Source organism: Dyella tabacisoli, assembly GCF_003350925.1.
Classification (GTDB): Bacteria; Pseudomonadota; Gammaproteobacteria; order Xanthomonadales; family Rhodanobacteraceae; genus Dyella_C; species Dyella_C tabacisoli.
Map to the genome: position 1 here is coordinate 115,344 of NZ_KZ857181.1, position 57,671 is coordinate 173,014.

Consider the following 57,671-nt stretch of genomic DNA (forward strand, 5'->3'; position numbering starts at 1 on the left):
CGTGGCCACATCGGCCACCACATAAGCGACCAGCCGACGCTCGCCGTCGGGCTCCTCGTGCGCCACCACCGCCGCCTGCTGTACTTGCGGCGCCTGCAACAACGTCGCCTCGATTTCACCCAACTCCACCCGGTAGCCGCGCAGTTTCACCTGATGATCCGCACGGCCGATAAATTCCAGGTTGCCGTCGGCGTGGTAGCGGACCCGGTCACCGGTGCGGTACATCCGCGTCCCCGGTGCTCCGTGCGGGTCCGCCATAAAGCGCTCGGCTGTCAGCCCGCCGCGTTTCAGATAACCTCGCCCCACCCCCGCGCCGCCGACATACAACTCGCCGGCCACACCCACCGGCACCGGCTGCAGGGCCTCGTCCAGCACGTAGAGTCGCGTGTTCGCAATCGGACGGCCAATCGGCACCCCGCCTTCGCGTGCCAACTCGCCGGTGACCTCGTACGTGCAGCAGCCCACCACCGTCTCGGTCGGGCCGTACTCGTTAATCAAACGCAGGCCCGGCGCACGTGCACGCCAGTACGCCAACTGCGCATAGCTCAGCGCTTCGCCGCCGATCACCCACGCCATCGTCGTATCCGGCCGGACCGCGTGCGGATACAACCGACGCAAACCCTCCAGGTGCGCCGGGGTCAGCTTCAGCAGCGAGTACCGCTCTTCGCCCGCCAGTGCCTCCGCCAATTCGGCCAGCTCGTCCTGCTCGCCCAACAGCCGTACCGAACGACCGCCCAGCAGCGGCAGCCAGAGGCTGGTCACCGTCGCGTCGAAGGCCATCGAGGTATTGACCGGCGCGCCGCAACCTTCGCTGACCGGATAGTTCTGCAACGCCCACTGCAGATAATTCATGACCTGCGCGTGCGCCAACAGCGTGCCCTTCGGCCGACCGGTGGAGCCCGAGGTGTAAATCACATACATCAAGTTATCTGGCTGGATGCGCCGGACCGGTGCATCGGTTCGCTGCGCTGCGATGCGCGGGCCTTGTTCGGCATCGTCCAGGCAAACCACGTGACCCCAATGCGTCGGCAAGGTTTGCGCAAGCGCCGTTTCGGTTAGCAGCACCGCGACGCCGGCATCTTCCAGCATGTAGGCCAGGCGTTCTTCGGGGTGACGGGCATCCAACGGCAGATAGGCCCCGCCGGCTTTGAGAATGCCGAGCAAGCCAACCACCATCGACGCCGATCGACTCATGCACAGCCCGACCACTACTTCCGGCCCGACCTCCAGACTTTGCAGGTAATAAGCCAACTGGTTGGAGCGCTGGTCCAGTTCCTGGAAGCTGATCGAGCCGTGTGTATCCACCAGGGCGACCGCTGCGGGCGTATGCATGGCCTGCGCCGAGATCTGTTCGTGCAGGTATTGCTCCCTGGCGTACTCGACGCGATGGGCATTCCATCGCTCTAACTGTTCGACGCGCTCCGGCTCGCTCAACAGAGGCAACGCGGATATCAGGCTATCGGGATTCGCTACCATCGCCGACAGTAGATTCTGGAAATAACTTAACCAGCGCTCGATCGTCTCGGCATCGAATAGATCACTGGCATATTCGATGGCTCCGCGCACACCTTCGAGGCTCTCGCGCGCAAAGATCGTGAAATCGAATTTTGAAGTGATGTGCTCGATGCCGTAAGGCTCCAAGGTCAAGCCGGGCAATTGAAACGGCTCCCTGGGCATATTTTGCAAAGCCAGCAGCGCCTGAAACAAAGGTTGCCGCGAGAGATCGCGCTCAGGCTGCAGCTCCATGACGAGCTTCTCGAAGGGCAAGTCCTGATGCGCATAGGCGCCGAGGGTGGTCTCCTTGACCCGGCGCAACAGCTCGCGAAAATTCATCCCCGCATCCAGTTGGGTGCGCAGGACCAGCGTGTTGACGAAAAACCCGATCAGATTCTCGGTCTGCCGATGCGTGCGGCCGGCAATCGGCGAGCCCACCACGATGTCCTGTTGCCCGGTCAGGCGCGACAGCAACAGTTGATAGGCCGCCAGCAGCACCATGAACAAGGTCGCCTGCTCGCTGCGCGCCAGCGCCTGCAATCCCTCCGACAGCTCTTTGGACAGCATAAAATCCAGCTTCGCGCCCTTGAAGCTCGCTACTGCTGGCCGTGGTCGATCCGTCGGCAGTTCCAGCGCCGCCGGCGCACCGGCTAGTTGTCCGCGCCAGTACGCCAATTGTTTGTCCAGCGCCTCGTCGCGCAACCATCCGCGCTGCCAGCGCGCGTAGTCTGCGTATTGGATCGGCAGCTCCGGCAACGGCGACGGCTGGCCTTGCGCAAAGGCCGCGTACAAGCCGCTGATCTCGCGGATCAACACGGCGCCGGACCAACCATCCGAGATGATGTGATGCAAGGTCAGCAACACCACATGGTCATGCTCGCCCATCCTGAGCAGGGATACTCGGAATAACGGCCCGGTCATCAGATCCAGACGTTCCTGTGCCTGGAGTTTCATTTGGATCAGGATGCCCTCTTCCTGCTCCCGCGGCAGGAGGATGGTCAAATCGTGCACGCGCAGACGGAAGTCGCCCGCAGCGTCGATCACCTGCACCGCCTCCCCGTCGTGCATCTCAAACCGCGTGCGCAGGCTTTCGTGCCGCCGGGCCAGTTCCGCAAAACTCCGCTCCAGCGCCTCTACGTTCAACGCACCCTTCAAGCGCAGGCCCGTCGGGATGTTGTAGGCCGCCCCGACCAGACCCAACTGCTCCAAAAACCATAACCGCTCCTGCGCGAACGACAACGGGATGCCCCGCCCCTCCCGCGGCTGACTCGTCAGCGGCGGCAGCAACAGGCCTTGCTGCTCCCGTCGCAACGCCTCGATCCGCTCCGCCAGCTCGCGGATGCGCGGATACTCAAACAGCTCCCGCAGCGGCAGCTCCACCGACAGCACATCCCGGACCTGCGCCACCACCCGCGTCGCCAGCAGCGAGTGACCGCCCAGCTCGAAGAAGTCTTCCTCGATCCCCACCTGCTCCAGCTTCAAGACCTCGCCCCAGATCGCCGCCAACGCCTGCTCCATCGGCGTCTGGGCGCTCACATACCCCTCGCCGGCCGCATGGCCCTGCACCGTCGGCAGACGACGGCGGTCCACCTTGCCGTTCGCCGTCAGCGGCAGTTGCTCCAGCGTTACGAACACCGACGGCAGCATGTATTCCGGCACGCCGCGCTTCAGGTGCTCGCGCAGCTCGGCCGCCGAGGCCGTCCGGCCCGGCGCGTTCACCACATACGCCACCAGCCGCTCCAGCTCCGCCGTTTCCTCTCGCACCACCGCCGCTTCGGCCACCGCCGCGTGTTCGCTCAGCCGCGCTTCGATCTCGCCCAACTCCACCCGGTACCCGCGCACCTTCACCTGCTGGTCCGTGCGCCCGAGAAAGTCCAGCCGTCCGTCCACCCGGTAGCGCACCCGGTCGCCGGTGGCGTACATCCGCCCGCCCGCCGGTCCGTACGGGTCCGCCACAAACCGCTGCGCCGTCAGCCCCGCCCGCCGCAGATAGCCGCGCGCCAGCCCGGCGCCGGCGATGTACAACTCGCCCACCACCCCGACCGGGACCGGCTGGCCGTCCTCGTCCAGCACGTAGACCCGCGTATTGGCCACCGGCCGGCCAATCGGCACCGCCTCGCCAATGCTCGCGTCCAGCTCCGCCAGTGCCTCCACCACGCAGCCCACCGTGGTCTCGGTCGGACCGTAGTGGTTGTACAGCACGGTCTCCGGCGCTTCCTCGCGCCACCGCGCCAGCGTCCCCGCCTTCAATCGTTCGCCGCCCAGGATGAGCTTGCGCACGCGCCCGCCCAACTGGCCGACCGGGATGAATTTATGCACCGCCTCCAGGTGCGAGGGGGTCAGCTTCAGCAAGGTCAGATCGCGGCTCGCCAGCAGCAGCGTGGCCAGCTCCTGCACGTCGTCGTCTCCGCTCAGCAGGTGGACCGTCCCCCCGCTAATCAACAACGGGTACACGCTGGTCAGCGCCAGGTCGAAGCTCAGCGAACTGTTCACCGGCGCACCGCTGCCCTCACCGGCGTCAAAGCGCTTCGCCGCATACCGCGCGTAGTTCGTCAGGCCGCCGTGGCGCACCATCACCCCTTTGGGCTGGCCGCTGGAGCCGGAGGTGTAGATCACATACGCCAGTTGCTCCGCCGCGACCGCCGCCAGCGCGTCCGCCGGCTGCGCCGCGATGCGCTGGCGCTCCTGCGGATCGTCCACGCACACCACGTGGCCCCAATGCGACGGCAACACTTCTTCCAGTGCGGTCTCTGTCACCACCACCGGCACCGCCGCATCCTCCAGCAGGTAAGCCAGACGCTCCGCCGGCTGGTGTTCGTCCAGCGGCAGGTAGGCTCCGCCCGCCTTCAAAATGCCCAGCATCCCGATCAGCGCATGCCGCGTACGGCGCAGGCACAAGCCCACCACCACCTCCGGCCCCACGCCCAGCCGCCGCAGGTAATGCGCGAGCTGTTGCGCCTGCTGGTCCAGCGCCACATAGCTCAGCGCACCCTCGGCGTCATGCAGCGCGATCGCATCGGGCCGGCGCGCCGCCTGCGCCGCGATCAGTTCGTGCACACCGCCCTGGGTCGCGCCCGGCTCGCTCGTCGCGTTCCACTGCTCCAGTTGCTCGGCCCGTTCCGCTGCGCTCAACAACGGCAGCTCTGAGACTCGGCTTTCCGGCGCCGCGACCGCCGCGCTCAGCAATCGCTCCAACTGGCTCACCAGCCGCTTGACCGTCGACTCATCGAACAGGTCGCTCGCGTACTCCAGGCTGCCCTGCAGACCCGACGGGCTCTCGAATAGATTCAGCGTCAAATCGAATTTCGGCGCGGCGCGTTCGTAGGGATAAGGCAGCCGGTTCAATTGCAGACCGGGCAACTCGATGTCTTCTCGCGGAACATTGCCGAACGTAAGTACTACCTGGAACAAGGGATGACGCGAGAGATCGCGCTCAGGCTGCAGCTCCGCCACCAACTTCTCGAACGGCAGATCCTGATGGGCATACGCCCCCAGGGCCGTCTCCTTCACTCGCCGCAATACCGCACGGAATGACGGATCGCCGTTGAGATCTGTCCGCAAGACCAGCGTATTGATAAAGAAGCCGATCAGGCCCTCGATCTGGTCGTGAACGCGCCCCGCGATAGGCGAACCGACGACGATATCTTTCTGACCACTCCAGCGCGACAGCAGGATCTGCAGCCCCGACAACAGCACCATATACAGCGTCGCGCCTTCCTCCCGACCCAAGGCCGTCAGCGCCGCCGACAGCTCGGCAGGCAGCGAAACCGCCAGTCGGCCGCCGCGGAAACTAGGTACCGCCGGCCGTGGCCGATCCGTCGGCAGCTCCAGTGCCGCCGGCGCGCCGGCCAACTGCTGCTTCCAATAGGACAACTGCCGCTCCAGCGCCTCGCCCTGCAGCCAGCCGCGCTGCCACAGCGCGTAGTCCGCGTATTGCACGGCCAGTTCCGGCAGCGGAGAGGCTTGCCCCTGCGAGAAGGCCGTATATAAGGCACTGATCTCGCGAATCAGCACGCTCATCGACCAACCATCCGAAATGATGTGATGCATCGTCATGAGCACGACATGATCGTGCTCATTCATGATGAGCACGGAGACCTTGAATAGCGGCCCCCGTGCAAGATCCAACGCCTGCTGCGTCTGGATGAGCATCTGCCGGCCGAGTTCCTCCTGCTGTGCCGGTGCTTGCAGGGCGCGCAAATCCAAACGATCCACTTGGAACGTTTCCGGCCTGTCGATCACCTGTGCCGGACGACCGTCAACGGTTTCGAAATGCGTGCGCAGACTTTCGTGCCGCCTTACCAGTTCGGTGAAGCTGCGCTCTAAAGCGTCTAGATCCAGCGCGCCTTCCAACTGCAGCGCCGTCGCCATGTTGTACGAGGGACCGACGAGTCCGAGCTGATCGAGGAACCACAAGCGCTCCTGCGCGAAAGACAGCGGCAGCTCCGGCGGACGGTGCGCGACCGTCAACGGTGGAAGAAACTCCCCGCGCTGCAAGAGTTCGATATGTGCGGCAAGCTCGCGCACGCTTGGTGCATCGAACATGGCCCGCAGCGGCAACTCAAGCTGCATGATTCGTCGTACTTGGGCGATGACCCGCATGGCCGAGAGGGAATGGCCGCCGAGCTGGAAGAAATCATCCTGCACGCTGACGCGGTCGAGCTTGAGGACCTCCGCCCAGATCGCCGTCAATGCGTGCTCGGTGGCCGTGCGCGGAGCGATATATTCCGCCGTACTCGAAAGTCGCTGTGGCGCGGGGAGCTTCTCCCGATCCACTTTGCCGTTGCGCGTCAACGGCAGCTCTTTCAAGATTTCGATGTCCGCCGGCACCATGTATTCGGGCAGCGCTTTGCGCAGGTAGGCGCGCAGTTCGTCGTACGCGGTAGGCGTCGTGGCGGCGATAACCACATAAGCGACCAGCCGACGCTCGCCGTCGGGCTCCTCGTGCGCCACCACCGCCGCCTGCTGTACTTGCGGCGCCTGCAACAACGTCGCCTCGATTTCACCCAACTCCACCCGGTAGCCGCGCAGTTTCACCTGATGATCCGCACGGCCGATAAATTCCAGGTTGCCGTCGGCGTGGTAGCGGACCCGGTCACCGGTGCGGTACATCCGCGTCCCCGGTGCTCCGTGCGGGTCCGCCATAAAGCGCTCGGCTGTCAGCCCGCCGCGTTTCAGATAACCTCGCCCCACCCCCGCGCCGCCGACATACAACTCGCCGGTCACACCCACCGGCACCGGCTGCAGTGCCTCGTCCAGCACGTAGAGCCGCGTGTTCGCAATCGGACGGCCAATCGGCACCCCGCCTTCGCGTGCCAACTCGCCGGTGACCTCGTACGTGCAGCAGCCCACCACCGTCTCAGTTGGGCCGTACTCGTTAATCAAACGCAGGCCCGGCGCACGTGCACGCCAGTACTCCAGTTGCGCATAGCTCAGCGCTTCGCCGCCGATCACCCACGCCATCGTCGTATCCGGCCGGACTGCGTGCGGATACAGCCGACGCAAACCCTCCAGGTGCGCCGGGGTCAGCTTCAGCAGCGAGTACCGCTCTTCGCCCGCCAGTGCGTCCGCCAGTTCGGCCAGCTCGTCCTGCTCGCCCAACAGCCGCACCGAACGACCGCCCAGCAGCGGCAACCAGAGGCTGGTCACCGTCGCGTCGAAGGCCATCGAGGTATTGACCGGTGCGCCGCAACCTTCGCTGATCGGATAACTCTGCAACGCCCACTGCAGATAATTCATGACCTGCGCGTGCGCCAGCAGCGTGCCCTTCGGCCGGCCGGTGGAGCCCGAGGTGTAAATCACGTACATCAAGTTGTCCGGCTGGATGCGCCGGGCCAGTGCATCGGTTCGCTGCGCTGCGATGCGCTGACCTTGTTCGGCATCGTCCAGGCAAACCACATGCCCCCAATGCGTCGGCAAGGCTTGCGCAAGCGCCGTTTCGGTTAGCAGCACCGCGACGCCGGCATCTTCCAGCATGTAGGCCAGGCGTTCTTCAGGGTGACGGGCATCCAACGGCAGATAGGCCCCGCCGGCTTTGAGAATGCCGAGCAAGCCCACCACCATCGACGCCGATCGACTCATGCACAGCCCGACCACCACCTCGGGCCCGACCCCGAGACTTTGCAGGTAATGAGCCAACTGGTTGGAGCGCTGGTCCAGTTCCTGGAAGCTGATCGAGCCGTGCGTATCCACCAGGGCGACCGCTGCGGGCGTGCGCATGGCCTGCGCCGAGATCTGCTCGTGCAGGTACTGCTCCCTGGCGTACTCGACGCGATGGGCATTCCATCGCTCTAACTGTTCGTCGCGCTCCGCCTTGTTCAGCAGAGATACCGCACGTATCGAACGGGCGGGGTCGGCAACCATGGATTCGAGCGCAACCTCCAGATGATCGACCAAGCGGCGGATCGTCGATGCATCGAAGCGAGCGGTGTCGTAGGTGACCCGCAAGGCAAGTACGTGGCGCGCTCCGAAGTTCAATGCGAGCGGATAGTGGATCTGCTCGGCGCTACCCACCTTCTCAAGCTTCAGCGCGGACCTGGCTACCGCCTCGGCCGCTTCGGCGGGGTAGCTCTCAAGTACAAGAGTGTTCTCGAATAGCGCCGCGCCCGCCGGCAATTCGCTCCAGCGCCGGACCTCCAGCAGTGGGCTGTGCTGATACTCCAGCAGCTCGCTCTGCCTTTGTTGCATCTCTTGCAGAAGTACGCCGATCGAGTCCTGCGGAGTGACTTGAATCCTCAGTGGCAACGTATTGATGAACGGTCCGACGATCGACTCCACGCCGGCCAGATCGGCCGGGCGACCGGCGATGGTGACGCCGAAAACAATGTCGCTGGAACCGCTATAGCGACTGAGGACCAAGGCCCACGCGCTTTGCAGCAACGTATTGAGTGTGCAGCGATGCTGTCTGGCAAAAAGCTGGGTCGCCTCAAGATCGAGCTTGAAAACATATTTGTATGTTGCGTGTCCGCCGGTCGGCGGCGCAGAGCCGTCCTCCGCGCGCGGAAGATTCAGCACGGTCGCCCCTCGCAACCCGGCCAGATGCTTACGCCAGTACGCCTGTGCTTTCGAAGAGTCCTGCCGTTGCAGCCATTCGATGTAGTCGCGATACGGCAGCGCCGCTTTCAACGCCGGGCGCTGGTGGCGCACGAAAGCGTCGTAGGCGGTGACCAGTTCTTGCAGAAGAATCGGTTGTGACCAGCCATCGAGCAGGAGGTGATGACTGCTCCACAGCAACATATGCTCCTGCTCCGTCATACGGACCAGGAGCAAACGCATTAGTGGTGGTTTCGCCAGATCGAACGGCCGGGACAATTCCGATTCGAGCAATTGCGCCAGTTGTTGCTCATGCTGCTCTGCGGGCACGTTACGCCAGTCCCGGCGTTCAAACGGCAGATCGACCCGACGCAACACGACTTGCAGCGGCGTCTCCAGATCCTTTCCGACAAAGGCCGTCCTCAACACGCTATGGCGCTCAAGCAGGAAACGCCAGGCATCGGCGAATGCCGTCTCGTCGAGCTCGCCACGGATACGCCAACTCTGGGTCGCCACATAGACCGCGGAATCTTTCTCGTAAAGGCTATGAAACAACATGCCTTGCTGCAGCGGTGCCAGGGGATAGATGTCGGCGACATCCTTGACGCTGCCGACTTCGGCGATCGCTCTGTTCAATTCGTCCGCGGTGAAACGCGGTCTGGCGATAGCCGCCTGGCTTTCTGGCGTACTCATAGCCTTTCTTCCCTATGGGTGGCCGGTGCAAGCTCGATCAAAGGAAAATCCCCCATCGTGTAGGTACCGGCTGTCTGTGCGGATTGATCGATCAGGCTTCGCAGGCATTCCAGAACATCGCCTGCAAGCCGCTCGACTGTCGCCGCCTCGTGAATGTTGGTGCTATAGGCCAGACGAAGATGCAGCGAACCATCCAAAATGCTTCCGCTGACGCCGATCACGTGCCGCCGCAACCCGCTCATATCGTGCAAAGGCCCCGCGTCCTCGGTAGCAAGGTCGAACCAGGTCCGATCGGTGAGGTCGTGATCCAGCCGCCCGAGATAGTTGAAGCTGATCTGCGGCGGTTCGAATGCGCGCAATGCGGGGAAGTCGCCGAGATAACGCAGGGCGCCGTAACCCGCGCCTTTATGGGGAATCGCGCGTAGATGCTGTTTGACGATGTCGAGCACAGCAACGGGATTGTCCGCGCCGATCAAGTCGAGCAGCACGGGGCAGATGCTGGTAAAGCAGCCGATGCTTCGCGATAAGTCCAACTGCTCGTGCAATTCCTCGCGTCCATGCCCCTCCAGGTCAACGGCAAGAACACCATGCCCACTCCATGCCGCGAAGGCATGGGCCACGGCGGCGAGCAGCACATCGTTGATCTGCACGCGATAGGCCGCCGGGACATCCCGCAACAGTGCGTTGGTGTCTTCCTGACTTAAAGCGCAGGTGACGAAATCCATGGATGCAACGGTATTGATGCCATCCCGCCGATCCCGTGGCATCGGCTGCTGCCTCTCCCAAGGCAGAGACAACCAGTACTGTGCCTCTGCGGCGCCTTGAGCCGATCGAGCATAGGTCACGAGTTGCTCGGCCCAGCGCTTATACGAAGTCGTTTTCGGCGGCAGGGCAACCTCCTCGTCACGCTCCAGATGCCGGTAAACCGTTTGCAGATCCTCCAGCAGGACTCGCCATGAGACTCCGTCAATAAGAAGGTGATGCACCACCCACAGCATGCGCTGTGCGCGACCTGGACCAAGGTCGAACAGCGCCGCCTGAAATAGCGGCCCCTCAACGAGATTCAGGCCTTGCTGAAGCTGCGCGGCCGCTGCGGTGAATGCCGTATCGAGCTGCGCGCCTGCGAGCATCGAAAGATCGATCCGGTGAACGTCCACGCGAGGTATCGCAGCTTCGTTCCGCTGCTGCCAAGCGCCCGCCTCATGGGTGAACTTGAGCCGCATCGCATCGTGATGCGTAACCAGGCGGTTGATCGCGCTTTCGAGCAAGTCCATGGCAACCGGTTCGCGGAATTCGAGCAATGCCGCCAGATTGAAATGGTGCGGGTTCTGCGGCTCGCTCTCGAAAAACCAGCGCTGGATCGGTGTCAACGGCACATCGCCTTCGATCAAATCCTGCTCGATAACCGGCACGGTGCCGCTACCGGCTACCAGCGCCAACTCAGCGATGGTTTGATGATCGAACATCTGGCGGGCCGTGATATTCAGCCCCGCACGATTGGCCCGCGAGACAACTTTAATCAATTGAATCGAGTCGCCGCCTAGCTCGAAGAAGTTGTCGTGCACGCCGATCTGCTCGATACGCAAGACCTCCTTCCAGGCGGCGCCAAGCACAGACTCGGCGTGCGTGCGCGGTGGCGTGTAATCGGCGGCTCGTGGCCCATCTTGCGGCGTGGGCAGGGCCTTGCGATCCAGCTTGCCGCTTGAGATAGGCATGGCTGCAAGCGGCACGAATGCCGACGGAATCATATGCTCGGGCAAGGTCTGCTTGAGATAACGCCGCAGCTCCTGTGCCGGCGCGTCGATATCCTCGTGCGGCACGAAGTACGCGACCAGCCGCTTCACCCCGCTCACATCCTCCCGCACCTCGACAACCGCCTGGCGAATCTGCGGATGGGATAACAGAGCCGATTCGATCTCGCCGAGCTCGATGCGGTATCCGCGGATCTTCACCTGGCTATCGATTCTGCCGACGAACTCCAGATTCCCATCCGACAGATAACGCACGAGATCGCCGCTTCGATACAACCGCTCGCCATCCCCGAACGGACTGGCTACGAAACGTTGCGCGGTGAGCCCGGCACACCCCAGATAACCGCGCGCCAACCCGGCGCCGCCGATGAACAGCTCGCCGGGCACACCAATCGGGACCGGCTGCATATCATCGTCGAGTACATAGAGCCGAATATTCGGACAAGGCCGGCCAATCGGTAGCCGGTTGCCGCCGCCGGCATAGTCGCTCAATGTCGTCGCTACCGTGGCTTCGGTAGGCCCGTAGCCGGTCACGAAACGACAGCGCGCAGCCCAGTGATCCGCAAGCTCCGGGGCACATACTTCGCCACCGACGATCATCGTCCTGAAATGCGGAAACTCGTAGCCCTCCAGAAACTGAAGTGTCGAAGATACAAACACCGCCACGCTGATTTTCTGCTCGATAAGAATCTGCGGAACGCTTGAGCCGCGCGCTTCATTCGGCGGCACCAGGCACAAGGTGGCGCCGGCGTGAAATGCCATCGTCATCTCCCACAGGGAGATATCGAACCCCAGCCGCGCGAACTGCAAAACCCGATCCGTCGGCCCCAGGTTGAAGTACTCCGCTTGCGAAACGATGAAGTTGCACAGGCCGGCATGCTGGACCAGTACACCCTTCGGCCGGCCGGTGGAACCCGAGGTGTAGATAACGTAAGCAAGATGGTCGGGGCGCACGTCACTGACGGGCGCGTTTTGCGGCAACGCGACGATGGCTGCTCGATCGCTGTCCAGGCAAACCACGATTCGTCCAGGACGCTGCAACGGCGGCGCGAGCTTCTCCTGGCTGACGACCAGGGTCACCTTGGCGTCGTCGAGCATGTAGGTCAGGCGCTCCTCCGGGTAGCTCTCGTCGAGCGGCAGGTAGGCCGCGCCCGCCTTGAGGATGCCGAACAGTCCGATCACCATGTCGAAAGAGCGCTCGACGCATAAGCCGACGATCTTCTCCGGGCCGGCGCCTAGCGCCTGTAAATGATGCGCCAACTGGTTGGCCCGGCGGTCGAGTTCGGCGTAGGTGAGTTCGTCCCGTTCGTAAGCGAGTGCAATGGCATGGGGCGTGCGCTGGGCCTGCATGCTGAGCAAGTCGTGTATGCGCAGCTCTCGCGGATAGTCCCGGCCAGTCGCATTCCATGCATCAAGCAGTTGGAGGCGCTCGGGATCACTCAACAGAGGTAATCCGGCGAGCGGGCAAAGCGGATCGGACACGATGGCTTCCATCAGTACGGTCAGATGCCGTTGCCAGCGCAGCAGCGTGCCGTGGTCGAAAAGATCCGTTGCGTATTCGAATGTTCCGCGCAGGCCGTCGGTCGCCTCGTACATGGCCAGATACAAATCGCTCTTCGCCGTGGGGCTGTCCAACGCCAACGGCGCGATTTCGAGTCCGCCCAGCGCGATCTTCTCGGCCTGCATATTCTGCAGGGCCAACGCAACCTGAAAGATCGGTTCGCGCGCGAGCGAGCGCTCGGGTTGCAACTCGGCAACGAGTTTCTCGAAAGGCAGGTCCTGATATGTATACGCGCCTAGAGTGGTTTCCTTGACCCGACCCAGCAGCTCGCGAAAATTCATCCCCGCATCCAGTCGGGTGCGCAGAACCAGCGTGTTGACGAAAAAACCGATCAGATTCTCGGTCTGCCGATGCGTGCGGCCGGCAATCGGCGAGCCCACCACGATGTCCTGCTGCCCGGTCAGGCGCGACAGCAGCAGTTGATAGGCCGCCAGCAGCACCATGAACAAGGTCGCCTGCTCGCTGCGCGCCAGCGCCTGCAGTCCCTCCGACAGCTCTTTGGACAGCATAAAATCCAGCTTCGCGCCCTTGAAGCTCGCTACCGCCGGCCGTGGTCGATCCGTCGGCAGTTCCAGCGCCGTCGGCGCACCGGCCAGTTGTCCGCGCCAGTACGCCAATTGTTTGTCCAGCGCCTCGTCGCGCAACCATCCGCGCTGCCAGCGCGCGTAGTCCGCGTATTGGATCGGCAGCTCCGGCAACGGCGACGGCTGGCCTTGCGCAAAGGCCGCGTACAAGCCGCTGATCTCGCGGATCAACACACCCAGGGACCAACCATCGGACGTGATGTGGTGCATGGTCGGCAGTAGCACGTGATCGTGCTCGGCCATACTCAGGAGCTGCACCTTGAACAGCGGCCCACGAACGAGGTCGAGATGCTCCTCGGCCTGCCGGCGCAGGTAGCCCTCCAGCGCCTCTTCCTGTTCTTGCAATGAAAGCGCGCTGAGATCGTGCACACGCAGGCGGAAGTCGCCCGCGGCATCGATCACCTGCACCGCCTCCCCGTCGTGCATCTCAAACCGCGTGCGCAGGCTTTCGTGCCGCCGGGCCAGTTCCGCAAAACTCCGCTCCAGCGCCTCTACGTTCAGCGCACCCTTCAAGCGCAGGCCCGTCGGGATGTTGTAGGCCGCCCCGACCAGACCCAACTGCTCCAAAAACCATAACCGCTCCTGCGCGAACGACAACGGGATGCCCCGCCCCTCTCGCGGCTGACTCGTCAGCGGCGGCAGCAACAGGCCCTGCTGCTCCCGTCGCAACGCCTCGATCCGCTCCGCCAGCTCGCGGATGCGCGGATACTCAAACAGCTCCCGCAACGGCAGCTCCACCGACAGCACATCCCGGACCTGCGCCACCACCCGCGTCGCCAGCAGCGAGTGACCGCCCAGCTCGAAGAAGTCTTCCTCGATCCCCACCTGCTCCAGCTTCAAGACCTCGCCCCAGATCGCCGCCAAGGCCTGCTCCATCGGCGTCTGTGCGCTCACATACCCCTCGCCGGCCGCATGGCCCTGCACCGTCGGCAGACGACGGCGGTCCACCTTGCCGTTCGCCGTCAGCGGCAGTTGCTCCAGCGTTACGAACACCGACGGCAGCATGTACTCCGGCACGCCGCGTTTCAGGTGCTCGCGCAGCTCGGCCGCCGAGGCCGTCCGCCCCGGCGCGTTCACCACATACGCCACCAGCCGCTCCAGCTCCGCCGTTTCCTCTCGCACCACCGCCGCTTCGGCCACCGCCGCGTGTTCGCTCAGCCGCGCTTCGATCTCGCCCAACTCCACCCGGTACCCGCGCACCTTCACCTGCTGGTCCGTGCGTCCGAGAAAGTCCAGCCGTCCATCCACCCGGTAGCGCACCCGGTCGCCGGTGGCGTACATCCGCTCGCCCGCCGGTCCGTACGGGTCCGCCACAAACCGCTGCGCCGTCAGCCCCGCCCGCCGCAGATAGCCGCGCGCCAGCCCGGCGCCGGCGATGTACAGCTCGCCCACCACCCCGACCGGGACCGGCTGGCCGTCCTCGTCCAGCACGTAGACCCGCGTATTGGCCACCGGCCGGCCGATCGGCATCGCCTCGCCGAGGCTCGCGTCCAGCTCCGCCAGTGCCTCCACCACGCAGCCCACCGTGGTCTCGGTCGGACCGTAGTGGTTGTACAGCGCGGTCTCCGGCGCTTCCTCGCGCCACCGCGCCAGCGTCCCCGCCTTCAATCGCTCGCCGCCCAGAATGAGCTTGCGCACGCGTCCGCCCAACTGGCCGACCGGGATGAATTTATGCACCGCCTCCAGATGCGAGGGGGTCAGCTTCAGCAAGGTTAGATCGCGGCTCGCCAGCAGCAGTGTGGCCAGCTCCTGCACGTCGTCGTCTCCGCTCAGCAGGTAGACCGTCCCCCCGCTAATCAACAACGGGTACACGCTGGTCAGCGCCAGGTCGAAGCTCAGCGAGCTGTTCACCGGCGCGCCGCTGCCCTCACCGGCGTCAAAGCGCTTCGCTGCATACCGCGCGTAGTTCGTCAGGCCACCGTGGCGCACCATCACCCCTTTGGGCTGACCGCTGGAGCCGGAGGTGTAGATCACATATGCCAGTTGCTCCGCCGCGACCGCCGCCAGCGCGTCCGCCGGCTGCGCCGCGATGCGTTGGCGCTCTTGCGGATCGTCCACGCACACCACATGGCCCCAATGCGACGGCAACACTTCTTCCAGGGCGGTCTCTGTCACCACCACCGGCACCGCCGCATCCTCCAGCAGGTAGGCCAGACGCTCCGCCGGCTGGTGTTCGTCCAGCGGCAGGTAGGCTCCGCCGGCCTTCAAAATGCCCAGCATCCCGATCAGCGCATGCCGCGTACGGCGCAGGCACAAGCCCACCACCACCTCCGGCCCCACGCCCAGCCGCCGCAGGTAATGCGCGAGCTGTTGCGCCTGCTGATCCAGTGCCGCATAGCTCAGCGCACCCTCGGCGTCATGCAGCGCGACCGCGTCGGGCCGGTGAGTCGCCTGCGCCGCGATCAGTTCGTGCACACCGCCTTGCGTCGCGCCCGGCTCGCTCGTCGCGTTCCACTGCTCCAGTTGCTCGGTCCGTTCCGCCGCGCTCAACAACGGCAGCTCCGACACTCGGCTTTCCGGCGCCGCGACCGCCGCGCTCAGCAATCGCTCCAACTGGCTCACCAGCCGCTTGACCGTCGACTCATCGAACAGGTCGCTCGCGTACTCCAGGCTGCCCTGCAGGCCCGACGGGCTCTCGAACAACTCAAGGAACAGGTCGAACTTCGCGGTCGCGCGCTTGCGATAGGACTGATTCAACTTCAGGCCGGGCAGTTCCAGCGATTTGCGCGGCACGGTGTGAAACGCAAAGACGACCTGAAACAAGGGATGGCGCGAGAGATCGCGCTCAGGCTGCAGCTCCGCCACCAGCTTCTCGAACGGCAGATCCTGATGGGCATACGCCCCCAGCGCCGTCTCCTTCACTCGCCGCAGCACGGCGCGGAATGACGGATCGCCGCCGATGTCGGCCCGTAGCACCAGCGTATTGGCAAAATAGCCAATCAACCCTTCGAGCAGGCGATGAATACGACCCGCGATAGGCGAACCGACGACGACATCTTTCTGGCCGCTCCAGCGCGATAGCAGTATCTGCAGCCCCGACAACAGCACCATGTACAGCGTCGCACCTTCCTCCCGACCCAAGGCGGTCAACGATGCCGACAGCTCGGCAGGCAGCGAAACCGCCACCCGCCCACCGCGAAAACTCGGTACCGCCGGCCGTGGCCGATCCGTCGGCAGTTCCAGCGCCGCCGGCGCGCCGGCCAACTGCTGCTTCCAATAGGACAACTGCCGCTCCAGCGCGTCGCCCTGCAGCCAGCCGCGCTGCCATAGCGCGTAGTCCGCGTATTGCACGGCCAGTTCCGGCAGCGGAGAAGGCCGGCCCGACGAGTACGCCACGTAAAGCGCCCCGAGTTCGTACGGCAAGACGCCCATCAGGGACCAGCCGTCGGACACGATGTGGTGCATCGTGATAAGCACGACGTGTAGCTGAGGCGCAAGCCGTAATAGCGACACTCTGAATAGCGGCCCCTGGGCAAGATCAAAGGGGCGTAGAAACTCTTCCTGCGATATCTGCTCGGCCCGATCTTCTCGCGCCTCTTCGGATAGCGATTCGAGATCGACGACAGCGAGCGAGAAATCGCCGGCCGCGTCGATCACCTGGGCGGGGCCACCGTCCACGGTGGCAAAACGGGTCCGCAGAATTTCGTGCCGGCGCACCAGTTCGGCGAAGCTTTGCTCCAAGGCCTTGAGGTGCAGCTCTCCTTCAAGACGGAACGCCATGCCCTCGTGATAGGCCGCGCCAAGAAGCTTGAGCTGGTCGAGAAACCACAAGCGCTCCTGTCCGAAGGAAGGCAGCAGCGCCCGGCCCCTCGACTGCGGCAGCAACGCAGGCAGCATCAGCGCCTGATCCGTCCGCCGCGCATCCTCTACCAGCCCGGCAAATTTCCGCAGTGTCAGCGTGCCTTCGAACATCACTTTCAAGGGAAGCTCGACGGCAAGCTGCTCGCGCACGCGTGCGACCACTTGCACAGCCAGCAGCGAGTGCCCACCGAGCTGAAAGAAATCGTCGTCGCTGCCGACTCGCTCCAGACGCAGAACTTCGGCCCAGATCTTTGCCAGCACATCCTCTATCGCAGTGGCCGGCGCCTCATAGGGAATATCGCTGGGCCGTTGTTCGCGCTCGGCCAACAGCGCCTGGCGATCCAACTTGCCGCTGGGAGTGAGCGGCATCGCCTCCAGCATGACGCATGCCGACGGCAGCATGTAGTCAGGCAAGAGGCTCTTGAGATGCTCTCTCAGCTCGCCGGCACCGACCGGACGCCCGTGCGCGGCGGCGACATAGGCGACCAGCTTCCGCTCGCCGCCCAGTTCGTCGCGCGCCAATACCACGGCCTGGCGAACTGATGGATGGCGCAGCAATACCGCCTCGATTTCACCGAGTTCGATCCGGTGTCCGCGTACCTTGACCTGGTGATCGCTGCGGCCGATGAATTCAAGATTTCCGTCGGGCCGGTACCGGGCGCGATCGCCCGTGCGATACATTCTTTCGCCCGCAGGGCCGTGTGGATCAGCGACAAACCGTTCTGCCGTCAGACCTGCACGGCGCAAATAACCGCGCGCCAGACCGTCTCCCCCGACATACAGCTCGCCTACGGCACCGATCGGCACAGGTTCGAGTTGCTCGTCCAGCACGTAGACCCGCGTATTGGCCATCGGCCGTCCCAGCGGGATCGATCCGTTGCCTTCGCCGGCATCATCGTCCGCACTGTCCACTTTGAAACATGTCGCGTCCGCGGCGACTTCACTGGAGCCATAGAGATTGACGAAGCAACATCCCGGAATGACTTTGGAAAGGCGTCGCAGCAGTTGTTCGGTAAACGGCGCTCCGCTCAGGGTCCACGACTTCAGCGAGGCCAATCGCAAATACAGATCGGGTCCGCTGGTCAACGCGTCCGCCAGCGACGGGACGGTGACCAGCCGGGTGACCCGGTGTTGCTGAATGGCTTCGGCAAGCTCAGCCGGATTCCTGGCCGCTTCGCCAAGCACCAGCAATGGACGTCCAAGCGCCAACGGGCCGACCGTTTCAAAAATGGAGTCGACGAACCCTACGGCGGTTTTCTGGCAGCAGACATCGTCGTCGCGAATCGGATCGAAATGCGCTTGCGCCCAGATCCGGTTCACAAGGCCCAGATGCGCCGCCGCCACCCCTTTGGGTTTTCCGGTAGAGCCGGAGGTGTAGATGATGTAGGCAAGGTTCTCGGGCCGCACGCCGGTATTGAGCGGGCTTTCGGGCTGAGCGCCGATAGCTTGAATCTGCGCCGCGTCGTCCAGACACAGCAGCCGACATTCTCCACGCTCCAAGCGTGGCTTATGCGCAAGAGTCGTAACCAGCAACGCGGCGCCGGCATCTTCCAGCATGAATGCGAGGCGATCGTCCGGGTAGCTCTCGTCCAGCGGCAGATAGGCTGCGCCGGACTTGAGAATGCCAACTAGCGCGACGACATGCCGGGCCGAACGCCCCATGCATAGGCCGACCACCACTTCCGGCCCGGCGCCGAGAGCATGAAGCTGATGGGCGAGCTGGTTAGAGCGCCGGTCCAGCTCGGCATAGCTCAGTGCCGCGCCCTCGAATAAAACGGCCGTGGCTTCGGGTGCGCGCCTGGCCTGCTCGGCAATAAGATCGTGAACGCAACGGGATGCGGGATACGGCTCCCGCGTGGCGTTCCATGTCGTCAACAGCTCGCGCCGCTCCGGCTCGCCGAGCATAGACAGGCGAGCTATCTGGCATTGCGGATCGACAACGGCAGCGTTCAAGATGCGCTGTAAATAATCCGCGAATCGTTCGACCGTCGCCTGATCGAACAGATCGGTGGCGTACTCGAAGGTGCCGTGCAGCCCCGTCGGCGTCTCTTCCACATAAAGCGACAAATCGAACTTTGAAACCCCGTGTTCGAGATCTTCCAGCTCGACAGCGAGATCCGGGAGACGCAATGCCCCTGCCGGAAGGTTCTGCAGAGCGAGATAAACCTGAAATAGCGGTTGGCGCGAGAGATCTCGCTCTGGCTGCAATTCCACCACAAGCTTTTCAAAAGGCACTTCCTGGTGGTCGTAGGCCGCCAGCGTGACCTGCTTGACCCGCTGTACGAGTTCGCGGAACGTCATCTGCGGTTCGAGGCGCGTGCGCAACACCAGGGTGTTGACGAAGAACCCGATCAGGCTCTCTGTCCGGCGATGCGTGCGTCCGGCGACGGGCGACCCCACGACCACGTCGTCTTGCCCGCTCAGTCGCGATAGCAGCGCCTGATAGGCGGCCAACAGCACCATGAAAAGCGTCGCCTGCTCGCTGCGTGCAAGGTCGCGCAACGCTTCGGCAAGCTGCCTCGGCAGCGAAAATTCCAACTTTGCGCCCTTGAAGCTCGCCGTGACGGGCCGCGGTCGATCCGTGGGCAGCTCAAGCGCCGCGGGCGCACCGGACAATTGCTGCCGCCAATGGGCGAGTTCGCTATCGAGCAGCGTGCCCTGCAGGCGATCTCGCTGCCATAGCGCGTAGTCGGCGTACTGGATCGGCAGTTCGGGAAGCGGCGACGGCCGCTGTTGCGAAAACGCCTCATACAACGTGCTGATTTCCCGCACCAGCACGCTCATCGACCACCCATCCGATACGCAATGGTGCATGGTCATGAGCAGAACATGATCCCGTGCATCCATTTTTACCAACACGAGCCTGAGCAGCGGCCCACGCGCAAGGTCGAAGCGCTGCTGCACCTGCTGCCGCATTCGTGTGCGCAGGGATTCCTCGCGCACGCCCGCCTCCTGCGCGCTGAAATCGACCTGTTCGAGGCAAGAACCGGTTGCTTCGTCGATGACCTGTATCGGGCTGCCTTCACGCATTTCAAAGCGAGTACGCAGGCTTTCGTGACGCCTGCGCAGCTCGACGAAACTCAGCTCCAGCGCCTGGATATCCAAGGATCCTCGCAAACGGATGGCGCTCGGAACGATATAAGCCGATCCGGCCAGGCCGACGAGTTCGACAAGCCACAACTGCTCCTGCTGGAACGACAACGGCAAGACTCGCGCCTGCAGCCGGGGCTCGGGCGGAAGGTCTACCACGGCTTTCTTTTTCGCGCCCTGCAGCATCGCGACAAGCCGCTCGCTGCTGTTGTGCAGCTTCGAGAGCTCGTGCGCAGTGAGGGCTCCATCCGGGGCTTCGTGGCGAAGCTGGTCGCTCTCCACCCAGATCCTCACCCCTTTGCGGCGCAGAAACGAGAGCAGATCGTCGATCGATTCCGCAGGTTGGCCGCGGTCTCCCGTTTCGTCAGCCGGAGCCGTTGCGTCGACGATGGACCGCGGCTCCGCGGTAATGAGTTCGTGATTCGTGGGTTGGGACACCGCAACACTCCTCCATCAAAGCCGTCAAGCCTCGTCGCGGGGTGCCCGATGCCGAGCGCCCCGGTCTTGGTGCCCGGTTATCTACCCTTGCATCTGCTTGCGCAGGCTTAAAGGGCGCATATCCGTCCAGACGTCATCGACGTACTGCGAACACTCGGCACGAGAGCCTTCCTTGTCCACGGCACGCCATCCTTCGGGAATGCTTCTGCCTTTGGGCCATAACGAGTACTGCTCCTCGTCATTGATAAGCACGAGGTAGGTTCTTTGGTCTTCGGTTTCATCTAACGCCATGATGGTTCTCCTTGAGCATCGTCATGAAGCTATCGTTTTGAAATACGGAAGCGCCGGCCGCTGTCGCGAGCCCGGCGCGAGAGGTCGTTGAATTCGAGGAGCCGTATCGGAATCTTCCGCCGCCGTTGCAGTGGCTTATCAGCCGGTCATAGGCGCTGCGTGCGGCATCATCGAGATCGCGATTCACCGCGGAAACGGCAAGCCCCAATGTCTGCTCGTCGTTCTGCTTGTCGAGAGTCCGATCCGTCGTGGCGGCGCACATCGCTTCCTTCCCCCGTTATCAATGGGGCTCGGCCGGCTCGGGCGCGGGTACGCCGGGCGACGGATCAAGCAAAGCCGTGATGACGCGTCGTTCCCCTTTGAATGGGCGACGGCCATGCGCGGTCAACATGTTGTCGAGCAGCAGAACGTCGCCGGCCTGCCAGCGAAAAGCCATGGCCTCGGCTTCAAAAGCCGCACGGACCTCGTCGAGGTCTTCTACGGCTATCTCGCCGCCGTCGCCGTAGTACGCCTGGCGCGGCAAGCGATCACGCCCGAAACAGGCGGCCAAGGAGCTTTCCGCCTCCGCGCCTAGATTCGAGGCATGAAACATATGCGCCTGGTTGAACCAGATGCGCTCGGAAGTCACCGGATGGCGCGCAGTGCCCTGACAGACCTGTTCGGTCCGCAATGTTTCCGCATCGAGCCATTCGCAGGCAATCTCGTGACTGGCGCAGAACGCCGCCAGCGATTCGCGATCCGAAACCTGAAAAACAGTCTGCCAAGGCAGGTCGACGTGTGGGTGATAGTGGCGCACGTAGCGCACTTTGCGTGCTTCAAACTGATCGACGATCCGGTCACCGATGCGGCGGGTGACCTTGCGCATATCGGCAATCGGCGTCTCGCCGCCATGGCTGGCAGGGCGCAGGCAGCAAAACGCGATTTTGCGCGGCCACGAGCGCTGGAACGCATTCTCGTTATGCAACCCTATGGTCTGCTGCGGCGGATATTCCGTCGCGGTGAACACCCGCGTACCCACCGCCGTCCGCGGACTTGAGCGATAGACATAGTCCAATCTGCTAGGCGAAAACGCATCCATCGCGCGCTCGAACCCTTCGACGTCGTAAACACCAAAGCCGCGAAACAACAGCGCACCCGATTCGACCAGTTGCGCTTCCAACTCCTCGCGCTGCGCCTGCAAAAACTCCGGCAGGCTCCGCCGCCCAAAGGCCGCCTTAATCACCGGCGGCATCAGGTTTTCGTCTACACGCATGGAGTCTCTCGTTGGCAGAATCATCGAGCTCTCGCGATACAGGCACTGCCGATCAAGTGTTCAATATACACATATTTACCACTGTTAACCACCGCGCCACGACGTGATTACAACGTGAATTCGCGGCTGCCGTAGAGCAGCTCCGCCTCGACGCCCGAATCGCGGCAGCGTTTGACGAACTGGTTTGCTTCCACGAGTTGCACGCTGTCTTCCTGGTATTCGAGACCCATGATGAAACGCAGCCATGGTTCTTGGCCCATAGCATAAACAAACGCCTGCGGCGCCTGGATTTCCTGCAGTACGTTCCAGGCGCGCCCGCAATCAGCTCCCGAGAGACGCCGCGATTCGTCGTCCCGACGGCTGATCCGTTTGGTCAGCAGCGGTCCGTATAGCCAGCTCAGTGGCGCGCCATGACATTCCATGCCTAGAAACAGCACATCGACCTTGTGCTTCAGCCGGCGCATGATCCGTTGGTATAGCGCGACATCCCATCCGTCCGAGTCGACCAGAAACATCAGCCCGTGGCCTTTCAGGGAAAGGAAAGCAGCCTGTTTGGTGTGGATGTCCAGGTCCACATGTTCGCCGGGAAACGGCAGGCTCATGAGTTCGCCGCCGGGAAGTTTTACCGTGTCGAAAGGCTCAAGCACTTGTACCGATTTGAATCCGAGCCGCTTCAAGATGAGCTTCATCGACGGGTCGCACAGGCTCCCGGCATTGTTGCGCGGAATAAGCACATGGCCGATCCGATGGCGCAGTTGAAGCAGCATCTCGGGCGAGGTGTGATCCTGGTGATTATGCGTAAGGAATACATAGTCGATAAAGGGAGGCAGGTCGTCGAAACTCAAGCGACCATCTTCCTTGTTCTCGAACGCGAGCATGGGGTCTAAAAGCACCGACACTTCATCGGTCTGAATCAACACGCAGGCATGCCCGAAATAGCGGACACGGACGCCATCACCGCGATAATCCTGCCCCTGTCGCGTAGGCGCCTCGGTCGTGAAGAAGGCGCGAAACGAATCGCGCTGCCCGTCGGGCACGTCCAGCAAACGCGAAATCTCGTCGAAAGACCCCGCCTTGCTCCGCATCGAAGCCAGTGCATCCAGGCGGGGATCGCCAAAGCCGAGTTTAAGCGTATGGTTGTCCCGCTCATCGAGGCGAGGGGTACTCATGAAGAAATGCCGCTCTCGCTCCGCTACTGTCGTCAGCAGTATTTCCTGCTGATCGGCGCCCAGGTCATCTTCATATAGAAGATCCTCGTGGATGCGGATCTGCGGATGGTTGTTTAAATCGTAAACCAGCTCAACGACCCCGCGCAGCGACTCCGGCAACCCGGCATAAAACTCGTTGAGACTGTAGCCGCTGGCTCGATCCTGCAGTTGCTTGTCCAGCTCTTTGAGGTCGCCGGCCAGTTTCAACAGCGCGCTGCACCCGGCATTCGTCTGCTCGACCAATTGCTTTACCCGCGGTGCATCCTCGGGCGCCAGATTGACAAATGGACCGCCAAACATCTTGGGGTCGCGGGTGGCTGCGAGATGAACCGACGGGGTCGCGAGAAAAGACTGCAACAGCGGCAACTGCCGGTAGGTCAGGTTCATCGCATGCTGCGCGGGGGCGATCAGATGCGACCATGCATACCAGCGTCCTACCAGCGGCTCCAGCTTCGCCTGCGGACGAAGAAACACAGCATCGCCGGACATAGAAGCTTCGTTTTCATTCGACACGACAAATCTCCTGGTGAGGTGGTGCCGGCCGATACATATCGGTCCCGGAAAATCATTGCTGATGAGGCTCCAAGCCGCCGAGGAGCACCGCAAGCGTAAGCAGGCGCTTGAAGTAGTGGCCGGCCTTGTATTCGTCGGCCATGCCCATGCCGCCGTGCAATTGAATCGCGGCCTCTCCAAGCCGGCGGCCGCTTCTGCCGATATAGGTCTTGGCGGCCGCCACCGCAGCGCTGCGAGTGGCCTTCTCTTCGCCGACGAAAGCGCTCAAGCCGCGGTAAAGCATCGAACGCGACAATTCGAGTTCGGCGAACAAATCGGCCAACTGGTGTTGCAGCGCCTGTAACGAGCTCAATGCCACGCCGTACTGGCGGCGTTGCCGAAGATAGTCGCGCGTCAGCCACAACAGCCCATCCATCGCTCCGACCATCTCTGCGCATGAGGCAAGCATCGCGTGTTCGGTTGCGTAGCGCAGAGCCTCCCCGGCCTGACCCCATTCGCCCAATAGCGAGCTTTCGTCGACACGCACATTGCGCAAAACGATTTCGGAAGCCCGCATTCCGTCCAAGGTCGGAAAATCCCGGCGAATGACTCCATCGGCTTGCGCGTCGACGATAAAGATGTTTCGCCGAGCTTCGCCGTTTGCACCGTCTAAATCTGGCGTTTCAGGCCAAGGGACCGACACCAGCAGAAGGCTTACATCGGCCCCGCCGGGCACGACCGATTTGTGACCTGTAAGGGTGTACGTTGCCGTGGCGTCGCACCGCTCGGCGGTTATGCTGTCTCTACCGCCGTTGGCGGCGCGCGCTTCTGCATGCATCAGGGCGACCAGCAGTTCTCCCCGCACCAAAGGCTGTAGCAACTTCTCGCGTTGCTCCGCAGTCCCGCCTTTGTCGATGACTTGAGCCGCCAGCGCAATGCATGGCAACAAGGGTTCCCTGACAATCGCGCGGCCCAGCTCCTCGAAGAGGATCGCGCTTTCGAGCACCGATCCGCCCGATCCGCCGACATCCGGCGGCAGCGCCGCTCCAAGCCAGCCCATGTTGGCGAATGCCTGCCAATGCAGCCGGCTTTGAGCGGCGACCGCATCGCCATCGCGCGAAGCCGTGCGATCGCGTCTGGCCTCGAAACCGCATTGATCGGCGCAGTATCGGTGCACGGCTGCGCGCATCGCTGACTGCTCCGAAGTAAGCGAGAAATCCATAACGTCCTATAGCTCAAGCGCGAGGGCTGCGATCATGTTCTTCTGAATCTCGGTGGTTCCCGCGGCAATCGTCGCGGAGCGCCTGAATAAGTACGCCGCGGCGACGCCTGCTTCGTCTGCGCTGCGCTGCGAATCAGGAACGTACTCGATCGACCGCTCTCCAAGCGTCTCCAGCATCAGCTCGCTCACCCGTTGATAAGCTTGCGCGCCGCGGAACTTGAGCACGCAACCCAACGCCTCCGCTCGCGGTCCGCGCTCGGTCGCGCTCAGCACACGCAGATGCAGAAATTCCAGCGCATGGAGTTCGTCGCGCAGTTGTTCCAGTTTCGCCCGGAACACCGGGTCGTCCATCATCGTGCGGCCATGGCGCAGCTCCGACGAGGCGAATTCTTCGAGTCGACGCAGGTCGCGCTTCGTGTGCGGAATGCCGGCGGCCGAACTCCGCTCGCTCTCCAGCAGCGCGCGCACATAAGTCCAACCCTGCCCTTCCGCGCCGATCAGGTTCTCCCGCGGCACGGAAACTTCTTCCAGCAGCACTTCATTGACATGATGGCCGCCGTCCAGCGTTAGCACTGGGCGCGTCGAAATACCGCCTGCACGCATATCGACCAGCAGAAACGACAAGCCCTGCTGGAGCTCGTTGCCGATCTTGACGCGAACCAAGGCGAACATGAGATCGGCCAGATGCGCCTGAGTGGTCCAGAGCTTGCGTCCGCTCACGATGTAACGCTCGCCCTCCCGCCTCGCCACGGTGCCCACCAGGGATAGATCCGAACCCGCCTGCGGCTCGGAGAATCCCTGACACCAGAATTCCGTGCCGCTGAGAATGCCGGGAAGATACCTTCGCTGCTGAGCCGCAGAGCCGAATGCCTGAATGATCGGCCCGACCAGATCGGTGGCAATCCGGTCTACCTCGGGGCATCCGGCCGCGCACGTCTCGTCATGCAGGATATGGCGGCGCATCGCCGTCCAGTCGCGCCCTCCCCAAGCACGGGACCAATGCGGCACCAGCCAGCCTTGCGCATTCAAGGCACGTATCCAAGCCTCCCGCTCGGGCCGCGAGTGCGTATAGCCGAGTGGCTTCCCGCGTACGATCTCCGGCGAGAGCGCAGCAATGAATCGCCGCACTTCAGTGCGAAATGCCTCGTCTTGCGGATCCGCATCGAAGTTCATCGATTCACGGCTCGCGGCAAACTGGGGTTGGCTCTCGCTACGGGGCTGCTCGCGGCGTCCACTGCCGCCGTGGGCGGCCACAATCGTAGACATACGTCGGGGTCGGCGTAATCGGGCCATTGATCGGCTCCGCGCCGGCACAGCATGTCATTGATATGCGTCGGCGTGCGTCCATCCGGCAATCGAGTGGCGTTGAACCGATTGTCGGCATCCTGGTAGTGAATCGCGCAGGCGATGCGCACGTTGCTGCTGACATTTGGCCGACTGCCGTGGATGGTGCGGCAATGGTGGAAGCTCACCTGCCCTCGGCGCAGCTCGATCACCACCGGCTCGGCGTCTCCGTGGGCTGCCCGCAGACGCTCCTCGATGGGGCCAAGCTCGCGACTGCCGAAGTTCTGCAAGTCGTCCCCATGGGACCATTGATGGCTGCCGTCGAATACGGCCAGAGGGCCCATATCCGCCGTACAGTCCTGAAGGGGAACCCAGGCAGTCAACATATTTACCGACGTGCAGCTACGCCAGTAGGACTTGTCGGTATGCCACCCGATGGCGGTTGTCGATGCGGGATCGCTCGGCGACTTGTAAAGGAGCTGATCGTGAAACAGGCGGATCTCGGATGTGCCCGCCAGGCGCGCGGCCATCGCAGGCACGATGGGGTGCTGTACCAGGCGACGGAATTCTTCCATCTGCAACGACAGATAGTCGCTGGTCCGAATCCGAGCCTGCTCCGCAGGCGTCCAGCCAATGCCGACATTGACCATCAGCGGCCAGTCGCGCTCGCCGGCATAGTACCGCTCGGTCCCGTAGCAGGCGTCGTCCAGCAGGTCGCTCTCTATGCATACGGGAGACACCCACCAGCCATGTTCGCGATAGAACCTTATGGCTTCCTGGTCGGGCAACAAGGCGATCTGCCCCGCCGATAGGTACTCCTCTTCGGGTGTGTTCATGCGACCAACCCCTTTCCAATGAAACATCTACGCTGTCCAAACGGACACGATTCCGCACTCGCAATATTTATCACTTGGTTTACCATATTATTCAATGGTATTTATCAGCACAAGCAAACACTGAACCGCGGATCGGAGGACAGGTATGCCAACGGCAGCCGTAGACGAACGTGCTCAAGCTCATTCCTTTTCCATATTTCAACCCCCTCCGAACGAGGCGTCGCTTCCATTCGCGCGTACGCGATCGCGTGCCTATTCGAGCAAACGCGCCAGCCTGAGCCTGAAATTGCCGGCCGATGCGGTGGCTGCCCTGAATGGGCTCGCTGCGCCGCGTGCAGCCGCACTCGCGGCCGCAGTGGCGTGCGTGCTTTATCACTATTCCAACGAGCAGCGCCTGTGCGTCGGTACAGCGCCGCCGGCCGGATCGCCGCCCAATGCGCTGCCCCTGCTGCTGCTGGTCGACCCGCACATGCCCCTGGCAGCCCTTCTCGATGCCGCAACGACAGCGCTCACCGCCGCCGGTCATCACGCGGACATAACCTTTGACGAGCTGCTTGACCTGCTCGGCCTCGCCGACATAACCCATCGAAATCCGCTTTTTTCGGTAGCCGTGCGCGATGCACACGAACAGGCACCGTTAAGCGAAAGCCGCTGCGACGTGGTGCTTACCTGCACTGGAAGCGACGATTGCGTACTGGAAGCGGATTACAGTTCCAGGTTGATAAGCCCGGATACGGTCGAGCGATTCTGTAACCATGTGGCCCGAGTACTGGCCGCCTTCGATACGCCATCGCTCACGATCAAGTCGGTGGACTATCTGCAACGCGAGGAGCGAGCCACCCTGCTGACGCTAGGCCAGGGTGAATTACAGGCATGGCCCTCGTCATTGACCGTACTCGATCTGTTTGCCCGGCAGGTTGCGGCTAACGCCGATATGCCGGCGCTTTATCTTTGCGATTCCGACGAACGTTGGTGGACTTACCGCGATCTGGACCAGATCTCGGACCGCTATGCCCACGCCCTTCAGGCCAGAGGCGCCCGTCGCGGCGACCGCATCGGACTGTGCCTGCAAATCGGCCCGGAGCAACTGATGTGGCTGCTGGCCATTCTCAAGTGCGGCAGTGTTGTCGTACCGATAGACGTGACTTTTCCGCGCTATCGCATCGAAAACATCGTGCTCAACTCGGAACTCGCCGACGTGATTGCCGAGAATTCACTCGTCGAGCTGCTGCCCGAGGGGACGCGCACATTCATGACGGATGGCTTCCGGCCCGACTCCGAGACGAACCGCTTTCAATCGCCCGAGTTGAGCGGTGAAGACCCGGTTTACCTGCTCTACACCTCCGGCTCCACTGGCCGGCCGAAAGGCGTTTTGATGCCGCACCGGTCGCTTGCCAATCTGGTCTCCTGGCAAAACACTCAGACTGCAGCCGCAGGCAAGCGAACGTTTCACCGCACCTCTCTTACCTTCGACGTGAGCTTTCAAGAGATTTTCGCCACGCTATGCTTCGGCGGCGCGCTGGTCATCGCCGATGAGGCTGAGCGCGGCAATATTTCCGAGTGGCCGGAAATCTTCCAGCGCCAACGCATCTCGCGGGTGTTTCTACCGGTCATAGCGCTGCACCAGTTTGCGGAATTCAGCGGCGCCCCCCTGCCCGACCTGGAAGACCTGATCGTCGCCGGCGAAGCCCTGCGCATTACCCCCAGCGTCATGCGCCTGTTTCGAGTTCTGGACGCGCGGCTCATCAATCAATACGGGCCGACGGAATCTCACGTGGTCACCAGCCACATCATGGAAGGTAGCAGTGCCGGCTGGCCGATGCTGCCGCCGATCGGCCGGCCGATCCTCAACGCGCATATCCTGGTTCTGACCGCGTCGGGGCAGCCTGCGCCTATAGGCGTACTCGGCGAGATCTATATTGCGGGCCCTCAGCTCGCCCTGGGCTATTTCGGCCAGGAAACTCTCACCAGCGAGCGCTTTTGCGAACTCGAACTGGCCGGACTACATTCTGGACAACAACCTCGCACACGCGCATATCGGACGGGTGATTACGGACGATTCACGGCTGATGGCACCATCGAGTTTGCCGGCCGTCGCGATGAGCAAGTCAAACTTCGTGGATACCGCATCGAGCTGGGCGAACTCGAAAACATGCTTGCGTCTATACCGGGCGTGAAACATGCAGCGGCGACGCTATGGACCGACGACCGGGGTGAATCGCTACTCGCCGCGTACGTGGTATGCGAACGCGACGATGCTCCAGCGGACACGCATATCCGCCAGATATTGAAAGAGAAGCTGCCCGACTACATGGTGCCGTCGGTTTCCAATCTCATCCGTATCGATGCTATCCCGCTCACCGCAACCGGCAAGGTCGACCGCCGCAGCCTGCCTCGCCCCGCCAGCCTGGATGACGCACTCGGAAATATCCCCGCGCTTACTCGCGCCGATTCCGTCGCGGAGACTATCAAGACCATCTGGGCGCGACGTCTCCGGGTCAGCTATATCGACCCGCAACTGGGATTCCTCGATCTAGGCGGCCATTCGCTGCTTGCGATACAAATCATCTCCGAGATCAACGAGCGTCTCGGCACCGCCGTGCCGCTCCCTGAGCTGCTGCGCGGCCCCAACCTGACGCGATTTACCGCCGTCGTGGAGCGCTTTGCCGGGGAACATGGCGACTCGGCGGATAGCGCCGCCAACGGCACGGAAGCAGATGCCACATCAGGGGTGCGCTTGCCGAACGGCATGCTCGTATTTGCGCCATACCCGCCGGAGGCACACTACCTTTACAGCGATATTTACGAGTACAAGACCTACGATCAATACGGCATTCGCTACAGCGCCAATGCGTCCATCGTCGATGTAGGCGCCAATATCGGCCTGTTCAGCCTGTACGCGCTGGAGCACGCCCCCGGCAGCAGAGTCATCGCCATCGAACCGGTACCGCAGTTGTGGACACAGCTCAGACGCAATGTGGCCGCCTATGGCGAACGCGTCGTCTCGGTGAATCTGGCATTGGGGGAGCGCGATTACACCGGTGAGCTGACGTATTACCCAGCCACCCCCGGCATGTCTTCGCTGCACCCGGACATGACCGAAGAGCGCGCGCTGCTCGGCACGATACTGCGCAATCTCGCCGAAAACGGACGCCCGGAAATTCAGCCGCTGTTTGCGCAAGAGCATCAGTATCTGCAGGAAAGACTGGCCTCGGAAAGCTTTCCCTGCCGGGTACGGCGACTATCGCGGGTATGCGCCGAACTCGGCGTGGAAGTGATCGACTTGCTCAAGATCGACGTGCAAAAAGCCGAGCTGGAAGTTTTGCACGGTATCGACGACACCGACTGGCCACGTATCCGGCAGCTTGTTATCGAGGTGCATGATATCGACGGGCAATTGCAGAAAATTACCGACCTTCTGCGGGCGCGCGACTATGTCGTCCGAGTGGGAGAACAAGCACCGATTCATCGCGGTTCGGTGGTGCGCTTCGTCTATGCGATCCAGGGCGGTGCGGGAGCCTCCACAGCAGCATGAGGATGCTGCCGACGCAACGCGCGCTGTGGCGTCTTGATCGAACGCTGAGCGATCCAAGCGTGCTCAACCTCGCTTTCGGACTGCTGCTCGACGGACCGTTCAATGTCCAGGCCATGGAATGGACTTTGCAAGAACTCGTGCGGCGGCACGAGCCGCTGCGCACGAACTATTCCGGGCCGGCCGGCTTTCCCGTGGCAGAAGTCGTATCCGATGTGCGGCTAGAGCTTGAGTATGCGGATCTCTCCCATCTTGCGCAGGAAACCCGCACGGCCGAATTGGCCCGCAGCTTCCGCGAAGCGGCAACTCGCCGGATCGATACTCCGCCGCTGCTGCGTGCCGGATGCGTGCTGCTGGAACCCGACTTGCACCTGCTGCTGCTCACGTTCAACCATCTCGGTGTCGACGGCTGGGCGCTGGAACTGCTGGGCCACGAGGCCGAACAACTGTATAGCGCGCGTCTCGCACGAGCCGATTCGCCATTGGCCCCGCTGCCACCTGATCCCTTGGAGACGATTGAACGCGACTGGCTGGTCTGGCGCCAAGGCCCGCGCGCGCAAACCGAACTCGCCCAGAAACGTCGCGAACTAGGAAGACTCGATACACGCGCCGTACATCCGTTCGGCGTCCCGGCTGAAAATACGCAAAGCATGCGCCGCCGCGTACTCGGTATCCCACCCCAGGCCCTGGCTAACTGGCGCACAGCCGGTGCGCGAATCGGCTCCACGCTGTTTCCCGGCATCATCGCCGCTGTGGCGTTTGCGATCTGCCGGCAGCTTCAAATTCCCGAAGTCGTGATTGGCATCTTGATTGCCAATCGCCACAGCTCAGCCGCGCAACGCGTACTCGGCGCGCACTATGGCGCAACTTTCTTACGGCTTGCCGCGGCAGCCGGAACCTCGCTCACGGACGTTATGAGCCAGGCGACCGAGGGCATCCTGGAGGCAACCTCGCACCGTCTCGATATCGATACGCTGGCCGAACTGGTCGGGGAATGCGCGGGGGCGAGCAAACCACTGGTTCCCAGTTGCATGGTCGTCATGGACCGCTATCCCATGCATCGTTTTGCCGTAGAGGATGTACAAGTCAGTCCGATCAGCACTCTGGCCACCTACGCGGACCAGCTTCATGCCGACATGGACATGCCCACCTCGCCCGCTGGGGACTTCATCGTCTTTCTGCGGCAATTCGCCGATACGGCCGGCGTTACCGTCTTTTGGAAACCCGAGCGCATCGTCGATATCGAGCCGTTGATCGCCGATATCGCCGGGGTGATCGAAGATCTCGGTGGCGCCCTGGAGCCCGCTTCCTGCTCGCCCATGATCGCCGGGAGCAATGCCTCGACGTACGCTCTTGCCCATGATGGTTGGAAAGCCACTGTCCCTGCGGTTGACGCACTCAGCCCGCTCCCTTTGCTCGGATCAACTTACCGCTAAAGTTTTGACGCTAAATCCCGCTAGACGCGCCGGCTGCGTTCTTCACGGCAGTCATTCAGGGGCATCTCGAAAACCTCATACCCGACGCCGCCAAGCGCGTCCGACCGGGCGATCCATTGCATGTCCTGAATCGGCAAATTGTCCACTTCGTAGACAATTTCTTCATCTACGTGTCGGCACGATGCATTTTTACATCAAAGTGAAAAAGCCGCCGTGTTATGTGAGCAGGTAGAGATTTGAGGCTCGGCATATTGCATATCTTGGGGGGAACAAGTCCCCGGCCAGTCTCATATCCGCACAAGATCGGAAATTCTTCACAAACAGGCTCAGAACAAGTACTGCACGGCGGAATTTAATATGGGAATGTCATGCGGGCGGAAACCGGCGAAAGCCGGGCGATGTAAGCAAGATGGGCAGCAAAAAGCCAATTACGCCGTATTGTGGCGACTGCGGGTCGAGGCAGGGTTGCTCAAGCTTGAATGTTATGCACTTAGATTGGTGCTGTTGAGCAGACGAATACTACTTCGATAAATCGCCTACATCCCCACCACGCCCCTCTGTTTGAGCCTAGCTTACGCACAGCTTGCGCGCTGCCGTTCGTGTTATACTATGTTTAACAGGGTCCGGTAGCCGCCAACGTGTCTTCAAAGTCTCGACCAATCACCGCAGTGCGGTATACGCCTGAATTCCGCAAGCAGGTTCTGACCAAGCTGGCTGAAGGTCAGATATCGCTTCGTCAGGCATCCAGGGAATTCGGAGTCAGCCTTCCGACCTTAATCAAGTGGCGCAAGGAAAACGATGCTCCGGCGAGTACTGTCCGCCATGAGCCGTCGACCGGCGCCGATGCTTCGCTGGTGTCCGAAGTTACGCATCTGAGGCAGGAAATTGCTCGGCTGCGGGAAGAACGCGACTATCTGCGGCGCGGTATCGCTTATCTGGCTGGCGTCCCCATCAAAGAGTAATGCCGCTCGACAGCCTTCTGCGCGATCTTCAATAAACGGTATCTGCTGTGCGCCCGAGTCGGTTGCGCACCCGCCAGATATCAGGGAAGAATTTGCGCCCTGCCCGACGCTCCAGGTAGCTCACGCCCGAAGTTCCTCCCGTTCCCATATGGTCGCCGATCTGGCGATAGACCATGAGAGCGTGCCGCTGCCTCCACAGCGCAAAGGCCTGATCGTGATCCAGCATGGCTTCGCAGAGATCTTTCAGTACTTCGTAGTCGCGCCTGGGTTCGCCGGTTTTCTCCTTCCCGATATAGATTTCGTACAGCGAATCGTCGCGGCGTCGTGCAGAGTGCTCACTGGCATCCAGCGGCATGGCCAACCCTGTCCTGCGCACGCATTCGCATAGAGCACTCCACAAGTCGCGCTCTTCAAGCGCGCCGATCCCCTTGCCTGGCTGACCGGTGGACAATGACTCTATCAATGCGAACTGGGTCGACTCCGCTGCCGAAGATGAGCCCAGGCTTTCGCGGATCATGGCGAAATCACACGGATCCATGCGCTCGATGAGAACGGCCTGTCCCAACATGAGATTCTCTATGTCATGGGCACGCCGCAGAGCCCGCAGTGCGTCAAGGGTCGCCCCCTTGTCCAGCGCCGCTATGGCGATCCTCAGCTCCACCAGCACCAGCTTGAACCACAGCTCATAGACCTGGTGGACCACGATGAACGTGAGTTCGGCCCGAACCACAGGTGTACGTAGCTTCTGCAGTTCCAGGAGCTCAGGTACCTGGATGTATTCCGCATAACTTGGCGCAGGCACGATCATCGGCGGGAGCCTCGCCCGACTGCCTCCAGCGGAAATTTTCGCTGGCTCCCAACCCCTCTCCGCATCAGCGTCGCAACCGCCAACTCGTCTTGCATGCCGATTCCATTAGTAACCACCGGATGACGCGATAACATATCATCTTTATCATGCTAAAGTTCAATATATAGCGATAAACTATACAAGCCAACCAACCAGACGCCACGGACTCAAGGCAAGATGAGAATAGGCCGATGAACTACCCGATGATGATCGCGAAGCTGCACGGCATCCGCGTAACCGGCGCGGAGCTCCATTACGAAGGCTCTATCGCGATTGATCCGCGTTACTGCGATCGCGCCGGGTTACTACCGCTGCAGTTCGTAGAGGTATGGAACAAGTCTTCCGGGGCACGTATCAGCACGTACATCATCCATGGAGAGCCCGGCTCACAATGCTGCGTACTCAATGGTGCCGCCGCGCGCACATGTCAGGTCGGCGACGAGCTGATTATCGCTGCGCGGGCGGAAATCAACGCAGATGCGCTCGAACATATCCGATCCCGAGTACTGCTGTTCGATGAGAACAACCGCGTTACCGAGATGCTCGAATACGGTTTGCGGTGCGGTGCCGGCGGCCTGTGGCGAGCGGTGCGCCTGCCGGAAGAACGGACCCATGTCGTTCCGTAGCGCGGCTGGAATTTCCGTCCACTCTTAAAACATCATCTCTCGACATCCGTTGAGCCGCTCGCACGGGATGGCAGCCGAGCGGCAGCGCTCCACGAACTTGTCGGACTCGATGATCTGTTTGCTATCGGGTGTATAAATCAAATCCAAGTGATATCTGAACCAGGGCTCCTGCCCCATGGCGTAGACGAATGCTCTCGTACTGCCCAGCTCCTCCAGCAAGGCCCAGGCCCGATCGCAATCGGACCCGTTGGAACGCCTTGATTCGTCGTCCTTGCGGCTAATGGCATTGGTGAGGTACGGGCCATACATCCAGGTAAGCGGCGCACCTTGGCATTCCATGCCAATGAAGAGCGTTTCCACTTTACCCAAGCGCTCTACGACACGTCGGTAAAGCATCCGGTCCAGGCAATTGGAGTCCGCCAGGAACGCCATCCGACGCCCCTTGAGATTCACGTACATGCCGTGCTTACTGTTTATGCTCAGGGCCGCGTGCTCTCCGTAGAACGGAAGGCTCACGATATAGCCATCGTCGAAAGTTACCCGATCGAGCGGGTCCATGACGTCCACATTATTGAAACCCAGGCTCTTCAATGCCAGTTTCATGGAAGGGTCGGCAATCGTATTCGCGTTGTTCCGCGGCACCAGAATCCTGCCGATCCGGTCTCGTATCTGCAAAAGCACCTCGGGCGAAAAATGATCGTGGTGGTTATGCGTCAGAAAGACATAGTCGATGAAATCCGGTAAATCATTGAAAACCAACTTGTCCCCGGACTCCTCGTCCCATGCGAAAAGCGGGTCGATCAAAATGGACACGGTCGAGGTTTGCAAAAGCACGCAGGCATGACCGAAATAGCGCAGCCGCACGTCATCGCCGCGATACTGTGGCGCGTTTCGGACAGGGGCATGCGGCGTGAAGAATTCGCGAAAGCGTGCCTCTGATGCAGGCTCAATCCCCAAGCTTTCGACGAGTTCCGCGAACGCTGTAGGCCGCACGCGGCTCCCTGCAAGCAGGCTCAGAGAGCCGGCGGCAAAAGGGGTCGGTACGATAAAGCGTTCCGCCTCGTCCACTCGGGGCGTATTCAGAAAGAATTTTCGCTGCTCGTCTCTGGTTCGAGAGAATGCGAGTGCCTGGGTATCGATACCACTCAAGTCGCTATCGTAGAGAAGCTCCTCGATAACCCGCAGCGTCGGATGATTGTTGAGATCGTAAGTGATCTCCAATGCTCCGGCCAACGCCGGCGGCAACGATTCATAGAGATGATCGATGTTGGCGCCCGTAGCCGTAGCCTGCAGTTGCCGGTCGAAATTGAGCAGGTCTTCGGCAAACCGTATCAGCGACGCGCAACGCGCCGTCATCTCCTGCACCAACGCCCGAACAGCCGGCAAATCGTTTTTTCTGAGATGGACGAACGAACCGCCCATGAGCGTCGAGTCGCTGGTGGCAACCTCATGCACGGCGGGACTGGCAATGAACGAGCGCAGCAGCGGAAGCTGCCGAAAAGTCACGTTCAAGGCCCGCTGTACCGGGGAGACGAGATGCGACCACGCATACCATTTGCTGCACAAGGGTTCGATCTTCGTACTGGCTGCTAAATAGAGCTGCTGGTCATTACCGTTACGCACTCGCAACGCTCCCGGCCGTGCCTCGAAGGTGACTTGATTCTGCACTCGTCACTATATCGATGAAGTGCCAAGAACTGTCAACCGTCTCCGTCACACGATGGGCGTTCCCCCAGCGCTTACGCTCAATCCCCGCTACTCATACAGCCACAGCTCCCCCCGTCGGCAAAGGCATAATTGCCCGAAACGATGCATTTCCAATTGTGGTCAATCAGCAATGACGTTTCGATCAGGCCATGTTTCTGATGAATATATTTCGTGTTGATGCGCGCGTCGAAACGCTTTTGCACCGGATCTTTCTCGTGCGGCAAATGAATGGACGCCACCTGGCGAAGCACTCGAAAAGTGCAACCGAGCTGATAAAGTCGAAGACCCAATTCGTTGTCCTCGCCGCCCCAGCGATTAAACCATTCGTCAAATCCACCCACATGCCTAAGACTCTGCGTAGGCACTGAAACATGGCCTCCCCAGAAAATCAGCCAGGGCGCCGCCATTCTTGCCAAGTCAAAATCGATCTCTCGCAGATACGATGTTCTGCTGTCGAATGTTTCTTCAACGGCACCCAGCTTGTGCAGGGCCACGTCCACTTCGTCGTTCATGACTTGGCGCAGGGTGTCCTCGCATTTATTGCTGTAGTCGTTCACGCCATACGAAGTTCCGATCAGTACGAGCGCGTCTTCACGCGTCTGGTATTGCATATGCAGCGCAAGCAATTGCGAAGAAATCACGATACCGGCGTCCAGGAATAGCACCGTGTCGAAATAAGCATGACGTATGCCGATGTTTCTCGCGGCTGCGACTCGAAACCCCTCGTCAGACTGAAAAAAATAGCTCACATCGAGACGACTCTTATATTTTGAAACCAGTAGATCGGTCCCGTCCGATGAGCCGTCGTCGACCACGATGACTTCAAATAAAGTGCGGTCCAGACTCTGTGTGCAGATGGAATCCAAGGTCCGCGCCAATAAGTCTTTGCAGTTGTATGTCGGAATAATGACCGTGATGCCTTGGTTTTTCATATGACCTCAGCAGAAGCATGGCAAAACGAGACGTGTTCAACTGAAATTGAAAAGCCCATCAACCCTATCAATGTTTCCGCCATAGGGCACGCTCGTGCCCACCAATTGCGCCAGCGTCGACCAGATTCTTTGGTACGTGACCATCGATCCCAAATAGTCCGTTTTATCTGCTTGTGATGCCAGATCGAACAGCCGCCCGCTATTACCGCCGCTTTGAAGCAGACCTGACGCTCCGCCCATCAGGACCAGCGGCATGTCGTAACTGTTTTCCAACTGGCCATCCGACATTTCGCTGGTAAACACGACGAGCGTATGCTGAAGCAATGTATCGCCGGCGACGTCGGGATCGGGAAGTGCTTTGAGCTGATCCATCAGCAAGCGCGCCTGTTTCACGAACCATTTGCGCGAAGTCAGCCATTCCTCAATCGTCCCGCCCATATTGGAATGGGAGGCGGAATGCGAGGCGATCGAGAGGATGTCTCCAATGCCGCGCTGATCTGTCGTACGGCCTTGCTGGATGGTGGCAACCCGCGCCAAGCCGCAGGACAGCGCCGCCGCAACGACCTTTGCATGAGCCACCTGCACCTGCTCGCGATTCGCGGCATCCAGGAAATTGGGAATATCAGGCTCGCTGATTGACTCACACGTCGGGTTCTGAATTTCAGCCAGATCTTTTTGGGTCTGTTCCACTGAATCCAGATGAAGATCGAGCTTTTGTCGCTCACTACCCGTCACCTTCTGCCGCAGCGTTTTGATGTCCTCGTTCGCCAGGTCCAGCAGATGCGCCCCTTTCAATTCGCTTCGGGAAGATTTAGCTCCAAAAATGATCTGGAATAATCTGGCGGGATCGGGCATCACGCTACGCGGGCCCGCCTCCGAATGCGAAACGATGAAAGCCTCATTGGAGCCGACACTCGGCGTCGCAAAAATGCCGCCCAGGGTCGGGTTGAGTCCGGTCAGGTGCCGCCCCAGTAAATAATCGACGGATGCTTTCGTCCCAGGATTATCCCGAAGTACAAAGTTGTGACCGTTATGCCCAATGAAATTCTGACCCAGGCTCAGACTGGAGAGAAACAGCGCCTGCGATCGATAGGGTTCGAGTTCTTTGGAGGCCTCCAGCAGAGCGAAGTCCGAATGGTCGGCACCGACCTTTTTCTCAAGCCACAGGCCGTGGGGAAAGCTTCCTCGTCCGGCCGCCCCCAAGCCATCGGGGGTCACAAAAAATACGATCTTGAGTTTTGCCACGCCGCTGCGGCCTAGCTGCGTATAGTCTTTCAGAAACCATCCAAGCCCCAACGCAGCCGCTGCGCCTCCCGCCAGCCCTAGAACACGACGACGCCCTGGATTCGCCAACATCGCCATCGTCATTCTCCCCCATTGTTCCTGCGGTAACGCAGGGCATCGGATTCAAGGAACACGGATATCATCCCGTGCAGGCGGCCGCTTTGGGTCAACTCCTTCGTCATGTCACCGACAGTGGCCGTTGCTGACGGCGCTGGGTCGATACCCATGACCATTCTGTAGTAGCTGCTCGACAAGCACCTGAGTGCCGATGGATTTCGCGGAATATTCTCGGCAAGGCTTCTCGCACCGTCGTCCATATGCGTCCAATCGTTGGAGCCGGTGTTGTCGACCAGATTGCCATTGGCATCGATCTGTAGTTTGTCGCCATTCGGGTTCATCAGCTTCTGCGCCTGATAAGACAGCTCCTGTTGCCGATAGCGGCCATCCGGCCCGTAATGTTCGAGGGCGGCCCCGGCGTTATTCATAAAGTTGTGGCAAGACCAGCATTGCCCGCCGGACGCGTGTTCGCCCGTTGCGAGATCCCAGAATTGTCGAGTCGAAATGGGCTCACTGGGCAACTGGATATCATCGGGATCAACACCGGTTGCTGCGCCAATATCGCGGCAGAACAGATTCTCGCGAATCATCCTGCCGCGCCTGACCAGCGACGTGGTCGAATCGGCCGACACGCTTACGTGCACGATACCCATATGCAACAGGCCGCCGCGCACTGCAGGGACAGTTACTTTTTGCATGGCGTCGCCCGAAACACCCCCAATGCCATAGTGTTCGGCCAGGCGTCCATTGAGATAGGTATAGCCGGGATTGAACATTTCCTCGACGGTCGCGCTGTCTTTGGCGATCAGGTTCTTGGAAAAATCATCTTGCTCGTGCCGCATGGCTTCGATGGTGGGCGCATCCAACGCGATATCCAAAGCCGGGAAGTTCTTCGCGCCTACCGTACCGGTGGTCTTGGTGTAGTAGCGGATAAATCGGGCGAACTGGCCCTGCCCGGCCGGTGACTGCAGCATGCGAGTTACTTCGGCTTCCATCAAAGACGGCGTATCCAGTTCCCCTGCTTCGGCTTTGTCCTGCAACGCCAGACTAGGTGCTGTTCCCAGAAATCCATAGGACAGGACGCTGGCGATCTCGGCATGTGTCAAGGCATAAGTGCCGCCGTAGTTGCGCGTTTGCGGCTCACCCAGTTCGCTGCGATACAAGAAATACGGGGAGTCCAACATCGCAGCCACCAGCGCCTGCGGACCATGCTCATTCAAATAAGCCTGCAGGCGAGTGACCTCATTGGCTTGCAGTCGACGCCGATAGAGGCGACGGCCCAACCCTTCGATGAAGGCCTGATTGTTTCCTCCGGTATCTGCATACCCCAGGCTTGCCAGATCGACTTTGGGAGCTATCTCCTGTGCAGCTTGGTAATAACGCATGACGTCTTCGGTACCTACCTGGCCGCGACTGGCCTGACCGGGATAACGGAATTTCGGCTCGGACTTATCAGACGGTAACTTGTCCGCCGTGATGTCCACATTCAGCATATCCTTGACCGTGGCGGCATATTCATTCGGCGTCAGCAAACGCAATTGCCGGACTCCAACGGCAGCCCCTGGGTTCAGGTAATCCCGCCACACGTCATCGAACAAATACTGGGCCACCGCATCACCGCAGACCTGGTCACAATGACCGTCCGGGATCGGCATGCTCATTATCTTGGCGGCCAACTTACCGGCCCCGGCTTCATGCCAACTGTGAGCCTTGGCCGGATCATTGAAGTAACCATCATCGTGGCAGCTTGCACACGTTCGCGACAGAATCGCCGGGCCAAGCGCGTCGACCCGTTCATAATGCATCGTCTTGGCGACATCGTCCTCGCCCTCATCCAGCCAAACCGTTTCTTTGGATGGATCAGGAAGCAGTGACGGTGAGACAAATGGATAAAGCAAGTCATACTCACCGTAGGGCGTTTGCACGCTGCCTTCCTGCCCCCAGGGCACCGCGATAGTCTGCGTGGGTTCGCCGGCCCGTCGACTGACCAGCTTCACTTCAAGCGTTTCACTGGCTAGCGCCGCATTCGGCTTGACCGGTGCGCGTACTCGAATCGTCCCGCGCACATTGGGGTCAAACGGTTTGTAATCGGCGCTTATCGTTACCGGTGAACCAGCGGTCACATGGACAGATTGAACCCGATGTTGTGGAACCCAGTTGCCGATATCGTTCAGTCGAACGTCGTATTCGCCTGGAGCAAAGCCTTTGAACTGGAGTGCCTGGGAGCCCCATGCCAGATAGAACCTGCGGGCATGGCCTGTAGCCTTCTCGGTCAAGACACCGGACACCATCTGATCGGCCACGGCGTGGTCGGGGGCGACCGGCGCGTGTATCGCCAAGGTCGTATCGGGCAGCCCGCTGCCATCGTAGTGCACCCGATAGATAACACCTCTGATGTCGTCAGATATCAGCAGGCTGTGATCGGCCAACTCAAGAAACTCCACCGGACGTCCAACACAACGCACTGCGCAATCGACGCCCCCCTGTTCCGAGCCCAGCCAACCGGTAATCAACGGGGTCTCGGCAAGCACCTTGTTGTTGTCGTCGACCGTAAGCATGCGGACTTCCAGGCCCTCCTTGTTCATGCCCAGCCCGTGCGTCGTGAACAAGATGTGCTGCGTACCCGCAGTAGATGCCGGATACCCGCTCCAGAACTTGACTCCGAGTGGCGCGAGATTGTCCGCCATGACGAAAGCCGGCGCCTGGTAATGGGAAACATCGATCTGCGCCAACGATAAGTCGGAAAGTATGACTCCTGGCTTGGAGTACTGAATGGCGTCGGTGGGATTTAACCACTCTTGCTCGGTGAAACCCTTAATACCGTTGGCATAAACATAGGGCGCTCCGAAGTGCGGAATCGCGGCGCCCGCTACTGGCTTGGGCAGGCGATTGATTTCATCGCCGTTGGCAAAATTCTGCCGATTGTTGTCGCTCCACCAAATGTCGCCATTCTTCGGATTCCAGTCGAAACCCACGGAATTGCGCACGCCATTCGCGATGATCTCGCCATCGCCGGTTTGCACGTTGTAGCGCATCAACGTGCCGTAGCGCGGCTCTGCAGGAATCATGCATGTATTGCACGGCCGGCCGTCGGTGGTATAGAGCCATGGATCGGAGGGGTCGAGCGGATTGAACCGCAATGGGTGCTTCTGGTGCCAGACTCGCTGTTTTTCGGTTGCCGGGTGATTGCTTTGATCGGCGGGGAAGCTGAGAACCTTTTCAGGTGTTGGATCGATGTATTTCGTGTCCACGTCGCGAATACGGTAGAGCGTACCCGTAGTGGAAAAATACAGATCGCCATGGCGGTAGGCCACGCCGTGCGGCTCTTCCAGATCGGAGGCCATCACATACACGCCGCGAGGCTTCCCTGATGCGTCCAACGGCAAGGCGTACAGGTATCGGGAGATGTCGTCCGGGCTCGCATAAAGCATCATCGATGAGCCGACGTACAGCACGCCGTTGCCCATCGCCATCTGTCGTGGCTGATTCAGCCCGACCGCGAACAACTCGATTTTAATACCAGGCAATCCGCGCAATTGGGCCAGGTCTATCGGCTGGCCATACTGGATTTTCTCAGTTTGAAACTCGCCGGTCTCACTCTTGAAGTCGATCACTTTGGGCATGTTGACCGGGAGATGGCCGCTGCTCGCCATATTCATGCTTAGCTGATACTTGCAAAGCTTCAGGTCCTTGATTAGCAGCTTCTCGCCCCAGATTCCTTGTATCGGTGTCTCTTGAGCGCCGCAGCGAAGCACCCCCGTCAATGGCGGCTGATTGCCAGGCAGGCCATCCGGCTTGGGTGGAAATTCGAGCATCAGCGTATTGGTGGTGTTTTCCTCGCAGCGTCCGTCGTGAGTCCATGCCAGCGGCCAGATAATGTCTCCATGATTGTCTTCGCCGGGCGCATAGGCTGCCTGACTACACCAGCCAGCTTGCTTACAGGTATAGAGCTCACCGTGATTCTTGACCTGATTGCCATCTGTGTAGCTGATGCCTTTTTCGTATTGAGGCGCCGCGCAGTCCCCACCGCCCCCCTGTTTTGGCTTCACCGTGAGGACGTGTGCGTTGCTCGCGCTGCTGACTCCATCGCTGACTCGCACGACAAACTGAAAGTCCTTGCTGGAGGTGACATGGGGGGCGACGAAAGACAACGTTCCGCCGGAGACATTGCGGAAGGCAATGCCATCGGGCAGCACCCAGTTATAGGTCAACTCGCCAGCGCCGGGATTGTTGCTGCTTGAACCGGTCGCATCGAGAGTGACGCTGTCTTCCGATTCCGCCGTGGTCGGTCCAGAAATAATAACGGTCGGAGGATTTCCCTCGTCGGGCGGGGCTGCACAATCCTTTTCATATATCCATGGCTGACCGTTAGGCGCCGAGTTGGATTCAGGCGGTAGGCCTACGCTGTAGAAATTGACCTTGTAGAGCTTGCCCAGGCGAGCGACCAGCTTGCCGGCGTACTGATCGGCCTGGTAAGCCTTGGTCGAACTCCATTGCTCCTCGCCCAGGCAATCTCCGCTTGCTCTTTTTGCGGGCGCATTTACCTGCGCGGGCTTGCCCTGGTCGAACGAGTGGGCATCGGCGGTGAATACGGCCGACATGCCGGAAGCGACCCTTGCCGGCATGGCGACGTAAACCACACCCAACGCGCCAATACTCAATGCCAACATCAACAAAGCAGCTCTTGCCACTTTCATGACGGTACTCCAGGGCTTAAGTACTGGCTGAAAAACGAATTAACTTCGCGTTCTAATTATTAATTCAGCAAGCTGCAGCCGGAATACACCGCCAGCCGTCAATTTCGCGTGAGAATCACAGGCCGATATACATCGCCATCATGCCAGTCCAGGCTGTATTGGATGGAGACTGCAGTGTTTTGGCTGCGCGCACTTCCCCAATACGTCTCATTGGGAGAAGCACTATCAGACGCCTGGGCGGCGTGCTGCATTTCTTTCAAAGACCGTCCATTAACGCTCAAATTGCCGGTCTATTTATTAACTCAGCCGACCCTCGGCACGATTAACCCAGCGTAGAATGCATCAAGGCATCAATCCCGAAGACTACGCGCCAAGAAGCCCGCGGCCTCGCAACAAGCTCAGTATCTGCCGGGCCTGCACTGCCGGCTCCGACGCAGTGCCGTCCACGCGCAACTCGGGTTGCTCGGGAACCTCGTACGGATCGCTGATGCCGGTGAAGTGCGCAATCTTGCCGGTACGAGCTTGTGCGTACAGCCCCTTAAGATCACGCGCCTCGCAAACAGCCAACTCCGTGGCGACATGGATCTCGATGAAGTCGCCGTGCGCCTGCACCAGGTCACGCGCCTGCGCGCGGGCCGCCGCGTACGGTGCGATCAACGCACAGATCGCAATGCCGCCGTGGCGTACGATCTCGCCGGCGACATAGCCGATGCGGGTGACATTGGCATCGCGATCCTCTCGCGAGAAGCCCAACCCATATGAAAGATGTTTGCGTACCTCATCACCGTCCAGCACCGTGACTGGCCGGCTGGTTTGCTCAAGCAGTTGCGCCACCACCGCCTGTGCGATGGTCGACTTGCCGGCACCGGAAAGCCCGGTGAAAAACAGCGCAAACCCGCGCGGCATGTCCACGGGATAACGCTCGCGCAGAATCTTCATCACCTCTGGAAAGCTAAACCAGTCCGAGATCTCGCTGCCCTCCTGGAGATGCCGGCGCAGTTGCGTGCCGGAAATGTCGCGCACTTCGTCGCCCTCCTCCACCTCCGTGGACGGCAGGTAGGTATCGCGATTGGCGGCGTAGACCATCACCGGGAACGGCACCGCCTGGATGCCTAGTTCATCCTGGTAACGCTCCAGTAAATGCTGTGCATCGTACGGGCCATAGAACGGCTTGCCCTGCGCATTATTGCCAGGGCCCGCATGATCGCGTCCGACAATGAAATGGCTGGCGCCGTAGTTCTTGCGGATGATCGCGTGCCACAGCGCTTCGCGCGGCCCCCCCATGCGCATGGCCAACGGCAACAGCGATAGCCTGGCGCTGCCGTGCGGATACTGCGGCATCAGCGCTCGATAACAGCGCACGCGGGTGTAGTGATCCACATCGCCCGCCTTGGTCCAGCCCACCGATGGCTGGATCAGCAGATTGGCACCGACCTTTTCCGCAGCTCGCAAGGTCAGCTCATAGTGCGCGCGGTGCATTGGATTACGCGTCTGGAAGGCCACGATGCGGCTCCAGCCATAGGCGCTGAACCACTCGCGCAGACTGCGCGGCGTATCGCGCAGTTCGCCGAAATCGTAATGCGTCGGTGCCTGAATGCCGAGCAGGCGGCCACCAAGATAGACCGGCAGCGTGCGCTCAAGCAGATCAGCCACGCCTGGGTGAGTGCGGTCGGTGCTACCGAACACCTGGCGCGCCTCATGCTCACGGTCGGGGCGATAGATATCGCTCACCACCAGCACGGCCAGCGGCACGCCTTGCGGATCGCGCAATGCAATCTCGCTGCCCGCCGCCAACTGCGCGGCGAATGCCTCGCTTACGTCGAGCGTTATCGGTATCGGCCACAAGGTGCCATCGGCCAGGCGTAGTTCCTCGACGACGCGCTCGTAGTCGCGGCTGTCGAGGAAACCTTCCAGTGGCGAGAACGCACCGTTTAACAGCAACTCCAGGTCGCACAACTGTCGGATATTGAGGTTGATACCCGGTAGCGCCGCGCTGCGCTGTTTAAGTACCTCGGCCTCGGAAGCCGGGAGGTAACCCTCCTTGAGTACCCCGCCATGCGGAGCGATAAGGGCCTCTTCGAGAACCTGCGGGTGTGAAATGGCCCCGTTCAACGCATCATCGCCAGATATACCTTCTGAGATCGGTGAGTTAAATCAATCGCACTATCACGGCTGCGGACAGGTTCTGCTGAAAACGAACCGCCGGTAAAGACAAGAAAACCAATAGACCTAAAGCTAGCCAGCGTAGCTACTCACGTCAAGTAGTGCGCTCAAAATAAATCGTGACCGGGATGCCGCACTGCCCGGCCGGAGAGGCTCACTACGCTATATATTCGCGATCTGATTTATCCAGGTTCTTCACGCGCTCGTAATGTAAGCCCCTACATGATGACGCCGATAGTAACGAAACAGAAATAACGCCAAGTTTCGCGTTATCGTGCTGCGCATTAAATATGTGACCTAGCGCATAAATTGCACTCACCAAGAAGCCGCTGACAAACCAGCGCGGCAAGCTCTCAATCATGTATTCCGGGGAGAATCCATGATTATCCTGATTCATGAGGCGCATCTCATGCTCAGCGTTGGCTGCGGCAGTAGTCGTTGCGCGAAGTGGCTTACCGGCAGGCCGCCGCATGCAGCCAGCGCTTCACGCTCCGCGGAATCTTAAGTGACACTGATTTGCCCACGGCGTCGTTCAGCGGTGTAAGCATCAGTGCGTCCCTGACGCTCTGATGCCTGACGGTCTGAGGAAAAACTGATCGTATCGTTTGAATTCAGAACTCGGTAAGCGCAAGCTCGCCGAGTTCTGTCAGTTGCGAATGGTCACTTCGAGCCAAGGTCAGGAAACTCGACAACGGCAAGTGGAGCCGGCAACTCCGCGCTTCGTTCCGCGCCATTGAGTTCAGCCGGCGCCAGCCATGCCTGTCCCTTGTCGAAAGCCTCGATGGAGGGATAGACGCCCAACAGTTTGAAATGTTGAAAGGCATAAGGAATGCCCTCGGCGCCTAGCGTTTGATTGGCATCGGCGACGTGCAGATGAAGATGCGGCCCGGTGGATTCGCCGGTATAGCCGAGTCGTCCGATGACCTGACCACGCTGCACAAGTTCACCTGGTCTTACCTTGATGCTGCCTGGTTTGAGGTGTTCGTAAAACACGAAGTGTCCATGACCCAGGTCGAGCGAAACGTAATTGCCGCTGGCATTTTCGGGGGCGACCTTAGTGCTGGCATGCTCGTTGACAGTGGCGTTTTCCAGAATGTCATCCTGCGCCGCTGCGACGGTAGCATCCGCTACGGCCAGCACGTCGACACCATAGCCGGGCCAGTTGCTGAGATTCGAGGCATCACCGGTGGCGTATTTGCCGTCGCCACCGATCTTGATCCAGTCGATGGCGAAGCGGCCGGGTATATGCACGGCACCGTCGACGGCATAGAGAACACGACGGTGTCCGCGCTCCCAGGACGAATCGTAGACAGCTACCCACGGACCACCACGTAGAGGCGGCCCAAGGATCGGCATCGGCTGATGGCGCACGGTGATAGCGCCACCTTTCACGGAGGCGGGCCGTTTCTCCGCAGACGCATCGGAAACAAACTCGACAAGATGCATCAGCCTGCAGGGGTTTGCGCATTTTGCATCGATCGGCAACGACAGATACGCCACGGCTCGCGCCCCCGGAGCAACGATCAGGCGGTCCTTTTTTTCGCCAGGTCGATCGGGCCGCCCGATCAAGCCCTGCAATTCGGATTCGTGAAAATCACCAAGCACCGCGCCGGTCTCGATGTTCACTGTCTGGATGCGCTTCAGTACGAGGTCGTTGCGTGCGAAATTCGTCAGATGCAGCTCGTAGACAAGCTGTGTTTTGCCCGCGATATCGACGGCGCTTGGGTTCCACGGCACCTGAAGATCAAACGATTGCAGCAACGGCGTGCGCTGCTGCGCCATGCCAGGGCCGGCGCCGCATGCCAGCAGCAGGGCTATCAAGATACGACGAAGTATCACTTTGCTCATGGCGTGTCTCGTGGAATAGCTATTCGGAGTTTCAATGGAAAGACATCGCATGTTGGGTGGTCGCGCTGTTCCACCAGCCGCGCGCAGGCACCCCTAGGCCAAGTACGCGCCTGACCGGCTATGGCGTGGCGCAAGCCGTGGCGGAACCGATGTTCACGCGGCTCAGGTTCTCGCGGAGATCGTTTGCAACACCTTCGTCCGCACAGGCTTGTGCCGCGAAAAACTGCATGCACAGATGTCGCGAATAATAATGCAAGCGCATCAGCGGCTGATCCGGTGCTGGAAAGTCTTCATGCCAGGTCGTGCGATAGCGCGCCTGCAGCCAGCACTGAACGGTCGGTGCGACATCGGCCAAGGCGACACCGTGACTCCCCAGCTCCTGTAACGTTTCCAGCAACGCTCTTAGTGCACCGCCATCTGCAACCGCCGCCAGCGGAGTGAGCATGGCGGTCAGCGTCGCCGGCAGGGTTTCCCATTGCCGCCGTGTCAATCCTAGCGTCGGGCCAGTACCGAGCATCACTATCAAGGCATCGATGTGGGCCTGTTCGGCATCAGTCGACAAGGCGTATAGAAGCATTGCGGCAACGCGTGACTTCTCTGCCCGCGACAGCAAATCCAAAACGGATGCCAGCGCGGCATCGCCCGTGTTCTGCGGCACGCTGCCTGTCGCGCCGTCTGCCCAATACCATGCGATCGCGCCTAGCAGATGCTTGGCCTGATCCAGTGACGGACTCGGTTCGCCCGACCGCTCGTCGAGCAGCAAGTGCAGCGTCTGCATGCCGCGCGTTCGCGTCGCATCGATAGTCGCCAGACACTGCGACAAAGCGGCACTGGCCGCCACCGGCACGGGCCATGTCGGTGGCGACATGGCTGCCAGCAAGCACTCTGTAGCCTGCTGAAAGTCCACGGACAAAGCGTGTATCTCAGCCGGCTGCGGCGCTGTTGCCAGCAAGCGCTGACGCAGAAACAGTTCAGCGGGCGCATGACAGAGCAAGGCGGATACATTCACCCTGCCCTCGCCGACGATGGGCCCGAGCGTACTCAGCAAACCGGCACGTCGCCGCAACGCCTCCCAACTGGAACGGTAGTCGCTATCGAAGTCAGCTACGGCACTATCACGCACGCTCTCGGCCAGCCATGCGAGGGCGTTGCGCGCCGCGCGCGCCGGCGCGGAATCGCCGTCCGATAAAGCCTGCTTCGATGAAGCCTGCTTCGATGAAGCCTGCTCCAATAAGGTCTGCTCCAATAAAGCATGAAGCAACCGCGCTTCAGCGTCGGCCAACGCAGCGATCAATGCCTCGCGCAACGCCATCATCGTTGCAGCATCGGGCTGCGCCAGCTCCCCGCGGATGACCACCCGCGCCTGCTCGTCGAAGCCGAAGTGCAAGCCCTGAAATAACGTGTCGCGCCGGCAGCCACTGGTATCACTGACGCAGATCGCACCGTAAAGCGCCGACGTAAAACAACGAAACTCAGAGAATGCCGCGTCGCTGACGCATAGCATCGGAACCCGGTCGCCCTTGCTGCCGGCGTCGATCGCAAAAGCAAACAGTGTCACCCGCTGCCCCGGCAACACTACGTGTTTGCTTCCATCAAGCTGCAACTGCCGGGCGAACACGGATAGCACCTGCGAATGTTCGGCCTGCGCGGCAAGCTCGGCGTCTACGCTGGTGACATCGGCGAGCATCAAGCTGTGGCCGGACTCGCGAATAAGCATCGTCCCACCGCCGTAGCCCGACATGCTCGGAGACGATGCGAGATCGTCGCCATGGCCATCGCCGAGGGGGATTCGCACCGCATCGCCGTAGCATTGCAACAAGGCACCCTTGAAGACCCGCTGCCAGGCGTCGGCGCGATAGTCGTCCATGTAAGGGCTGTGCGCACTGAACTCGACCCGGATCGGGACGCTGCGATGCAACCCTTCGAGCAGCGCGGCCACTTCCTGCCGCGACCGCGTAAACGGCGTCAGCAGGCTGTCCGCGTTATCGACGCGAGGGTCGCGCCATGCAGCGGCCTCGACCGAGCGAGCTAAATCGGGATCATCGGCGGCGCTGCATACCCGGCCGTGCGAGGCGATCCACTCGTTGCCGGTATAGGCGGCAAAGGCCATCGCCAGTTGGCCGGAGACACTGCCGGCCTGGGGCCAAAGCGTCCGCAGCAATCGATAGCGTTGCGGATGACAGACCAACACCTGGAAAAGCTGATCGCCCAGACCCACACGCGATATGAAATGCGTGCCGTAGGTATACAGATAATCGAGATAGCGCTCGGCCTGGCGCCGATGAATCAGGGCGCGGCGGCAACCATCGTCGTGCATGCGTCGCGCGACACGCAAACGCCCCATCGCGTGGCGCCCCTCCCGCGTCCAGTAATTGGCGATACAGATGCGCCGCCCGATACCGCCCTCCTCGGCCTCGTGCCGGCAATCGGCGTCTTCGCGCCGCAACCGCAGTAGCACTAATCCCCCGCATTCGAGCGATGCCGGGGGAAGACCCAGCATCGTGTTCAGCGCACGCAGACCGCCAGCGCGCCGTTCACCGCCGAGCATCAACGCACTCGATGGCAAAGCGAAACGCCCGAGGTCGGTGCGGATAGGGCGTACCCGGTAGTCGAACAACGTATCGAGCAGAGACTCGACATCGTCGTGAAAGCTGACCTCCGGCTCACCCCAGTCACCACGACCCGTGGGCTCCGTAAGCGCAAAGCCAAGCAATGCATTTTGTGGCGGCGGGACGAACGGTGACGTTTCACCTGCCCCGCCGAACCAGCCGGGTTTCAGGCCAAGCAACACATTGGCGCTGTCTCCGAGCTGGATCTGCATCGTCATCGCGGGCAACAGCTCAGGTCAGTGAAAAATTGCCGGCGATCAACATATCGGCAGGCACCTGGATCTGGCTCATGCTAATCAAGTTACCCGGAAACAGCAGATTCTTGAGCGCGAAATAAGTTACCGGAGTAAAGGAAACCCCAGCCATCGCGTTGCGGATATTGTTATTGAGGATGTCCTCCAGCCTCGATTTCATCTCGTCTTCGGCACCACCGCTAACGGTTACCGACGGGGTGCCGGGCGTGATGGTGATGCTCTGATTCGGGCCGCTGCCGGACAACCTGACCGGATAACGCGCCGATACGGTGATGTCCACCGGAGCATTGCCCTGGGTGTGAATCTCCTGCGACAAGGCAAAGCCTTCTGTAGCGGTGCCGGTGTAGTTGCCGCCGAGGTACACGCTATAAGTCACCGTGGTGCGGTCGCAGCAATTGCCGTAGCTGAAGCTGCCCTCAAAATGCATTCGCGGGTTGATCGTCGCGTACCAGGCGTTATAGCCGCCGTTCGGCCCGAGCGGGATCAGCGAGAAACTGCCGCCGTGACCGTTGAAGCCTCGCACCAATACATCTTGGTAGAGAAGGCGCGAGTTGAGCATCAGTGTGCAGTTCAAGCCGTCCGCGGTGGGGATCGGTTCGTTGACATTGATGACGGTGCTCGATGGCGCACTGCCGTTGGTGGTGATTAACAACTGCACGATCGTGTTGCCGGCATTGGTGGTCAGTACGTTGAAGCGGAACGCGGTCGGAGTCAGCCCAGGTATCCCGCTCAAGTTCTGGAAGTCGACCGAGGCCAGCAGGTAGCGGATATTCTGCGTTGCAAACCAGCTCTTGAGCTGATTGACGAGCGTAGTGTTGTTGACCCCGACGATGGTCAACGCGTTCAACGTGAATGCCCCCTGCGCGAAGTTCAGCACCAGCGAATGCGCACTGCCGACCAGCCCTTGAACCTGTTGCAGCGAGACGGTTCCAGACAGATAGGGTTGCTGCGAAACATCGACCGATTGCACTTTGCCCCAAGTCACGCGCGGATCGTGCGGGGCTAAGTTGCAGGTGGCGGGATTGAAGTTAGCCGGCACCTCCATCGTGCCGAGGCAGGTGGAGCCCCGCAGGATGTTCTGGCGCACCGTCACTTCGCTGCGGCCGCTGGTGAACTGAAACAGCGGCGCGCCAAGATCGACATCGAACTCGGTGACGTTGGTGAAATAGCCCTGCCCATGCGGAATCGGCAGCACGCTCTCGCACCAGACCACGCTGATGGACAACTTGCCCGCGTTGCCGGTCTGTCGGTTCCATTGCAACTGGAAAAACCCGTTCACCGAGCTTTCCAGCATGTTCATCACGGCATCCCAGCCCTGCAAGACCTCCTTGTTCTGATACATCTGCTGCAGCAGATTGCTCAACGTTGCGGCGCTCGCAGGCATGCTCGATTCCTAGTGGACAGGGTTAGAGACGGTTCCCGTTGCGGTTCAGGCCACGGAGGTTGGATCGAGGATACCGACCATCACCAGATCGCTGGGAATCTGCACCCCATCGATAAATGCTTCATCGCCGGGGAAGCGCACCGTGCGCAGCGCAAAGGCGGCCAGCGGCGCCAACGACACAGCATCCAGATCGGTGCGGATCTCGGTACTCAGGATCTGCTGCAGATACGGCTTGAAGGTGTTCTCGGCGATACCCGAACCGTTGATCGTGGCCGTGCTGCCGGCGAAACTCAGGGCTTGATCGCCAAGGGCGCCGGAGCATTGCACCGGGTAATTCTGCGCAATGCCGAACTGCAGATTGATGTCGGCTCCGGGCAAGTTATAGGTGGACACGACCAGCCCCTGGTCCGGCGAGCCACTGAAGTTCAGACCGATTTGCGCTTGCTGGGTTACCGGCGGCATCGCATCGCCCCAGGACACCGTGCCCTGGAACTGCATGCGGTTCTGGGTCTGCAAATACCACGCCTGGCCGGCCCCCTGCGGAGCGACCGCCGCCAGACTTATGTGACCGGAGCGACCGTTGAAATCCGGAACGACGATGTCCTGATACACATTCTGACCGCTGAACATCAGCGACCAGTCGGCGCCATCGAGGACTGGCACCGGGTCGCCGACATCGATGCCGGTAGCGGCGGGCGTCGCGGCGTCGCCCGTGGCGATATGCACCTGCAGAATCTGATGGCCGGATGGTGTATTCGCCGTCAGCAACGCCACCGCTCGCGGTTGCAGTGACGGGAAGTTCGCCTGAGTAGCGGCATCCAGGCTGACCACGACCAGCTTGCCGTCGGTACCGCCCAAGGCCTGGCGAAACTGGCCGATCAAATCGGCGCCATCGCCGGCCGCAGCCGGCAAATGGTGCGCGGCGACACTCGCCCCGGCCACATCCATCACCACCTCGAAGCAAGGCGCGTCGCCAGCTTGAGTGCCGGCCTTCTGCCGCACCAACAAAGGCACCTCGGCATCCACGCGCGCCGCCGGCTGCACCGGCACGTTGACCGCCTGATCGGTATCCCACGTCACCGACGGATCGTCGGCACGCGTCGGCACGGTCGCCGCCTGCCCCGAACGACCGCTGACCTGACACACCGGATGGCTCAGAGCCAGCGCCGGGCGGTCGGTGAGCAAGCTCACTTGCGGTTCGCCGAGTACGAATGCCATCGTGCTCAGTTGCCTCGCGGGCGCGGCACCGGAACCGCGAGGCGCCGCCGGTTGGGCACTGAACAATGTGACGGTGCGCGTCCCCGCCGCATCTGCGGGCCACTGCCGGTGCAGACGTTGCGCCAAATAGCCGTGATTGAGGTTGAGCACCACACTCCAGCCGTTCAACACCGATCCCTTCGCATGCATCTCGCTAAACAGTTGTGCCTTGGTGGCGCCGCCGATGGCGTTCATGGTGTTTCCTTATCGTTGTTAGCGGCCGCGCCTCGGCAGCGGCCGCTGGATCAAAGCGAACCGGCTCCGCGCAACGCCCGTCGGGACCGTTGCGGGATCCGGCATCGGTGTCGCGGCTCAGCTCCCTCCGGTACTGGCGTATCCGGGCGGCAGCAGGATCACCTGGGATGGATTGTTGTCAGGGTCGGGTTGATCGACCACCACCATCAACGGCGGAGTCACGACGCCGCTCTCGATATCGATGCTGTAGGTAACCAGACTACCAAGCACAGGGTCGATCGGGCCGTACTGGAACTGGAACGCTTTCGGCAAACCGCTTTGAGTGGCGCTGCCGGTGCCCTGGCCGTTCTGGAAACTGGTGCCGCCGAACACACCTTTCGCTCCCCCCGCCGCGCTGATGGTCACGTTGTACTGCGTGGTGGTTTTGCGCACTTGCGCCAGGAAGCTACCGACCACCAGCAGGTCACCAGGCACCAGTGCCTGTCGCATCGTAATGAGCTGGTCCGCCGGAAATAGCAGGTTCTCCAGCGCGAATACCGAGATCGGCCTGAACGTAATCTGCTGGATGTATTGCTGCAGCGTTGCCGGTACCGATTCGGCCAGGCTATTGAGCAAGGCGATCTTGATGTCGTTGTCGTTGCAATCGCAGGCCCCGGTGGGCGTCAGGTCGGAGGACTTGGAAAACGATACCGTCGGCAGGACGGTGGTGAATGTAACCAACTGCTGACTGCCGCTGCCGGTGACCTGCAGCGGATAGGCGCCGCACATGCCGATGTAGGCCGTCGCGCTGGAGTCTTGCCAGGAACCCCAGTGACCTGGGCTGCATCCCCCTCGGCTGCAAACCGGCGGGTAGTACTGCTGATACTGGAAGTTGACGTTGGTGCCGCCGGTCGGTGGACTTGAGGTGCCGTTGGTGTAGTTCATCACGATGCCGGCCGTCGAAGACCGCTCGAAAGACAGCCCGGTGAGATCCCAGGTCAGCGAATTACCGCTCGACGAGATCTGGAAGTTGGTCTTGGTTCCGCTGATGTCATACGGATTGGCGAAGAGCACCGTGCCGGTGGCGCTGCCTTGGCTGATCTGGGCACTCCATGCTTCGAAATCCCTGCCGGGGTCCACCGCCTGCACCTGGAGATTGGTGCCGCCTTGATTGAAGCTGTTGACGAAGATGTGCTGGAACATCAGCTTGGTGCTTATCATCAGGCTTACGGTGAAGTCGCTGACACCCGGAATCGGATTGCTCGGGTCGTACGGGATCGGCTCATTCAAGGTGATCGTGTGCGCGTGCTGCACATCGCCGGTGGTGGCGATCAGCATCTGCAGAATGTTGTTACCGGCGTTGGTGCTTTGCGCATTGAGCACGAACTTGCTGGGCTGCAGCGCGACATCCTGGCTGAGGTTGGTGTAGTTGATCGTCTGCACCTGGTACTTGATGTCGTTGGTGGCGTAGTAGCTTGCCAGTGCATTGGAGATCAATGCCGCGTGGTGATTGGGGTCCCAATTCGGCGGGTCTACCGCAAATTGGTTCAAGGTAAACGCGCCGGCCGAGAAATCGAGAATCACCGTATGCGTCTCGCTGGCCGAGCCCTGGCCGCTCGGCGGGGTCACGATGCCGGAGACCTTGGTCAGCGCAACGCTGCCGTTGACGTAAGGCTTCTTGGAGACGTCGACCGTGGTTGGCTGACCCCATTCGATGTCGGCATAGACGGTATGCGTGCCACTGCCTGCGTTGGTCAATGCGATGGCCGCGCCGCCAGCCGTGGTTGCTAGCTGCAGGCTGGTCACGCCGCCGGTGTTGGTCCAGCCAATCACCCAATAGTCGGTGTTGGCCTGCAGCGGCGCCGGCAAGGTCCCAGTGGAACTTACCATCACTTGCATATTGTTCTCGAACACCCCTGGTACTGACAGAGTCAGGGCATTGCTAGCGGTGCTGGCGGTAAAGTTGACGTCCTGCGAGACCAGGTGGCAACTGCTCGGATCGAAACCGTTTTCGGTAACCCCGAGGGTACCGACCACGATCATGCCGCTGAGAAGGTCCTGCACCACTGTGACGCTATCGTTGCCCGGCACGAACTGCAGCAGCGGATTGCTGAGCTTGAAAGTCATCTTGGTCACGTTGGTGAACCAGAAGCCGTGGACCTGTTGGACGTTCTCGCAGTAATACGCGCTGATCTGCATCAGGTTGTCGGAATTGTTCGGATCGAGCTGCTTTATGTATTGCTGAAACTGTTGATACAAAAAGGCGTTGACCGGCCCTACCAATACATTGAACACCGCGTCCCATTTCTGCAGCACGGCCTGGTTCTGGTACATCTGAGCTTCCAGATTGGCCAGCGACGGCGCGCTATCGCTGGCGGTCGCCGCGACCATCGCAGCGGGCGACATGGACATCGCAGACTTGAGCATCGGCCGACGCAGCAGCGCCGGGTCGTCGTAATGGGCGGTGACGTAGAAATCCACTTCGATGGTCACAAACAGGCTGTCGAACTCGATGCCCTGGTTGTTGCGCACATTGGACGGCAGACTGATTTCCCAGACCGCGAAAGGTGTCAGATGCGTGGTCTGGGCGGCGAACGTGCCGGTGCCGTCGCCGAACTCGGCCGCGCCGGTGGCCAGGTCGTACACATAGGGGCCGAAATCGCGGCGCGTCGTGGCGAAGGTTCGCGCCTGACGCTGATAATCGCGGTCCTGGAACGGTTTGCCCTGGCAACTGAGGTGCGCCTCGTAATTGCCGCTCTGGGTACTTTTGATACCACTGATGCGCGGCACGACCCGGTCGATGCGCACCATGTCGTAGTTGTAGAACTCGCTGCCGCACAGCGCGATCGGAAACTGAAACACGTTGGAGCCAGACAACCGCGTCGCCAGGACATTCGGGATCGTGATGGTGATCGGCCCCGACACCGCCTGCGGCGGCGGGTTGAGCTGTTGCAGCGCGGAGATGATCGCGCTGTCCTGCGTCGCGATCACCGTTTGCAGGTTCAACAGACTGAAAGAAGTGATCGGCGTGGGCTGGCCGAAATACTCGTACTGAATCGCGCCGTCCTGCAGTTCGAGGGTGCTGGCCAGCACCGACAGCACCTGTTTGAGCTGATATTGCAACTGGCCGGTGAGGCCGATCAGGTCGATGCTGTTGACATCCGGCGGCCGATTCACATCATCCAGATGCAGCATGCTGGTCAGCGCCGACAGTTTCGCCTGCTGCTGGCCGTTGATGGTCTTCAGGCGATTCTGATTCATGATTTGTATCGCGATCTGGCTGGCCCTGGTCTGGGCCTCCAGCAGCGCGGTACCGATGCTGACCAAGGTGTTGACCGCCGCGATCAGGTCGGCCTTGTCCTGGTTCAATTTGCCGGTATTGGGGACGTTGGTGAGCGCCGCGCGCACGTTCTCCGCAAGCGCCTGCATATCGACCTGACTGGGCATGTTCAAGGTGCCGGCCGCGCTCGCCGCGCTGATGTCGTTGGACAAATCATTGAGATTGTCGATGCTGGACGCGGCCTTCTCCACCGCGGCCAGGCTTTGCAACACCTTCATCACCGCCTGCAACTTGTCGTAGACGTCCTTGATCGCCTTGAGCGCCTTGAGTACGCCGCCCTCGGCCTCGCCGGGGATGCCGGCCATGGACAGGCCGAGACTGAATGCCCCTTCGACGGCCGACGCCACGCACTGCGCGACGAGGTCCTTGGAGTAGTCCGCATAGTCTTGCTGGAAGTTCTGAATAATGCCCTGGGGGTCTCCGGTACGACTGATTACCGCTTGCTGATCGAGCAGCTTCTGACCGAGCGCGGCAATGTTCTGCGCGGTCTTTTGCTGCTCATCGTCCAGTTGCGCCAGGACCGAGTCGTAATAGCTGCCCATGGCTCCGCAGCCACTGGCAAGCACCTGGAAGTACGAAGTCAGCACCCCGCCGATCTGTTTGATGTTGTCGTTCAAGTTCGCGATCGAATCCATGATCTTGAAGCTGTTGACGGTATCGGTAATGCGAATCTGGTATTCCGAGATCTGCCCAGTCAGGGTCTGTGCCTGGGTCATCATGTCGCCGACGAACTTGTTGTAAGCGTCGTAGGTGACGTACGGCAGGAACACCACATCACTGCCCAGGGTGGCGATGTCGTTGGCCAGATAGAGCGCGCGGGCGCGCGCCTCGGCGAGATCGAAGTCATTGCTGTCGGCCGGAATCAAGCCGGCCAGCCACAATAAATAGCTGCATTCGAGCTGGCGTACCGTATCCGCGTTGGGGCCGCGCGAATGCAGCAGCGACTCGCCGGCGACCACCGAAAACTGGATGCTTTGTTTTAGCGCCGGCAGGATCGACGGATCGATCGTATCGGCCAGCACACCGGCGATATCCACGATGCCGCGCCCGGTGCCTGGATCAAGCTGTGCATCAGTAGCAAACAGAATGCCATCCATCGCCACTTTGCGTTGCGTCTGACCGGCGCTGGTCGCTTCAAACACCAGCGTGCCGTACATCTCTTCGCAGACCACGGTGAGATTCGCCAGAGCTGCCGCGCTCATCGACAGCGTCGGAGTCTGCTGTGCCTGGCTCATATCGATGATTTGCGCGATCAGGGTGATCTGGTCGCTGGGTAGCGCCACCGCATCGGCGCCCACGTCCGCCGTCGATTGCAGCACTTGCGAGAACGAGGTGAACGACTGCATCTGGAAGTTCTCGGCGACAATCTCGCCGCCGAGCAGATTCACCTTGGCCAGATCCACGCGCTCCTGATAGATGTCTACCGTCGGAGTGACGATATTGCTGGCCCAGGAATCGCTGGTTTCCGGGAAGATCTTGGCCCAGTCGTAGTCCACCTGGCGGGTCAGCGGAATGCGCACGCTGTCGCCGTAT

At 61.0% G+C, this 57,671-nt stretch carries 24 protein-coding genes (2 of these 24 cut by a window edge); 4 read left to right on the plus strand and 20 right to left on the minus strand.

Annotation, left to right across the window (positions count from 1 at the left end; genetic code table 11):
• The 9 genes from DVJ77_RS17435 to DVJ77_RS17475 form a co-directional block, all read right to left on the minus strand.
• Positions 1-9,219: the 5' portion of a non-ribosomal peptide synthetase gene (locus tag DVJ77_RS17435; RefSeq protein WP_114846802.1), read on the minus strand. The gene continues 1,749 nt to the left of window position 1, outside the view; 9,219 of the gene's 10,968 nt are visible here — the first part of the coding sequence; its start codon is at positions 9,217-9,219; its stop codon lies off the left edge, out of view.
• A complete protein-coding gene (locus DVJ77_RS17440) occupies positions 9,216-20,444 on the minus strand; it encodes a non-ribosomal peptide synthetase (protein WP_114846803.1) in 11,229 nt (3,742 codons plus the stop codon). The genes DVJ77_RS17435 and DVJ77_RS17440 overlap by 4 nt, the downstream gene beginning before the upstream one ends.
• Positions 20,445-20,525: 81 nt before the next feature.
• Positions 20,526-20,735 (minus strand): MbtH family protein, encoded by a 210-nt coding sequence (locus tag DVJ77_RS17445; RefSeq protein ID WP_114846804.1) that lies wholly within the window; start codon positions 20,733-20,735, stop codon positions 20,526-20,528.
• Entirely contained in the window at positions 20,722-20,997 is a 276-nt protein-coding gene (locus DVJ77_RS17450) for a hypothetical protein (protein ID WP_114846805.1), read from the minus strand. Before DVJ77_RS17450 ends, DVJ77_RS17445 begins: the two co-directional genes overlap by 14 nt.
• Positions 20,998-21,015: 18 nt before the next feature.
• A complete protein-coding gene (locus tag DVJ77_RS17455) occupies positions 21,016-21,987 on the minus strand; it encodes a TauD/TfdA family dioxygenase (RefSeq protein ID WP_191983720.1) in 972 nt (323 codons plus the stop codon).
• Positions 21,988-22,094: 107 nt separating this feature from the next.
• Positions 22,095-23,708, minus strand: coding sequence for an MBL fold metallo-hydrolase (locus tag DVJ77_RS17460; RefSeq protein WP_225428065.1), 1,614 nt, complete (start codon positions 23,706-23,708; stop codon positions 22,095-22,097).
• Between the two features lie 52 nt (positions 23,709-23,760).
• The gene (locus tag DVJ77_RS17465; RefSeq protein WP_114846808.1) at positions 23,761-24,909 is read right to left on the minus strand and encodes an acyl-CoA dehydrogenase family protein; all 1,149 of its coding nucleotides are present in this window, start codon (positions 24,907-24,909) and stop codon (positions 23,761-23,763) included.
• Between the two features lie 6 nt (positions 24,910-24,915).
• The gene (locus DVJ77_RS17470) at positions 24,916-26,082 is read right to left on the minus strand and encodes an acyl-CoA dehydrogenase family protein (protein WP_162791548.1); all 1,167 of its coding nucleotides are present in this window, start codon (positions 26,080-26,082) and stop codon (positions 24,916-24,918) included.
• Positions 26,079-27,029, minus strand: coding sequence for a phytanoyl-CoA dioxygenase family protein (locus tag DVJ77_RS17475; protein WP_162791549.1), 951 nt, complete (start codon positions 27,027-27,029; stop codon positions 26,079-26,081). Before DVJ77_RS17475 ends, DVJ77_RS17470 begins: the two co-directional genes overlap by 4 nt.
• A gap of 145 nt (positions 27,030-27,174) precedes the next feature.
• Between DVJ77_RS17475 and DVJ77_RS17480 the strand changes: the two genes are divergently transcribed.
• From DVJ77_RS17480 to DVJ77_RS17490, 3 genes are all read left to right on the plus strand, one after another.
• Complete coding sequence (locus tag DVJ77_RS17480) at positions 27,175-30,564, plus strand: non-ribosomal peptide synthetase (RefSeq protein WP_114846811.1); 3,390 nt, start codon at positions 27,175-27,177, stop codon at positions 30,562-30,564.
• Positions 30,565-30,566: 2 nt separating this feature from the next.
• Complete coding sequence (locus tag DVJ77_RS17485) at positions 30,567-31,997, plus strand: condensation domain-containing protein (protein WP_225428066.1); 1,431 nt, start codon at positions 30,567-30,569, stop codon at positions 31,995-31,997.
• 638 nt (positions 31,998-32,635) lie between these two features.
• Entirely contained in the window at positions 32,636-32,959 is a 324-nt protein-coding gene (locus DVJ77_RS17490; protein WP_114846813.1) for a transposase, read from the plus strand.
• A 28-nt stretch (positions 32,960-32,987) separates the two neighbouring features.
• Here DVJ77_RS17490 and DVJ77_RS17495 read toward each other — a convergent pair whose 3' ends face one another.
• A complete protein-coding gene (locus tag DVJ77_RS17495) occupies positions 32,988-33,767 on the minus strand; it encodes a tryptophan 2,3-dioxygenase family protein (RefSeq protein ID WP_114846814.1) in 780 nt (259 codons plus the stop codon).
• Positions 33,768-33,997: 230 nt separating this feature from the next.
• Here DVJ77_RS17495 and panD point away from each other — a divergent pair, with 230 nt between their 5' ends.
• Positions 33,998-34,432, plus strand: a complete 435-nt coding sequence (panD, locus tag DVJ77_RS17500; protein ID WP_225428067.1) for an aspartate 1-decarboxylase — start codon at positions 33,998-34,000, stop codon at positions 34,430-34,432.
• Between the two features lie 24 nt (positions 34,433-34,456).
• On the opposite strand, the gene DVJ77_RS17505 is transcribed toward panD, so the two are convergent.
• The 10 genes from DVJ77_RS17505 to DVJ77_RS17550 all read right to left on the minus strand — a co-directional run.
• Positions 34,457-36,055, minus strand: coding sequence for an MBL fold metallo-hydrolase (locus tag DVJ77_RS17505; RefSeq protein ID WP_162791550.1), 1,599 nt, complete (start codon positions 36,053-36,055; stop codon positions 34,457-34,459).
• Between the two features lie 122 nt (positions 36,056-36,177).
• Entirely contained in the window at positions 36,178-37,071 is an 894-nt protein-coding gene (locus DVJ77_RS17510) for a glycosyltransferase (protein WP_114846816.1), read from the minus strand.
• A gap of 36 nt (positions 37,072-37,107) precedes the next feature.
• On the minus strand, positions 37,108-38,433 hold the full coding sequence (locus tag DVJ77_RS17515) for a DUF1552 domain-containing protein (RefSeq protein ID WP_162791551.1): 1,326 nt from the start codon (positions 38,431-38,433) through the stop codon (positions 37,108-37,110).
• Positions 38,434-38,435: 2 nt separating this feature from the next.
• Complete coding sequence (locus tag DVJ77_RS17520) at positions 38,436-43,109, minus strand: DUF1592 domain-containing protein (RefSeq protein ID WP_114846818.1); 4,674 nt, start codon at positions 43,107-43,109, stop codon at positions 38,436-38,438.
• 363 nt (positions 43,110-43,472) lie between these two features.
• Complete coding sequence (locus tag DVJ77_RS17525) at positions 43,473-45,221, minus strand: bifunctional sulfate adenylyltransferase/adenylylsulfate kinase (protein ID WP_225428068.1); 1,749 nt, start codon at positions 45,219-45,221, stop codon at positions 43,473-43,475.
• A 711-nt stretch (positions 45,222-45,932) separates the two neighbouring features.
• Entirely contained in the window at positions 45,933-47,120 is a 1,188-nt protein-coding gene (locus DVJ77_RS17530; RefSeq protein WP_162791552.1) for a M23 family metallopeptidase, read from the minus strand.
• Positions 47,121-47,238: 118 nt separating this feature from the next.
• Positions 47,239-49,947 carry a hypothetical protein gene (locus DVJ77_RS17535; protein ID WP_114846820.1) on the minus strand — a complete coding sequence of 903 codons (2,709 nt, stop codon included), beginning with the start codon at positions 49,945-49,947 and terminating at the stop codon, positions 47,239-47,241.
• Positions 49,948-49,960: 13 nt separating this feature from the next.
• Complete coding sequence (locus DVJ77_RS17540; protein ID WP_114846821.1) at positions 49,961-51,367, minus strand: hypothetical protein; 1,407 nt, start codon at positions 51,365-51,367, stop codon at positions 49,961-49,963.
• Between the two features lie 45 nt (positions 51,368-51,412).
• Positions 51,413-52,819 (minus strand): hypothetical protein, encoded by a 1,407-nt coding sequence (locus DVJ77_RS17545; protein ID WP_114846822.1) that lies wholly within the window; start codon positions 52,817-52,819, stop codon positions 51,413-51,415.
• 117 nt (positions 52,820-52,936) lie between these two features.
• A protein-coding gene (locus DVJ77_RS17550; RefSeq protein ID WP_225428069.1) for a hypothetical protein crosses the window boundary here: on the minus strand, positions 52,937-57,671 show its 3' portion. 1,034 nt of this gene lie beyond the right edge of the window; only the last 4,735 of its 5,769 coding nucleotides appear in the window; its start codon lies off the right edge, out of view — the gene reads right to left on this strand; its stop codon occupies positions 52,937-52,939.

Coding starts and splice junctions, on each gene's coding strand:
- DVJ77_RS17445 (WP_114846804.1), bottom strand. CDS start 20,735: ATGGCGTTAGATGAAACCGAAGACCAAAGAACCTACCTCGTGCTTATC.
- DVJ77_RS17450 (WP_114846805.1), bottom strand. CDS start 20,997: ATGTGCGCCGCCACGACGGATCGGACTCTCGACAAGCAGAACGACGAG.
- DVJ77_RS17455 (WP_191983720.1), bottom strand. CDS start 21,987: ATGCGTGTAGACGAAAACCTGATGCCGCCGGTGATTAAGGCGGCCTTT.
- DVJ77_RS17465 (WP_114846808.1), bottom strand. CDS start 24,909: ATGGATTTCTCGCTTACTTCGGAGCAGTCAGCGATGCGCGCAGCCGTG.
- DVJ77_RS17470 (WP_162791548.1), bottom strand. CDS start 26,082: ATGAACTTCGATGCGGATCCGCAAGACGAGGCATTTCGCACTGAAGTG.
- DVJ77_RS17475 (WP_162791549.1), bottom strand. CDS start 27,029: ATGAACACACCCGAAGAGGAGTACCTATCGGCGGGGCAGATCGCCTTG.
- DVJ77_RS17480 (WP_114846811.1), top strand. CDS start 27,175: ATGCCAACGGCAGCCGTAGACGAACGTGCTCAAGCTCATTCCTTTTCC.
- DVJ77_RS17485 (WP_225428066.1), top strand. CDS start 30,567: ATGCTGCCGACGCAACGCGCGCTGTGGCGTCTTGATCGAACGCTGAGC.
- DVJ77_RS17495 (WP_114846814.1), bottom strand. CDS start 33,767: ATGATCGTGCCTGCGCCAAGTTATGCGGAATACATCCAGGTACCTGAG.
- panD (WP_225428067.1), top strand. CDS start 33,998: ATGAACTACCCGATGATGATCGCGAAGCTGCACGGCATCCGCGTAACC.
- DVJ77_RS17510 (WP_114846816.1), bottom strand. CDS start 37,071: ATGAAAAACCAAGGCATCACGGTCATTATTCCGACATACAACTGCAAA.
- DVJ77_RS17515 (WP_162791551.1), bottom strand. CDS start 38,433: ATGGCGATGTTGGCGAATCCAGGGCGTCGTCGTGTTCTAGGGCTGGCG.
- DVJ77_RS17520 (WP_114846818.1), bottom strand. CDS start 43,109: ATGAAAGTGGCAAGAGCTGCTTTGTTGATGTTGGCATTGAGTATTGGC.
- DVJ77_RS17530 (WP_162791552.1), bottom strand. CDS start 47,120: ATGAGCAAAGTGATACTTCGTCGTATCTTGATAGCCCTGCTGCTGGCA.
- DVJ77_RS17535 (WP_114846820.1), bottom strand. CDS start 49,947: ATGACGATGCAGATCCAGCTCGGAGACAGCGCCAATGTGTTGCTTGGC.
- DVJ77_RS17540 (WP_114846821.1), bottom strand. CDS start 51,367: ATGCCTGCGAGCGCCGCAACGTTGAGCAATCTGCTGCAGCAGATGTAT.
- DVJ77_RS17545 (WP_114846822.1), bottom strand. CDS start 52,819: ATGAACGCCATCGGCGGCGCCACCAAGGCACAACTGTTTAGCGAGATG.